Below are 57,671 nucleotides of genomic sequence, written 5' to 3' on the forward strand. Positions count from 1 at the left end.
GTGAAATTGGTAGACACGCCAGATTTAGGTTCTGGTGCCGTAAGGTGTGAGAGTTCGAGTCTCTCCTTCCGCACCATCTTCTTTCAGCTTTATCCTTTCTTATGAGAAGATGAGCAGCACACATCAAAAATGCCGCTGATAACTTAAAGCTTCACCAGCTGATCAGCAACGGCATACAGAATGCGGAAGTGGTGAAATTGGTAGACACGCCAGATTTAGGTTCTGGTGCCGTAAGGTGTGAGAGTTCGAGTCTCTCCTTCCGCACCATCTTCTTTCAGCTTTATCTCTCCGTCAGGCTCTCATCTAAAAAATAATTTTCAGATAGTTTGTTTTAGTCTTTGAATAAGTATTGGAATGCCCCGAACTTTTACTCAACGGGAGATAAGGTTTTATTATTATCTGTATGATGATAATAAAAAAAGCCGGGAGTACCCGGCTTCAATATTCCAAACGAGTCATGACAGTCTTACCGGTGTATTACCGGTAAGATGAATACCAGCGGAACTTATTCTCCGTAAAACAGCTCTTCCTCCAGATCCATCAGAGTGTCGGCACCGGCATTGACCTGAGCAGCCAGAGCAGCAGCTTCAGGCAGAATACGGGCAAAGAAGTAGTTCGCTACTTTTACTTTGGCACTGTAGAAGCCACTGGTATCTGCTTCTGCTTTTGGTGCTGCAACGGCAACCATGCGAGCCCATAAGTAGGCGTATGTCACAAGGCCGAACAGATCCAGATAGTTCTGTGAGGCTGCCCCCACTTCTGCCGGATTATCTTTAGCACGGGTGATGACATTGCCAGTCACTTGCATCAGTGTTTCAAGAGAAGCTCCCAGTTTTTCCAGGTAGGGCTGAACAGCGGCATTATCTGAATTGGATTCGATGAAGTCCTGAATATCCTGGGCGAATAATTTCAGGTATTCCCCATTATTCGATACGACCTTACGCCCCATCAGGTCCAGCGCCTGAATACCATTGGTTCCTTCGTAGATCTGTGCGATACGGGCATCACGTACATACTGTTCTGCACCCCACTCACGAATATAACCCTGACCGCCGTATATCTGCTGAGCGGTAATCGTACAGTCCAGACCACGATCGGTCAGATAGGATTTAGCAACCGGTGTCAGCAAGGCAACCAGTGCTGCAGCTTTCTTACGGGTCGCTTCATCTTCATGATATTTTGAGGTATCCAGTTGCATGGCTACATAAGACGCAAAGGCTCGGCCTGCTTCATTGAAGGCGCGAACATTCAGTGCCATACGACGTACATCCGGGTGTACAAGGATGTTATCCGCTGCTTTTTCAGGGTATTTTGCTCCGCCTGGCGCACGGCTCTGAATACGCTCCTGTGCGAAGTCCATCGCGCTCTGATAAGCGACTTCACCCAGTCCCAGTCCCTGAATGCCAATTGACAGGCGTTCGTAGTTCATCATGGTAAACATGCAGGCCAGGCCTTTATTGGGTTCGCCAATCATCCAGCCCTGAGCACCGTCAAAGTTCATAACGCAGGTCGCTGAACCCTTGATTCCCATTTTGTGCTCAATGGAGCCGCAGAAGGCGGGGTTGCGCTCACCCAGAGAACCGTCTTCATTAATCAGGAACTTTGGCACCATAAACAGAGAGATACCACGAGAGCCTGCCGGGGCATCTGGCAGTTTGGCCAGTACCAGGTGGATAATATTGTCACACAGGTCGTGCTCACCACCGGTAATAAAGATTTTTGTGCCTGAGACTTTATAGGAGCCATCTGCATTGGGTTCTGCTTTTGTGCGGATCAGGCCCAGATCTGTACCTGAATGCGGTTCTGTCAGGCACATAGTACCCAGCCAGCGGCCTTCATACATGGCTGGCAGCAGCTGTTCTTTCATCGCCTCATCAGCATGGTTGTCCAGGCACAGTGCGGCACCGCTGTTCAGGGCAGGATAAAGAGCAAAAGAAGCATTGGCTGAATACAGCATCTCTTCAAACAGTACGGTCAGCATCTTAGGCATGCCCTGACCACCCATTTCAGGATTACCCCCCAGTCCCATCCAGCCGCTTTCGGCCATCAGGTTGTAAGCGTCTTTAAAACCGGCTGGAGTGGTGACATCTCCGTCACTGAATTGACAGCCTTCTTCATCACCGGTGCGGTTCAGAGGAAATAACTCATTTTCCGTAACCTTTGCACCTTCTTCCAGGATCGCATCAACCAGGTCAGGGGTGACTTCCTGAGTAGCAGGCATGGCTGCCCATAGTTTGTCTGCTTCAAAAACTTCATTCAGTACAAAGCGCATATCTCGCAAAGGGGCTTTATATTTGGCCATAGAAACTTTTCCTCCGGATTTCAGTGTCCTGCTCGGAATCTTAAAAATACCGCTGACGTAACAATAGCAGGGTGCGACCATATCTTTGATTGCAGTCATACTACTTGAAGAAAGTAACGGGCATCTACAGGGTTGTGTGACCCATGAGTTCAGATTTTATGGGGCTTTCAGGGCTGATGTTCAGGTATATCAGAGCTGGTGCGGGCTTCAGAAATGTCAATATATCGCGATGCAGCAATAAGTCTGATACAGTCAATTCAGTTGATTATGTGTAATTGCCAAAGGACTGGATGCTGAATAATCTGAGGCAGATCATTCCGGAGAAAAAAGCGGGCCATCAGGCCCGCCAGAAATATGCACGATTCGATTTAAATCAGCAGCGATCAGATTTCAAAGCCTGCACCAAACTGATCTTCTTCCATTGCCATCAGACTATCGCCACCCTGTGCAATGGTTGCTGCCAGTGTCTGGGTACGTGGGAACAGCTTGCTGAAGTAGAACTGAGCTGTGGCCAGCTTGCCTTTATAGAAAGCTTCTTCTGTTGTGCCTGCAGCCAGGGCTTCCTGTGCTACTTTAGCGGCTTTTGCCCAGAAATAACCCAGAGTGACATAACCGGAGTACATCAGGTAGTCCACAGAAGCGGCACCGACTTCATCGCGGTTCTGCATCGCTTTCATGCCAATTTGCATGGTGATATCGCCCCATTCTTTGTTGGCTTTTGCCAGAGGTGCGATCAGTGCTGCCAGTTCTTCGTTGCCTTCTTCTGCCTGGCAGAATTTGTGTACCTGTTTGGTGAATTTACGCAGGCTTTCACCCTGATTCATCAGAATCTTACGGCCCAGCAGATCCAGAGCCTGAATTCCTGTGGTACCTTCATACAGCAGGGTAATGCGGGCATCACGTACAAACTGCTCCATACCCCATTCGTGGATAAAGCCGTGACCACCAAAGCACTGCAGACCCTGGTTGGTTGATTCAAAGCCTGCCTCCGTCAGGAAGGCTTTTACGATAGGCGTCAGCAGTCCCAGCAGGTCGTCAGCATCTTTGGCTTCTTCACCACCAGCTGAGACCTGATCAATCAGTTGGGCTGTGTAGTAAATCAGTGCGCGACCACCTTCCGCAAAAGCTTTCTGTGTCAGCAGCATACGACGTACATCAGGGTGCACGATGATTGGGTCTGCTGGTTTTTCAGGCGCTTTAGGGCCATTCAGAGAGCGCATCTGCAGGCGATCGCGGGTATAGGCCAGAGAGTTCTGGTAAGCCACTTCTGTCAGGCCCAGACCCTGAATACCCACACCGATACGAGCGGCATTCATCATCACGAACATATAGGACAAGCCTTTATTCGGCTCGCCGATGATATAGCCTTTGGCCTCATCAAAATTCATGACGCAGGTGCTATTACCGTGGATGCCCATCTTATGTTCGATGGAGCCACACTGTACACCATTGCGCTCACCCGGTTCACCGTTAGCATCCGGAGTGAATTTAGGTACGATAAACAGAGAAATACCTTTAGAACCTTCTGGTGCATCAGGTAATTTAGCCAGCACCAGGTGTACGATATTATCAGACATATCGTGCTCACCGGCAGAGATAAAGATCTTGGTGCCGCTGACAGAGAAACTGCCATCTGCCTGAGGTTCGGCTTTAGTGCGAATCAGACCCAGGTCGGTACCACAGTGGGGTTCTGTCAGGCACATAGTACCAGTCCAGCTACCTTCAACCATTTTAGTCAGATAAGTCTGCTTCTGTTCTTCTGTACCATGATGCTGCAGAGCGTCCATAGCACCGTGAGACAGGCCCGGATACATGCCCCAGGACAGGTTAGATGAACAGATCATTTCATTCAGTACCATGCCCAGAGACTGGGGCAGGCCCTGACCACCATAGGTGGTATCCTGAGTCATGGATGGCCAGCCACCCTCAACAAACTGCTGATAAGCTTCCTTAAAGCCTTCAGGCGTGGTGACTTCACCGTCGTTATGCTGACAGCCCTGGGTATCGCCGCTCTGATTCAGAGGTGTCAGAACCTCTTCTGCGAATTTTGCACCTTCTTCCAGAATTGCATTGATGATCTCTGGTGAAGCCTCATCGCCATTGGGTAGCTGTGAATAGTGAGCCGGGAAGTCCAGCATTTCATCCATTACAAAGCGGATATCACGTAGGGGAGCTTTATATGTTGGCATAACGACCTCAGCATTTTTCTGTTCTTGTATGGAAGAAGTTTAGCTTGCCATTGGATATTCAACAGGATGTGTCAGCAAACTAATTCAAACGTATGTTTGAAAGTTAAAGTGCATAGAGAGCTGAGTCAAGGAAAATTTCATTTTTCAGATAAAGTAAATCAGACTGAAATGAAAAAAAGCCCGAAGGTTCCGGGCTTTAATTGTATTATTTCCGAAGTTATCAGGTGGCTGGTTTATGCTGAGGTGGTCAGTTGTTGCCCCGGATCCTCAGGTGGAAAGCTTAGACCCAGTGTGTCAAATTTGCTCTGTAACTGCTGAGCCTTTGAGGGTGCGGGATTCTGTTGCTGGAACACTGAGGCAACAAATTGCTGTGGCAGACTTAAACCAAAAGCAAAACTCTTAGGCTTGTTCTGATCCTCTGAGGCAGGTGTATTATCTGTGCTATCCCCAGACAAACCGACAGATGAAGCGCGGGTATCTTCTGAATCGCTATCAACGGGTTCTGCTTTTTGTGCTTCATCTGCTTTATCAGTTTCCCGTGTTGCTTTGGCTTCTTCTGTCTGAATAACACGCAGCTCTACACGAGCTTCATTACCCATTTCACGGGCTTCACCAGCAACTTTCTGGTCCTGAGGAGAGGGCTGTACCGGAGCCAGTGCTGCTTTTTCAACGACATCTGCTTTGACAATAGTCGCTTTAGGGTTGCCTTCAACCGGGGAAGCATCAATGTTGACATGGCCGCCAATAGCATACTCTTTGCCGTCAGGACCTTCTGTCAGATCATACTCAGGTGCAGAGGCATACTTGCCACCGACGTTTGAGTGGGCTTCTTCATGTGCTCTGACCTCAGCATCACGTTTGCTGAGTTGAGAAATGACCTTCTGTTTCTCTCTCTCCAGCTGTCGCGCTTCGCGTTGATCGGAACCAGGTTCGACTTGCTGTTGCTTCTCTTTTTGCTGGTAATCCTGAACGAGGCGACTGTAGCTGGAGGATCTGGAAATGGTAGTCGGGTCCATAACACGCCTCCGGGGAAAGTAGCTATTTTTATTTATTATGACGTATTTTTTTACGAAGTTCCTAGCATTTTTTTTGTCATTAGTCACTATAAAACAGGCATAAAAAAACCTGCTTAATTAATTAAAAGCAGGTTTTTTAATAAAAACAAGAAGTTGTATCAGGCTTAGCTTACTTTGCCCGGTAAATAATGCCTGGTCTGCACTGAACCATTTCATACATGTCTGGCATATTACTCAGTGCTTCTGATGCTCCAAGGAACAGGTAGCCACCAGGCTTTAATACACCATGAATTCTGGTCAGAATGTCTTTTTTCAGATCTGCAGAGAAGTAAATCAGTACATTACGGCAAAACACAATATCAAATTTTCCCAGCATAGAGTAACTGTGCAACAGGTTCATCGGACGAAAATCGACGCGTCGCTTGATATCCGGTTTGACGGCCCACTTACCATCACCTGTTTGCTGGAAGAAGCGCGTCAGGCGTTCCTGAGATAATCCCCGTCCCAGGGCCAGCATCTCATATTCACCGCTTTTAGCTGTATTCAGAACAGTGGATGAAATATCAGTTGCTACAATACGCTCACCTGCTCTGAAGGCTCCCGGGTTTTTCTGCCTGAACTCATCCAGAATCATACTGATTGAATAAGGTTCCTGCCCCGTTGAACAAGCTGCAGACCAGATCTTTAACTGTTGTCCGCCCAGAGATTGACTTAATTCCGGGAGTAGCTGGTTCTGCAGAATGTTAAAAGGATGAATATCGCGAAACCAGAGTGTTTCATTGGTTGTCATCGCATCGACTACAGCTTCTTTCAGGCCTGATCTCGGGTGTGCCTGAATGGCTTTTGTCAGTTCACCCAGAGTACTCATGCCGTGCTGAGCCATGATTTTGTTCAGCCGACTGGTCACAAGATATTGCTTGTTGTCTCCCAGCAGAATTCCGCAGGCATCCTGCAGAAATTTGCGAAAGGCATCGTAATCTTGTGACCCTATGGTTCTAACGGTTGACATTCCTTGCACTCACTTAAACAGTGTTACTCTTAAAATAAAGCTTACCACATATTAGAAAAAAACCAGTGTCATCTTTTCATTAAACCTAGGCCTCCAGTATCAGAAGCGTTGAAATTACACTGGTTCAATATGCTGGTCTTCAATCGCTTTAATACGATTAACCACTTTTCTGGCCAGTTCGTCTGCATCATATTTTGCCAGAAAATCGTCTGCTCCGACCCGCTTAACCATAGCCTCATTAAATATGCCACTTAGAGATGTATGAAGCAGAATATCCAGCTGGTTCAGTTCAGGGTGGGCTCTTAGCTCTGTGGTCAGTGTATAGCCATCCATCTCAGGCATTTCGATGTCTGAAATAATCATCAATATTTCATCATTAACATCTTTGCCGGATTCAACCAGGGCTTCCAGAAAGGTCAGAACCTCTTTACCATTTTCCAGGCCTATGGTCTGAACTCCGACTTCTTCCAGGCAGCGAATAACCTGATTCCGGGCGACAGATGAATCATCGACAACAACCACATTGTATGTGGAAGCAACCAGTTTCAGAGTATCGTCAACAACACCTTTACTGATACGTTCATTAACCGGATGAACTTCTGAAATCACTTTTTCCACATCAATGATTTCAATCATAGTGTTGTTAAGTTCGGTCACTGCAGTCAGATAATTATCTTTGCCTGTGGCTGGTGGTGGTGGGTGTACATCTTTCCAGTTCAGGTTCACTATCTTGTCAACTTTGCTTACAAGAAAACCCTGGGTTACTCTGTTGTACTCAGTAACAATGACGACATTTTCCCGGGTATCAGGTAAAGCTCCCATACCGATCGCCTGGCTCAGATCAATTACGGATATTGTTTCCCCTCTGATGTTTGCTACACCACGCACAATAGGATTGTGCTGCGGTAAACTGTTCAAAACAGGGCAAGGCAGGATTTCTTTGACCTTGAATACGTTAATTCCGTAACTCTGGCGTCCTTTCAGGTGAAACAGTAGAAGCTCCATGCGGTTTCCGCCAACCAGCTGTGCTCGTTCTGCCAGTCGACCTGCTTGTTGATTCATAAAAAGGGCTCACTGTATTAAAGTGTGGCAGGAAGTTTAACGATAACCGGGGTACAGATTACCATTTAATCCGGGTGATTCAGAACTATATCCATGGATTCTTTGTCTGTAATGACAATTATCTAAAAAAGATTACGAGATACTTACATTTAATATGATTAATGTGAAGCAGCTGATTTCTGACCGGTGTCCACTGAGGCAGGTGATGAGTGCTTTTGTGCTTGTTGTGCTGGCGTCAGTAAGTTACGCAAAAGAAACGGAGTCGCATGAGGAATTGAGTCGCCAGATCCATGAATTTCTGGAAACAGAACTGAAACAGTCCGGTGCAGAGCGTTATGATATTGCTATTGGCCGCATTGATCCCAGATTGAAACTGGCACAATGCCAGCAACCGGTTCAGGTCAGCTTTCTGGGGAAAAAACGCTTATCCGGGAAAGTGAATGTAAGACTAGACTGTAATGCTCCAACCTGGAGTATTTTTGTTCCCAGTGAGATAAAGCTGACCGAACGTATTGTCGTGAGCACTGTCAGCTTGCCCCGAGGAACCAGAATACAGGCGTCGCAGGTTCGTCTTCAGGTAACTGAGACTTCTTCTCTGCACTACACTTATTTCAAAGATCTGGCACAGGTTGTCGGGACGACCACTACGCGACCTGTCCAGTCTGGTGATGTTATTTTCACTAATATGATTAAGGCCTCTAATGCTGTGCATAAAGGGGATAATGTGGTGATTCGGGCCGTTGCGGGAAGTCTGGCTGTCAGAATGCAGGGGACAGCGTTACAGGACGGGACAATAGGGAAGCAGATACAGGTGCGAAATAACCAGTCTCAGCGTATAATAAGGGCAATTGTGACCGGAGCCGGTCATGTTGAAGTGCCTATGTAAATGCAGAATATGTATCTGAAAAACATAGTGCGTTATGCCCGGAAAAAGGGTAAAAGGGTCGATGCCGGTAATCATATAGCATTTTTTTGTTAAAGTATTTTTCTGTTGTGCCGATAAATGACACTAACAAATTCTTTGATGAATGAGGTCAGTACACATGGCTATTGATATGAACAGCCTGTCTGGCGGTCTTCAGGGTGGGCGAGTCAGGAATACTGGTGGTACAGTAAATCGGGATGATGTTTCAAAAAATACATCTCCTCCTCCGGCGAACCAGAGTTCAAAAGAAGATAGTGTCAGAATCAGTGATGAGGCGATGCGTCTGAGTAATAGTGCTCAGTCATCTCCCGAAATTGATCAGGATAAAGTAAATGCGGTTAAAGCAGCTATTGATGATGGCAGTTTTAACATAGATTATCAGGCGCTGGCGAAAAACATTATTCAGTTTGAGTCTGAGCTGTGAGGTAGCCCGTGAGTGCAGAGCTTTCAAGTCGTATCAAGCAACATTTGCTGGATAGTATTGAGCATATGAAGAGTATACGTACGTGTATTCTTAATGAAAAAGAAGCTCTGCAGGACCGGGATCCTGATAAAATTGAGGCAATTGCTCAGGAAAAGAGTCTGTTACTGGAGAAGATCGTTGCGGATGTTGATGTGCGCAATGCTATTCTGGCTGGGGCAGGTTTTTCATCTGATGAGTCTGGTATGGATCACCTGATAGAGTCTTTGCCTGAAAATTATGCCAGGGTTCTGATTAAAGGCTGGCAACAGCTTATCAGTCTGCACGAAGAGGTGCAGGAGCTTAATCAGGCAAATGGTATGATTGTGAATCGAGGGCTACAACAGGTTGATACCATGTTGGGAGTTATCCAGAGTGGAACTGGTGCTCGTTCAGCTCAAACCTACAATGCTAAAGGTCGCTCAACAGCTCCATCGACTCGTACTCTGGGTCAGGCTTAATAAACCAATCCCGGAGAGATAACAGGATTTCGATATGGCAGCTCTTGAGGCCGGTGGTGCAGCGCCGGATATTTCAGATCGTAAGCACATCATAAGCCGTCAGGCCAGTATTTTCGCTATTCTGCGATCCTTGCAGAAGCATCGCTCTCCTCTATCTATCGTTTTTCGTGGTCATGATGATCAGGTATATACCAGTATTGTGCTGAAAGTTGATCTGGAAGAGGGCTACTTCCTATTGGATGAAATAGCCCCTCCCAGTGGCCATAAGAAGGCAATGGGAGGTGCTGCTTTTTCTGTCACTGCTAATGACAGAGGCGTACAGGTTGTCTTCAGTGGTAACCAGGTTGTTGGTGCAGGGACAAATAAAGGGGCTGCGATTTATAAAATTAAGTTGCCTTCGAAGCTGCTTTATAAACAGCGCCGGGATGCTTTCAGAGCGCATATTGCTATGGCTGATCAGGTTGATGTGCATCTGGTTTCTTACGAGCGAAGTAAACCTCTGTTAGGTAGCCTGGTCGATATTTCTTCAAGTGGTTGTAAAATCGAATTCCCTTATCTTGTTGATCCTGCTTTTGAAGAGATGGAAGTTTTTGATGAGCTGGCTTTTGACTTGCCTGAAGAGCATTTTGATACTTCTGTTCTGTGCGCTGCAGAAGCCCGTCATGCTGTTTATGATCAGGGTAAAAGCATGACCAGCTGTGGTTTTCGTTTTCTGAGTCCTGATGGGCGGAATCAACGCGAAATTGATCGCTTTGTTTCATATATACAGCGTGAATCCCGCAGGCGAGGGCAGGACTAGGTCCAGGCTCTGCAACCTGTTTATTAATTTGCCTGTTCTTTCTGTTTACCTGTCTGTCTTGTATGCTTCAGCCAGCGATCAGTATCTTCAGGATGATCAATATCCCATAATGCTGGTAGCAGCGTATAGCTTAGTTGCAGGTCCTTTAATCGCTGTAAGGTATCCTGCAAAACCCTGGCATGTCCCCAGCTCAGGTTATCCAGAGTATTCTCTGATAGCATAACGGAGCAGCCAATTAAAACGAAACCGCCATCTTCTGCTGGAATTAGCACAAGGTCATTGTCAGGTTGACGGAGGCAATCAAATGCTGACTCCAGAATCTCGCCGGTTAGTACCGGGCAGTCGCTGCCTGCCAATAAGACATGATCACTGTTTTTTTTACCTTGACGCAGGGCATAGGTCATCTTGTAGCCCAGATCGCCTTCCGGTTGTTGTATAAAGTGAGCGTCTGAAAAAATTTCCTGCTGAAACCAGCTATGAGCAGGCCTGTTCTGTTGCCAGTCTCCGCTAACCCACAACTGGCGACTGTCAGCAGATACCGACAACAACTGCTGCCATGTGTGCATCGTCAACCGGCAATGCCATTGTGCGGCTTCTTCGGCGCTGTAGCGTTCCATCAGTCGAGTTTTAACTTTTCCGGGGACCGGAGCTTTTGCAAACTGAATCAGTGTTCTTTTCATTACCAGGCCTGAAATTCGGATAGTACTGGTGCACCAGCTGGTCAGCTGATACTCCCATAAAATAAGATAGACGAAGTCGCCACATCAGAAGAATGGTGGGCCAGATACCTTTTTTCTGCCACCGTCTGGAAGAGGTTGTCACCTCTTCTTTAAGGCAGACCGGTGGTGAGATTTTCTTAAGCCGGGATGATATTTCAATATCTTCCATCAGATACTGTTCAGGATAATATCCCACCTGCTCAAACAGCTTTTTGCCAATAAACAGGCTCTGATCTCCAGTGGCTATTCCTGTCAGTCTGGAGCGCCAGTTCATCATAAAGGCAATCACTCTGAACATGGGGTGAGCCCCTGTCAGGCGAACATTAAATCTTCCCCAGCCAGAATTACTCTGAGCTTCCATCAGGCTGACAGCACCCGCTGGCAGTACACTGTCACAATGATGAAACAAGAGTACATCACCACTTGCTTTTAAAGCGCCAGCGTTCATCTGGTTTGCGCGTCCGGTCTCAGACAGTAATACCTGGTCGCACAATAGCGTGGCTTTTTTAACGGTATCATCGGAACTGCCGCCATCCACGACAATCAGCTCATGACCAGCCTGTCTGAAGCATTGTAACTCCTGTAGCAAGCTGTCAATTCTGCTGGCTTCATTCAACACAGGAACAATGACTGACACTCTGGCTCGTTCTGAACGTCCATTGCTATCGACAAAGGTCTCCTGCTTGCTGACCGGCGGCTGTCGACTCATTCCAGAGCCCCGCCACAGCTACTGCCCTGGCCTGCAGTGCAGCCATAACAGTGATCGGCAATCACAATTTCATTACCGAAAATATCTTCATCCAGCAGATCTTTAAGGAAGGTTTCTTTACGGTCAGACGCAACCAGAGGCATATGCAGCATCTGATTAAAATCACAATCAAACACCCTCCCCTGCCAGTCCACACTGATAAGAGAGCGGCACATAACACTCTTCAGGTTATCATCCGAATAGTTATCTTTGAGCAACTGCATATAATCATCAAATTGCCCCTTTGACATCAGCATGCTGCCAAAACGACTGATTGGCATATTGGTAATTGTCAGCAATTCGTTAAAAGTAAGGTCAAAGTTTTCTTTTAATTCGCGTTTATAGGCATCCTGTAACCCTGATTGTGCCGGTGGCAGGAAGGGACCTCCGGGGTTATATACCAGGTCAAGTTTTAAATTGCTATCCGCCTGGCCATAACCCAGTTTGTTTAACAGCTGGAGTGCTTCGATGCTGGCAGAGAAGACACCTTTACCTCGCTGGCTTTCGACATTCTGTTCGGAGTAACAGGGCAGAGATGCCGTAATAATAACCCCCTGATCAGCCAGAAACTGTGCCAGATCTTCGTAACCCGGTTCCAGCAGAATGGTCAGGTTACAACGGTCGATCACATCAACACCACGCTTACGCACTTCGGTTACCAGATACCGGAACTCTGGATTCATTTCCGGAGCACCGCCGGTCAGATCAAGTAGTTGGATATTATGGCGGTCAATATAGCGAATAACGTCATCTACCGTCTCCCGACTCATCAACTCTTTTCTTTTCGGTCCGGCATTAACATGGCAATGAATGCAGCTCAGATTGCATAAGTAGCCGAGGTTAACTTGCAGTATGGAAAGCTTATCTCTGTAAATAGCTGGAAAATCAGTTGCTTCCAATAAAGGTTTTGAATCAAGCATCACAACCCTCAGGTTTATTTTTTATGTTTAATCATTATAATGTATGGCTCTTCCAGTGCCTCAATAGCTCAGCTGGATAGAGCGTCCCCCTCCTAAGGGGAAGGCCGCAGGTTCGACTCCTGCTTGGGGCACCATTTAAATCAACAGGTTACAGATATACGGCTGTTTGATTTTTTCTCAATCTTTCATCCCCCCCCCACAATTTTGCTGCACTTGAATTTATGAGAGTGCTTTTCTATCTGTACATTACGCAGAGGCCAGAGATCTGGATTCAACTGTGGACGTTGATCTGGCTGGAGCTAATGCAGCCAGAGCCTGTCAGCCGCGGGTGCATAGTCTGGGGCAGGGGAATCGTTTTAAGCTTCGCTTTACAAAGCCCTGGTTCATCCAGAGAACGACCAGGGTTTTGTCTGGAATATCATACTGATCTGACTCAGATGTCTATATCTTCTGGTTTTACAGGGGAGTTAGCCCGGATATTACTCTTTGCCGTGCTGCCTATGATTTTCTCCAGATGTTTAGGGGGCATACCATAACCCGGTCTGACACTCCTTACATGATCAGAAGTAATTGTCTCTCCTGCCCGAATATCCTTTACGAAGTATAAAGAGCGACGGAACTGAGTATTGCCGGATTCACTGGATTTCTTCCCATAATCGACTTGCCCTCTCGCTTGCCATGCAATCTTACTGTCACGACACAGAGCCATCAGGTCGTCAGGTTCCAGTGAAAAGCTGTCATCTGGCCCACCACCATTCCGATCAAGAGTAAAATGCTTTTCAATGATAGAGGCTCCCAGCATAACACTGCCAATGGCTGTTGTGTTGTCCAGTGTGTGATCTGATAGCCCGGTAACCAGCCCAAAGCGCTGAATCATATCCGGGATAGTTGCCAGATTATAGTCTGCGGCGGGGGCAGGATAACCACTCACACAATGCAATATGGCTAATTCCTTACAGCCTCCTTCTCTGGCGGCTTCAATAGCTTCCGATATTTCGTCGATATCTGCCATGCCTGTTGAAATAATCATGGGTTTGCCTGTACTGGCAACATATCGAATTAATGGCAGGTCTATGGCTTCAAAACTTGCAATTTTATATGCCGGAGCATTCAGGCTCTCGAGCATATCCACCGCTGTTGTGTCAAAAGGTGAGCTGAAGATAGTAATCCCCAGTTTGTGAGCATGCTCAAATAATATCGGATGCCACTCCCACGGAGTATGAGCCTGCTGGTAAAGCTCATACAGACTCTGGCCATCCCATAAGCCGCCTTGAATAGTGAATTCAGGTTCATCACAGTTCAGAGTAATAGTATCTGCTGTATAGGTCTGTAGTTTTACTGCATCAGCACCAGCCTTGCAGGCTTCTTCTATAATACGTAATGCATTGTCGATAGAGCCATTATGGTTGGCAGACATCTCTGCGATAATATAAGGTGCATGCCCGGCACTAATTGTTCTGCCGTTAATGTTTATTTTATTCATGGCGTTCAAAAACCCATACTTTACCTTGTGACATTTGGTCTATAGTCGGTAATTGAAGTGCTAGCTTATTAATTTCAGCGTCATATGATGGCTCTTTGCCCGCTTGTTTTGCATTATATGCATTGATTACTCTGCTTACGAAGTAATAAGTTCCAGTATAATTATGTTTTTTAACAAGACGGCAACCTGGTACATTGAGAGTGTCTATATCATGGTCAAGTAAATATTGATTATGCCAAGGCATATTTATAGCATCTAAACCACATGATTCTCTGAATGTGTTAATTTCACTCAAGCCATCAAGGCTGTTTTCAGCAAGAATCAACTTGCCACCAGGCTTTAACTGCTGAGACATGAAGATAATGGCAGTCTTTTGGACATCCCAGTTTGCAAGGTTGATTAACATGCGTTCGGTGTAGATATAATCAAACTTTAAATCAAGTTGCTTATTATCTGTAATATCTTTTACGTCAAATGATATATTACCTATGCCTCTTGACTCTTTGTTTTTGTTGGCTAGTGCAACCATTTCAGGTGAGAAATCATAGGCAGAGATATTGATGTCTTTCTTGCTTTCATAAAGCCTGATGGCTGTTTCACCATTACCGCAGCCAAACTCCGCTACAGAACTGTTGTCTGAAATTAGACTAATAATCTTCTCTTGTTCTATTTCTTTGGCAATATAATCATTGCTTCCGGATGTATGTTCTAATTTTGCTCTCTCATTCCAAAAGTCTAAAATTTCTTTGCTCATATAAATATCTCCAGTATGTTGTCAGGTCCCGGATGATTAACCACACTTTTTTACAAATAAATCAGGGTTAGTCTTTTGCCAGTCCTTAAGGCTCTGTATCGGTGTTTTATGCTTCAGAGCCTTTTGATTGATATGCTGATTGTACAGATAGCAGTAACGCCTTAATGTGTTCTCAAGATCTTCCGATGAATCATAGCGTCTTGATCTCAATACGTCTGCAATCCTGCCATTAAATCTTTCAACCATACCATTTGTTTGTGGATGTCCTGGTTTGATCAAACGATGCTCTATGCCATTTGATTGACAGAGCTTATCCACTTTGTGCTTACCCGTAGGCTTGCGCTCGCCTCCTGGAGTAAATCGATCCGTAAAAGCCTTCCCATTATCCGTCAGCATCGTTTTGACTTTGAAAGGCACTTTGGCCAGCAGGTGCTTCAAAAATATCTCAGCATCTTCTGCTGTCTGATTGTTACGCACTTCCATATAAAACCAGCGAGAAGCCCTGTCTATAGCCACAAATAAATACTGACGTTGCTCTTCGTCCTGCATTTTTGGTAGATATTTCATGTCAACGTGAACAAAGCCCGGTTCATAGTCCTTGAATGGCTTATGTTCTGGCTCAGTATTCTCTGATTTCGCTAACTGCTTTAGCGAAGGTGCTTTATGTCGCTGTAACATACGATGTAAAGCAGATCGGGACATGTGCGGACAGATAAAATCTCTGACAACCACTAATAAATCATCCAACCCTAACCGCAAAAAGCTACGTGCATGCAGTACAGCTTCTTCCTGTTCTGCAGACAAAGTGGCTTTTAAATCATGGCGAGTATGGGAGCGATCATAAACATCATCACGATTACGCCAACGACGAATAGTGGATACAGATACACCAAACTGATCCGCAAGAGACTTATCTGTTGCAGACTTTGGTGAGGCCTGAATCTCAGCGTGTATCCTGGGTGTTATGGTAGCTTGTTTATGAAGTTTGATGTCCAACTTTATACTCTCGAATAACCATGCTCAGAATACCTCTGACAGTGAATAGAGGATAACTCTTTTTGGCTATTTGGTCATCCGGGACCTGACGCTTGCTCTCAAATTAACCTTGGTTCAGAAACTGAAGCACTTTACTGCAGCCCTGGCCATCACTAATTGTTCGGGCTGCTTGGCTGATACGGCTGAGGTTTTCTGGTGTTAACTGAGAAAAACAATGGGCTATTTGCTGCTCCAGTTTATTTGAAATAGCCAATGTTTTGGCCGCACCAGCCGCTTGGAGTTGAGCGCCTATAGTCTCTTGATTATTTGCCAGGATGATCATTAAAGTAGGTAAGCCTAGACAACACCTTTCCCAGCTGGTGCTGCCTGCAGCGCCTATGGCAAAGTCAGCATGAGCCATCAATTCAGCCATATTGTTGACCCCTTGCAGAATGTGGCATGGGTGCTTAATGGTTGTTGAGATACTTTTCACAGCATCAATATGAGGCGCTGTTGGCCCCATAACAACGGTTAGTGAGCAGGAGTTGGGGAGAGAGCTGGCGTGAAGTGCCTTAAGTATTCTCCCCGTAATATTGTCCTTATCGACTCCTCCCAAATTGATCAGAATATTTCTCAACTCCGGTTGGTGCCGTTGTTTCAGGCTGAATGTTCGCCATTGGTGAAACTCTGGTCGCAGTAGAGCATATTCACTTCCTGTAAAAAACTGACAATGCCTGGGTACAAGATGGTAATACTCCTGTGATGATCGACCATAGGTTTGATCCAATAAGAGATCGCATAGGTGTTCTCGATCAGCTAAGTCGTCAATAACCATCAGTTTGTTATAGCCAGAGAGACAGGCATTTTGCCAGCGGTAATCCAGAGCATAATGATCCAGAATTAGCCAGTCTGCAGGGTGTTGGGATAAATAGGTTAGGGTTTCCTGAGCATCTGCTTGCCAAGAAGTACCAAGCCAGTGAGCATGGTCGGGTAGGGGAGCTAAAGCAGGAGGTTCAAGCGTGGTCTGCTCGTTGGTCAAAAAGTGTAGGTCATAACCTCTCTGGATTATCAGATCACCCAGATGCCCTGAGTGTGGTCGGCAAAGAAAGTGACACTGGTGTCCTTGTTTGGACAGAGCGTCTGCCAAAGTAAGGCAGCGCATAATATGGCCACTGCCGATATTAAGAGAGGCATCGGCCCGGAAAACAATCTTCATAAAAGCTCTGACATACCCATAAGACAGAAGGGAGGTATTTAGATTGCCAATGTACAAAGTTGTATGGATAAATGCTAGTGGGCTCTAGGGCTACCGCATTTGGCGATATAGAGATTAAGTAAGTCACCAGAATATGGCATCCTATTGTTTATTTCCTCTGGATGCCTTTTATGTCTCTGCTTGATGCTTTTGCTGACTGACCTGATCCTCGGGCTGAAAACAGGCACTACCTCTTGCCTCATATGGTATTTATTGCTGTCTGCATGACGCTCTGTAACGCTGATGATTGGGAGATGGTGTCCTGTTTAGGCCAAAAGAAAATCTCCTGGTTAAAGCGCTATATTCCACTGCCTCACGGCATACCCTCACACGATACGTTTAGCCGGGTATTCTCTCGACTTGACCCTCAGGCTTTTCATCAGTGCTTTATCTCCTGGACCACCATGATTGCTGAAACAACTCAGGGCGAGGTCGTGGCCGTTGATGGTAAAACATTACGCCGGTCCTACGATAAGTCTGATGGCAAAGCCGCTATTCATATGGTTAACGCCTGGGCAAGCGAAACAGATATCGTTTTAGGTCAACTCAGGACGTCAGAAAAATCGAATGAGATTACAGCGATACCCGAACTACTCGATATGTTAGAGGTGAGTGGGTGTATCGTGAGCATTGATGCCATGGGTTGTCAGACAGCCATTGCTGAAAAGATTCGGGATAAAGGCGCTGATTACCTGCTTGCTGTTAAGGGCAACCAGGACACGCTTTACGAGGATATAAAACTGTTCCTTGATGATCTATCAACTAAAGCAAGTCTCGTAAAATCAAAGAGTTTTCATGAAACGCTGGATAAAGGTCATGGTCGTATAGAAATACGGCGTTGTTGGGTCAGCACGGATATCGATTGGCCTGATCAGAAAGATAAATGGAAAGACCTGGCGATGATCGGAGTGGTTGAAAGTGAACGACAAGAGGGAAAGAGTGAGAGTATTTCCAGGCGTTACTTTATCAGTAGTCTGACAACGGATGCTGAGCATTTTATGTCTGCAGTACGATCCCATTGGTCAGTTGAGAATAATCTGCACTGGGTGTTGGATATCGGCTTCAGAGAAGATGAAAACCGTGTCCGAAAGGATCATGGTCCAGAGAATTTAGCGATATTCCGTCAAATGGCGATCAATCTATTAAAGCAAGAAAAGAGTGTCAAACTGGGCGTGTAAGAATCGAAGAACATTGGCAGCGACGGATGATGACTATAGAGATCTTCTGCTTCAGGGGATATTAAAGGGCTAAAGCCAAATGCGATAGCCCTGTGTGGGCTCTCTTAGATATAGGTGCAACCAGGTACTCTGGTCTCAGTATGTACCTATAACGTTTTCAGGATAAATAACACATCGCTTCAGAAGGATTCTTGTTGCTCGGAAACGGCTGCCTATACAGTAAGAAATGTATTGTATTTGACCCTGAATAGAGGAATGTGGTTAATTGGTTCGCATATTCTTAAAAACCGAGCAAGCGCTAGATTTGACATGACTCCGCCTAATAACTCCAAACGACGTAAAGAGCTTGTGGCTATTGCTGCACGCCTGTTTTATGAGCAGGGCTATGAAAGAACAACAGTCAGAATGCTGGCCGATGCTATGGGCATTAAATCTGGCAGTTTGTTTCACCATTTTAATGATAAACAGGAGATCCTGTGTGCGGTTATCCAGGATGGGATGGAAAGTGCTATGGAGATAGCCCGTCAGGCTCTGGATGGAGTGGCTGATCCGAAGGAACGATTTTTATCTTTATCAAAGGCGCACCTGAGCACGCTGTTGAATGATAGAAACGCTCATGTAGTGGCTCTTTATGAGTGGCGCAGTTTGTCTGATAGCTCATTGGATCTATTGATTGGTATGCGCGATGAGTACGAAAACCTGTGGCAAAAAGTGATCGATGAGTGTGTTGAAGCTGGTGTGCTGAAAGGTGATGTACCCTTGATCAGACGTTTCACCCTGGGGGCTTTAAACTGGACTGTGCAATGGTATGACGCCAGTGGAGAAAAGTCTTCTGATGACCTGGCTAAGGCTCTGGCAGAGCTTATGGGAATGCCTGCGTCATAAAAATTTAATGCAGAACTAACTCTTATCGAAGTTTCTGTTTAAGGTTCGTTTTCTCTGATGTTATTGCAATAACATCTTGTTTAGGCTCATTTTTTTATGAGCCTTTTTTATTTTGCAGAACAAAAAAAGTGAGTGCAATGCAACTGAAAATAAAAAAACTCAGTTCAGGGGCTTGCACACCCACCTTCGGATAGCTAAATTGTTACAAAACCGAGCGCTTGCTAGTTTCTTGTCGAAAGAGGCTTAAGTGCTTTTTTAATGAATTTTGCATTACGTTTACGTAAACGTCTTTTGGTCCGGGCTGAGCTAACCCCGGATTTACGAAAACGTCTCAGTGCTGATAGTCATACTCTGTCAGCGAAGATAGCAATCAATAACAAAAATAATCAGGCATCTGGATTTTCGGAGACCCTACTGATGACAACAACAAACCACTACGCCGCCTTCATGGCTGAATTTTCAATGGATCAGGTTGAAGCTAAGTTTCTGGGCAGCCTGAAAGATGGTTTTAACGCCTGTGTTGAGTGCTGCGATAAACAGGTTCAGGCTGGCAAAGGAGATCAGATTGGCCTGTATTATGAAGGCCTGGACGGTATCAGCTCTGAACATAGCTGGGCTGAGCTGCAACAGAAATCAGCCCGTTTTGCCAACTTCCTGAAATCACAGGGTGTAAAAGCGGGAGATCGCATCTCCTGTATGCTGCCAAGAACGCCGGATCTGCTGGTTGTTGTGCTGGGTACCTGGCGTATCGGCGCGGTATATCAGCCGTTGTTTACTGCTTTTGGTTATGAGGCTATTGAGTACCGTATTTCTCAGTGTGATGCCAAAGTAGTGGTAACTGATACCGCTAATCGCAGTAAGTTTGATCAGGTAAATAACCTGCCAACCGTTGTGCAGGTATGTACCGACAAGTCGGAAGCAGATGCGAAGGGAGATCTGCATTTTGATACGGTTATGTCCGAAGTCAGTGATGAGTGTGAGCCTGTTATTCTGGATGCTGAACAACCGTTTCTGCAGATGTTTACCTCTGGCACTGTTGGTAAGTCCAAAGGTGTGGCCGTACCGCTGAAAGCGTTACTGGGTTTCTATGTCTATATGAAATACGCCGTTGGTCTGGATGATCATGATAAATACTGGAATGTCGCTGATCCGGGCTGGGCGTATGGCCTTTACTATGCCATCACAGGTCCTCTGTCGATGGGTATTGCTACACACTTTAATGAAGCTGGCTTTACGACTGAAAATACTTACGAAATGCTGGAGAAGTACCAGATTACTAATCTGGCTGCAGCGCCTACCGCCTATCGCATGATGATGGCCAGTGATGCTCATGAAGAGATGAAACCGAAACTGGCACTGCGTCGTGCCAGCTCTGCCGGTGAACCATTAAGCCCTGAAGTGGTGAACTGGGTTTCTGATGTACTGGGGTGTCCGGTTATGGATCACTATGGTCAGACTGAAACAGGAATGACCTGCTGTAACCACCATTCTCTGGAGCACAATGTTCATATCGGGGCTATGGGGTATGCCATGCCGGGTTATCGTGTTGTGGCACTGGATGAAAGCTATAATGAGGTCAGCGCCGGGGAAGAAGGCCAGTTTGCCGTTGATATGGAAAACTCTCCGGCTTTCTTCTTCCAGGGATACACCTGGCAGGAGAAAAAACCTTTCCACGGCAAATACTACCTGACCGGGGATATGGTGTTTGAGAACCGTGATGGCTGTTTCCAGTTCAGTGGCCGTGATGACGATATTATTACCACCGCTGGCTATCGTGTAGGACCGGCTGATGTCGAAGGCACTGTGCTGGAACATGAAGCTGTGGCAGAAAGTGCAGCAGTGGGTAAACCTGATGCCAAACGAGGTCATATCATTAAGTCTTATGTCGTTCTGCGCGAAGGACACAAGGGCTCGGATGAGCTGATACAGGATATTCAGAACCTGGTGCGTGAGCGTTTATCGACCCATGCTTTCCCACGTGAAATTGAGTTTGTCGATCAGCTGCCTAAAACACCCAGTGGCAAGATTCAGCGCTTTATCCTGCGTAAGCAGGCACACGAAGAGTCGCAAGGTGCATAACTCTGTTTGCAGCAGAGCTTACTGAGGGAACTCTTCAGTATGTTATGACGACAGAGTATCCGGTATTTAAAGACCCTTTAATATCGGAGATGTAATCAGAAAAGGGCGAAGCATCGGACCCTGATTGTTCCGGTGGTATCGCCCTGTTTTAAAACTCATGACAGTGTATTGAGATAAAACTATGCAGATTTCCGGTAAAACATTTTTAGTAACAGGTGCCAGTTCTGGTCTGGGTGAAGCAACGACACGTCGTCTGATTGCTGATGGTGCCAATGTTGTACTGGCAGATATCAATAAAGCAGGTATTGAGCTGGCAGCTGAGCTGGGCGAGCGTGCGAGCTTTATCGCAACCGATATTACATCAGAAGAAGATGTGCAGAATGCGGTTAATCTGGCGGTAGAGTCCTATGGTTCTCTGAATGGTGTCGTACACTGCGCGGGTATTGTTGTGGTCCAGAAACTGCTGGATCGAGAGCTGAATCCGGCTTCTCTGGAGCTGTTTGCCAAAGGCGTGAATATCAACCTGGTTGGCACCTTTAATGTGAACCGTCTGGCGGCTCAGGCTATGGCAAAAAATGAGCCTGAAGCTGACAACGAGCGTGGCATCATTATTAATACGGCATCCATTGCGGCTTTTGATGGTCAGGTTGGTCAGGCTTCATATTCTTCTTCTAAAGCCGGTGTGGCTGGTATGGCACTGCCTCTGGCTCGTGAATTGTCGCGTCATGGTATTCGTGTGATGACGCTGGCACCGGGTGTTTTCGAAACACCGATGATGAGTGATATTCCTGATGAAGCGGTTGAAGCGCTGGGTAATGCCGTGCCTTTCCCTAAACGTCTGGGTAAACCGGATGAGTTTGCCGCTATGGCGTGCCATATCATTGAAAATACCATGCTGAATGGTGAAGTGATCCGTCTGGACGGCGCGATCCGTATGGTTTAACGGCCTGACAGAGGAGATAACACCATGCATATGGCATTAACCGAAGAGCAGCAGATGATTCAGGATATGGCGCGAAAGTTCGCTCAGACTGAATTGGAACCTGTTGCGGCAGAGCTGGATAAAACCGGCAATCGTGAAATTTTACTCAGCAACCTGCAGAAGCTGTCTGAGCTGGGCTTTATGGGGCTGAATGTTAAGGCTGAGTATGGCGGTTCTGAAGCCGGTGTTGTGGCTTTTAGTGTGGCTATGACAGAAGTTGCACGGGCTTGTGCTTCAACAGCGGTATCCATGTCAGTAACCAATATGGTGGCTGAGGTGATCCAGGTTGTCGGTAATGAAGAGCAGCGTCAGAAATACATTCCAAAGATCTGTAGTGGAGAATTTGCTGCAGGCAGCTTCTGCCTGAGCGAAGCGAATGCTGGATCAGATCCTTCTGCCATGCGTACCAGTGCAGTTAAAGAAGGCGATGAATGGGTGATCAATGGTGCTAAACAGTGGATCAGCAGTGCTGAATATGCCGGTGTATTTGTCGTTTGGGCTGTGACGGATAAAGAAGCACCCAAAGGTAAAGGTATTTCCTGCTTCCTGGTTGATGCCGATAATCCGGGCGTTAAGATCAGTAAAGCTGAAGATAAAATGGGACAGAAGGCCTCATCAACTAATGAGGTGCTGTTTGATAACTGTCGGGTTTCTGATGCGGCCATCATGGGCAAACTGAATGATGGCTTCCGTATCGCTGTAGCTGAACTGGCCGGGGGGCGTATTGGTATTGGTTCTCTGGCATTAGGTGTTGGCAGTGCCGCTATGGATTATGCCGCACGTTATACCAAAGAGCGTGAACAGTTTGGTAAGCCTCTGGCCAGCTTTCAGGGGCTGCAGTGGATGATGGCTGATCATTACACTGAACTGGAAGCTGCACGTTTACTGCTGTTGAATGCAGCCTGGAAAAAAGAGCAGGGTCTGCCTTTTGCTAAAGAAGCTTCTATGGCGAAGCTGTTTGCTACAGAGAAAGCGAATATAGCCTGTTATGCCGCTTTACAGCTAATGGGTGGAAACGGATATGTGAAAGAATATCCGCTGGAGCGCTTTGCTCGTGATGTCAGGGTGACATCTATTTATGAAGGCACCAGCGAGATCCAGAGAGTGATTATTGCCCGTGAAATCCTGAAAGAGCTGGACTAAGACATATTTTGTAATATTTTGCTCTATTATTGTTTGCTTATGTGTATTTGGCGCTGCAGAGATGCAGCGCTTTTTTTGTAGCTACGATACATCTCTCCGTATCATCCTTCCTGACTTTTTATAAAGCGGCAACCCTGTTCCGCTTGCCGTTTTGTTCTTCATTTATCTGTCTTTTTTGAATAGGTATAATATTTTAAGTTATTGTTATTAAAGGTTTTTGTTGTTGTGGCATACAAATTGTATGTAATAGAGCAAAGTTAAAGGTGGGACAGATCATGGCCTCAATCAGTTTTAAAAATGCTCTTGGAATCCATCCTGATGCTCTGATGGTTCGCAGTAAACGCTCTGAAATTCTGGCAAATAATATTGCTAATGCTGATACACCGAATTTCAAAGCGAGAGATCTGGACTTTAAAGGCATTATGCGTGGCGAGTATGAAAAGCGTGATCGCATGAGTCTTGATCGGACCCACTCAAATCATATTCCGGCAGAAGCCATTACGACTGAAAGTGCATTGAAATACCGGATGCCAACTCAGCCTGCAGTGGATGGTAATACGGTTGAGACTGATATTGAGCAGGCTCAGTATGCACGGAATGCGCTTGAGTTTCAGTCGAGCTTTACCTTTCTGAACAGTAAGTTCAAAGGGCTGAGCAAAGCGCTGAGGAGTGAATAATTATGTCTTTAGGTAAAGTATTTGATATTGCCGGAAGTGGCATGAGTGCGCAGTCTCTGCGTCTTAATACTACTGCAAGTAACATGGCTAATGCGCAGAGTGTCAGCAGTAGTGTGGATCAGACATATCGTGCTCGTAAGCCTGTTTTCGCCCCTATGCTGGAAAGTTACAAGACCGGTGAGCCTGGTAATCCGGTAACAAGTTTTGATCCTCGCCACAGTGCTGGTGAAGGTGTGCAGGTAAAAGGAATTGTGGAGAGTGACGCTCCGTTACAAAGACGTTACGAACCAGATCATCCTATGGCAAACGAGGAAGGCTATGTCTTCTATCCTAATGTTAATGTCGTAGAAGAAATGGCGGACATGCTGTCGGCATCTCGCTCTTTCCAGACAAACGTTGAAGTGATGAACAGCGCGAAGCAGATGATGCAGCGTGTGCTCACACTGGGCCAGTAAGAGCGGAGATTTAAGTTATGGCTAACATCAGCATTGATCCAAACAGCGATTTCTACAAAGCCTATAGTGTTGAAGGCAAACAGGCTGCTGCAGAAGCAACGAATAAAGCAAAGAATGACCCTAATGCGATGGGACAGACTGAATTCCTGGAGCTGATGATGGCTCAGTTGGAAAATCAGGATCCGTTAAGCCCGCAGAATAATACCGAATTTATTGCTCAGCTGGCTCAGTTTTCTTCGGTTGAAGGTATTCAGAGCCTGAACAACAACGTTAATGGTTTGGTTGACTCCTTTAAGTCCAGCCAGGCTCTGCAGGCATCCGCGCTGGTTGGCAGAAAAGTTCAGATTGAGGGCAGTTCTGCACTGGCAAAACAAGGCGAAGGTTTGTCTGGCTCGGTAGAAATTCCTTCCGGTGCCAGTGACATGCTGGTCGTGGTGAAAGACGCTTCTGGTCAGGGGGTAAAAGAGCTTAACCTGTCAGAGTACATGTCTGATACGGGCAGCTATCCGGCGGGTAAAGTGCCTTTTGAATGGGATGGCACTGATAACGAAGGCAATGCTTTGCCGGCAGGTACATACAGTGTATCGGCAACCGCCGTCGTAAATGGTAATTCGCAGGTGCTGGGCACCAATGTAAATGTGAATGTGGATAGTGTGACGATGGGAACTGCAGGTCAGATTACGCTGAACTTAGCGGGTTACGGTTCCATGAGTCTGGAAGATGTAAAAGAGTTTCACTGATAGTTTCAAGGAGTAATAAAAATGGCTGCATTTAGTATCGGGGTTACGGGGCTGCAGGCGTCGAATAAAAACCTTGAAGTGATCGGTAATAACGTGGCTAACGCAAGTACAGTTGGCTTCAAACAATCCAGGGTTGAGTTCGCTGATGTATATGCTAAAAGCGGACTGACTTCCGGGGCGACTCAGGCAGGTCATGGTGTCAGAGTAGCTGACATCTCCCAGCAGTTTAATGGTGGTGGCACGACATATACCCAGAACAGTCTGGATATGAAAATTGATGGCAATGGTTTTTTTGTCGTCAATGATAACGGTCAGAATGTGTATACCCGTGCCGGTACATTTGGTATGGACAAAGAAGGCTTTATTACCACCAACCAGGGACTGAGAGTTCAGGGTTTCCCGGCATCTGCTAATGGCGATTCTATTGAAGTGGGTGCTATTCAGGATCTTTATATTCCAGTCGCTAATATTGAGCCAAATGCGACAACTAAAGTGGATATTGCATTTAACCTGGATTCACGGGAAGCGGCACCGTCAAACTTTGAGTTTGATCCGAATGATTCCGACAGTTATACCCACCTGTATCCAACAAAAATTTACGACTCACTGGGTAATGAACATACTATGACCCAGTACTTTGTTAAGCAGCCTTCTTATCAGCCAGACCTGGGTGTGCATACCAGGGTGCTGGAAACCATGGTGGGTTTCTCCCGCTTTGGCTCTGATTATTTTACTGATAGTGCCGCAGGCGGCCTGTATCCAGGTGATGCGAATGAGGCCGCACCGGCGACTCTGGATTCCGATGTACAGGCGGCTCTGGATAGTGGTACTACTACATTCAGTTTTGCTGATCCATTTGGTGGTGCAGCGGGTGTCGATTTTAACGATGCAACAGCAACCGCAGCGGAACGTGGTACTCAGTTACAGCGTGTACATGACCAGCTGCAGGATATTATTACCAATGGCGGTCACTCTGGCAGAATTAAAGAGCATTATCAGGAAGCATATGATGCGCTGGTAGAATATCTGCCAGGCCTGGCCTCGGGTTCTGTAGGAGGCACAGATATTGATGTTGATGTCTATGAAGGTGCCCTGAATGCTATTGAGACGGCTTCTCTGGATGGGACAAATGTTGCCTACGGCAACATTGATATTCTATCCGGTATTGCCAGAACTAAATTGCTGAATGCAGCTGCAGTCGCTGACCCCCTAACTGATAATATTAAGCCTTCTAACGTTGACTCGGCTGCTTTAGGTGCAACCGGTGCCGCTGATGTATCAGGTTTTGTGGAAGATCTGAAATCAACACTGAATGCATTGATTAATGGTACTGCGATTCCGACAGCGGCAACGGCATCGAGCCCATTGTGGGATGATGCTCACTCTTTCAATAACGGCTCAACACCTACTGCGGAAGAGAAGGCTACTTATAAGTTGGCACTGGATACGCTGAACGAATTGGAAGTGACTTACGATGATGGCACAGGTGCTGTTGATCCACAGGCTGTTGTGGATGTGCTGAATGCACTGGAGTCAGAAAGTGCTGATAACCGCTGGCAGATGCATGTCTATGTAGACGGGGAGAAAGTATCTGATGGCAATGAAAGCAGCCCGGATTATTTCTCTTTCAACTTTACCGAGTATGGTCAGCTGTCAGAGCCTCTGCCAACCATCAGCATTAAAGACTGGACACCGCGTAACGATGCTGATGAAGAGAATGGTTCTGCTGAGCCTCAGGAATTCACTATTGATCTGAACGGTACGACACAATTTGCCGGTCAGTTCGGTGCCAGCTCTCTGACTCAGGATGGTTTTGCCACCGGTGAGCTATCAGGGCTGGATGTGGATAAAACCGGTACGATCACCGCGCGTTATACCAATGGTACTCAGCAGCTGATTGGTCAGGTAGCGATTGCTAACTTCCGGAATGACCAGGGCTTAACGCCTGTAGGTGGTACTAACTGGCGAGCATCCACTGAATCAGGTGATCCTGTGATCAATGCGCCGGGTGTAGGTGTGGCTGGTGAGATTCAGTCCAATGCACTGGAAGACTCTAACGTGGATCTGTCAGAAGAACTGGTGAAAATGATTCTGGCACAGCGTGACTATCAGGCTAATGCTAAAACGATTCAAACCGCAGATACACTGACACAGACCATTATTAACCTGAGATAACTCTCAGAAATAAATAGAAAAAAGAAACTGGCATAAGGCTTGCATTTATATACATAAGTGCAAGCCTTTTGCCGTTTCTAGCGGTAGAAAAAGCAAAAAACGGCAAAGGGCATCCTGCTAACAGGTTCAAGAGGTCAGGAAAATGGATAAAGCGCTATATATCGCAATGACCGGTGCCAAAAACAATATGATGGCGCAGACAGCACGGTCGAATAACCTGGCGAATGCTAATACTACAGGTTTTAAAGCAGATTATGAGCAAGCCAGAGCGATGCCTGTGTTTGGCTCCCATCATCCTACACGAGTTTACTCTCTGAGCGAACGGCCAGCTACTGATATGAGTGCTGCAGCATTTATTGAGACAGGAAGACCTCTGGATCTGGCGATTCAGGGTGATGGCTGGTTTGCCGTACAGTCTAATCTGGGCGATGAGGCCTATACCCGTTCAGGCGACTTTATGGTTGATGCCAGTGGCGTACTCAGAACGGGAAAAGGCTTGCCGGTAATGGGGGAGGGCGGTCCAATTCTGATTCCCCCTTCTGAAAACATTGAAATTGGTGTGGACGGTGTTATCACTATTCAGCCGCTGGGTGCTGCTCCGAATGAGCTGGCCCAGATTGAGCGTATTAAACTGGTGAATCCGGATAAGCAAGGGTTAGAAAAGGGGCTGGATGGTTTGATGCGCCAGCGCAATGGTGAGCCAGCAGAAGCAGATGCAGAGGTCCTGGTCGAGTCCGGGTTTCTGGAAGCGAGTAATGTGAATGCAGCTGCTGAGTTGATTAATATTTTGTCTCTGTCTCGTCAGTATGAGATGCAGACAAAAATGATGAAAAAAGCTGATGAAATTTCTGCGGCAGCTGCATCTGTGATGCGGATGAGTTAATCAGCCGGACGGTTAAGAGGATAAGACAATGCATGCAGCTTTATGGGTAAGTAAAACCGGTCTGAGTGCGCAGGATACCCAACTGCGTACTATTTCAAATAACCTGGCCAATGTCAGCACGGTAGGCTTTAAGAAAGACAGAGCTATTTTTCAGGATCTGCTGTATCAGCAGGTTCGCCAGCCAGGGTCTCAGTCATCACTGAACACTCAACTGCCATCCGGTTTACAGCTGGGTACTGGTGTGCGTACTGTGGCTACGCAGAAAATGCATACTGAAAGTAGTCTGCAGATTACCGAACAGCCATTGGATATGGCAATTGATGGTCGTGGTTTTTTCCAGATTCAGATGCCGGATGGCACTATTGGCTATACCCGCAATGGTCAGTTCCAGCAAAATGACCAAGGACAGATTGTAACGGCTCAGGGCTTTTTACTGGAGCCTAATATTCAGCTGCCTGAGAATACTCAGACGATTAGCATCAGTGAAGATGGCATTGTTATTGCTACTATTAAAGGGGAGTCCGATGCGCCGGTAAACGCTGGCCAGATTACTCTGGCTGATTTTGTTAACCCGGCCGGTCTGGAGTCCGGTGGTGCTAACCTGTTCTTCGAAACGCCGGCATCGGGTGCGCCGGTTGTAGGTGTTGGTAATGAAGCCGGTATGGGCTCTATTCAGCAGGGAACACTGGAAAACTCCAATGTGAATGCGGTAGAAGAATTGGTGAATATGATTTCGACGCAGCGAGCTTATGAAATGAACTCTAAAGTGGTTTCAACCGCCGATGCGATGCTGCGCAATCTGACTCAGACTTTATAATATCGGGTCAACGAAACTAAATGATACAGGGTGATGTTATGCAGCAGGTAAAACGTTTTCTGGGATTAGGAATGCTGGTGCTGCTGGCAGGTTGTCAGCAGGAAGCCAGAGTGAAGCCGGATGATCCTCAGTACGCTCCCGTGACACCCAGTCATATGGTGCCACCGCCTGCGAATAATGGCTCCTTGTATCAGCAGAACTACAGTCGTTCTTTGTTTGGTGACCGTAAGGCCCACCGGGTAGGGGATATCATCACAATTCTGCTGACTGAAACCACGACATCACAGAAATCAACCAGCTCTTCGATTTCCAAGGATTCAGATATCACTGCGGAAGTTCCTACTGTTCTGGGCAAACGGATCAGCGATCTTGAAGTCGGTATTAGCAATGAGCGTGAATTTACAGGTAGTGGTTCTACCGGACAGAGTAATAGCCTGCAGGGAAGCATCACCGTCACCGTTCATCAGGTCTATCCTAATGGCCTGATGATGGTGAAGGGTGAAAAATGGCTGACACTGACCAATGGCTCTGAAGTGCTGCGGGTCAGTGGTCTTCTGAGACCAGAAGATGTCACACCGGAAAATACAGTACCTTCGACAAAACTGGCCGATGCCCGCCTGACTTATAGCGGTACTGGTGAGCTGGCAGACAGCACCCGTCAGGGCTGGTTAACGAAGTTCTTTAACAGCGGCTGGTGGCCATTCTGAGGAGCAATGTAATGTTTATTCGTATGATAATGGCGCTGGTTCTGATGTGGAGTTCTCTGGCCAGTGCAGAGCGTCTGAAAGATATTGCCAATGTGGATGGTGTGCGTTCGAATCAGCTGATTGGTTATGGTCTGATTGTGGGCCTGAGTGGTACCGGTGATAAAGCACCTTTTACCAATCAGACATTCGTTAACATGATGAGCCAGTTCGGCATAACTTTGCCGCCTGGTGTTGATCCTAAGTCGCAGAATATTGCCGCTGTTACCGTACACGCTGAGTTGCCACCGTTTGTAAAACCAGGCCAGCGTATTGATGTAACAGTATCCTCGATTGGTAATGCGAAAAGCCTGCGCGGTGGTACCTTGTTGATGACCGCACTGAAAGGGGCTGACGGTAATACTTATGCCGTGGCTCAGGGCAGCCTGGTTGTTGGCGGCTTGGGGGCTGAAGGGGCTGATGGTTCTCGTATTCAGGTGAATGTTCCCAGTGTAGGCCGTATTCCTAACGGTGCCAGCATCGAGCGCGAAGTGGCTCATGGCTTCTATAATGGCGATACCATCACCTTTAACCTGCATCGTGCGGATTTTACAACCGCTAAGCGTGTGGCAGAACGTATTAATGATCTGCTGGGTGATCAGGTCGCTCAGGCCTATGATGCGGTATCTGTTCGTGTACGAGCCCCTCGTGATGCTTCTCAGCGTGTGAGTTATCTGTCTGTATTGGAGAACCTGGAAGTTCAGCCTGGTGAAGAGTCGGCGAAGATTATTATCAACTCCCGTACCGGCACCATTGTTATTGGTCAGAATGTACGTGTTGATCCTGCGGCTGTAACTCATGGTAGTCTGACTGTGACTATTGCTGAGGCACCTGAAGTAGTACAGCCTAATGCGCTGGCAAATGGTGAAACGACAGTACAGGAAGCGTCTGCGATTGATGTTCGTCAGGATGATTCCACCATGTTCAAATTTGCACCGGGTACCACACTGGATGAGATTGTGCGGGCGGTTAATCAGGTAGGTGCTGCGCCAGGAGATCTGATGGCGATACTGGAAGCATTAAAGCAGGCAGGTGCATTGAAAGCTGATCTGGTGGTAATCTGATAGCTGACGTAAAAGGAGAGATCCGATGATCAACAGCAAATACGATCAGTCCAGATTAGTGACCGATGTTCAGGGACTAGAGTCTCTGAGAAAAGGGGCAAGGGATGATGACCCTGAAGCGCTGAAAGAAGTGGCTCGTCAGTTCGAAGCGATGATGGTTCAGATGATCATGAAAAATGCCCGGCAGTCTAATGAGATTCTGTCTGAAGGTGGCTTCTTTGACAGTGATCAGCTGAAAATGTATCAGCAGATGCGCGATGAGCAGCTCAGTGTCTCGATTACGAAAGGTGGTACTTTCGGGCTGGCTGATGTGCTGGTGCGTCAGCTCAGTAAAGATTACGGCATCAGTACGGATGATACACCTGAAGTCGCTCAGCATAATAATATTCAGGGGATGCTGGACAGGGGACGCAGCTTTCCGGCTTCCCGTTATGACCCTGAGCTGATGGCGCAGTGGCGGCAAGAGTATGCCGAAGAGAGAGAAAGAGCGGCGATACTTAAAGCTGAACAGGCCGAGATTAAAGCTCAGGCAGCAGCGGCACAGGCTGAAGCCAAAGCGCTGTCTGAGAAGCTGGAAAAAGGCTTTGAATCTCCGGAAGAGTTTGTGCGTAATCTGTATCCGGCGGCAGAAAGAGCGGCACGTCAGCTGGGTGTTGATCCTAAAGTGATGCTGTCTCAGGCGGCTCTGGAAACCGGCTGGGGCCGTTATATGATTCGTGATGAATCCGGCAAAAACAGCTTTAATCTGTTTGGTATCAAAGCAGACCGGCGCTGGGATGGTGATGAAGCAACGGTGTCTACGCTGGAATACCGTGGTGGTGTGCCTGTCAAAGAAAAGGCTGCTTTCAGGGCTTATGGCAGCTATGAAGATAGTCTGAATGATTATGCCAGCTTCCTGCAGAGCAATCCTCGTTATTCCGATGCACTGAAAAATGCTGATGATCCGGCAGCCTTTACGAAAGGCCTGCAGGACGCCGGTTATGCAACCGATCCGGCATATGCGAAAAAGATTCAGCGTATTATGTCAAGCCCTGTGATGGCTAAGGCATTTTCCACACCTTCTAATCAAGGCTGATCGACTCACTTTCCGTCACCATCCGATCAGGTGTCACTGCTATAATACTGACTGGTGATCTTTGCCGGTCAGTTATTTTTTTTTATCTTCACTTCCTTAAAAAATACCTTCTAAATAGATGTATTTCTCCGATTTTATCCGCTTTTTTCTGTTTTTTTGATTCTGGCACGTAATGTGCAAGTGATAGGTTGATCAAAATTTTATCGGCAAGGTTATGCCCTGGTATATGAAACAGGGAGGGTTATCTCATCACCTTGCTGAATTCCGGAAAGATCAGACACTATTTACAGTGTCGGCAATATTTTTCGGAGATAACCAGATAAATGCCGGATAGCTCATATGCAGGGGCTTATTAGTGGCAGGAGAGCAAAGATATGACATCTGAACTGATTAAAATCGGAAGTTCCGGGGTACGGGTAAATCAGCTGAACCTGCAGGTGACCGGCCACAATATTGCTAATGTTGATACTGCGGGCTATTCACGCCAGCAGGCTTTACAGGAAACCAATCCGGCAATTGCCTGGGGTAACGGGCATTATGGTCAGGGTGCCAATACGGCAACGATTCGCCGCATTGTTGATGAGTTTACGGTAACTCAGCTGCGTAATGACACCAGTGTCGCGAAAGAGCGTGAAATGGTGCTGCAATACTCTCAACAGCTGGACAACCTGCTTGCCGATTCCGATTCTTCGCCGGGGAATGCGTTAAATGAGTTCTTCTCTGCGATGCAGTCTCTGGCTGATGACCCTAATAACACCACACTGCGTAATCAGGTGCTGGCGCAGTCTGATTCTCTGTCCCAGCGTTTTAATCTGATCCAGGAACGCTTTGATGATATGCAGGAAAGCATCAATGTTCAGCTGGATAGCAGCATTGGTGAGATCAATCGTATTGCCAGTAACATTGCATTACTGAACACAGGCATTGTTGAGGCAGAAGCTAAGAATGGTCTGCCTGCGAATGACTTGAGAGATCAGCGCGACGAACAGCTCAGAGAATTGAGTGAGTATGTCGATGTCAGCCTGACCAAAGTCAATGATGGTACCTATTCGGTATTTATCGGTGAAGGATTTCCGCTTGTTGTGGGCCGTAGTACATATGAATTATCCGCTGAGCCTACCAGTAGTGACATTAAGCGAATGGGGGTTGTCTATCCTGATCGTGATGGCGACAAGGATATTACGAATCTTATTCGGGGTGGTGAATTAGGCGGTGTGCTGAAATACCGTGATGATGTCATGACTCCGGCTCAGAACCAGATCGGACGTCTTGCTCTGGCTATTGGTGAAACCTTTAACGAGCAGCATCGTAAAGGGATTGATCTGAACAATGAAACCGGGAATAACTTTTTCCGTGATGTCAACGAACTGGAAATTATGGAAGGCCGTGTTTCTGCTTTTAAAGGAAATAGTGCCAGTACCAACATCCGCTTCAGTGTTGAAATTACCGATACCACTAAGCTATCTGATAAAGATTACGTACTCAAAGCGATTGATGGCGATACTTTTGCCCTGTATGACACTGATGGCAATCAGATGCGTTTTGAGAAGAACACCACACCGGCTACCTTTGCCAGTACCGTGAGCCTGTCTGAGTTAAATAGAAATGATGGTGTGGATGATGGCCTGACATTAACCGTAGATGGGTTTGATATTTATCTGTCATCGGATGCCGCAAAAAATGTATCCAAGGGGGATCAGTTCCTGATTCAGCCGACACGTTATGCATCTGGTCAGATGGCGCGTGAGATTACCAGCCCGGATGAACTGGCGATTGCATTGCCCCTGAGAACGGAAGCGTCTGTTGCTAACAACGGCAGCGGTGAAGTGCGTTCGGTTACGGTGGGTGATACTTATGCCTCAGGTATTGCGGACAGTAAACCATTATTAGTGGCTGATAGTCCGAATCCGAATGGTGTCAATATGGTCGACCCATCAGACCCTACCGGAGCGACATTGATTCCGACTGAAACCGGTTCATATGCTTTTGTCGATTCCCGTGATGGTTCTTTCAAGATGTATCTTGATACGGCCACAGCCACGGTAGGTGGCACCTTAGTGGCAGATATTGCGACAGCAACCACAACCGGCGTCACAACGGGTAATTCACGGGCCGTAGCCGATCAGATCTCAGCGGCTGCAGCGGGTCTGACCACGGCGATGGATAAGTCTGTGATTGGCAGTGCTTATACTGCAGCCGATGCGATTGCAGATAATGAACAGGATATTATCGACCGGGCTGCGGCTGGTGCTGCTGTGGCGGCAACAGAAGCGGCTAAAACCGGGGCAACCATTGAGTCGGTTGCTGAAGCTGTAAAAGGTTACCTGGAAGACCAGGGGGCTTCCAGTCAGGTGATATCAGATACTGTAGCAGGCATTGAAGGAGCAGCGACTCTGGCTGATGCGGCCAACTTTGCCTCTTATGACATTGCTGCCGCTTACACCCGTGATTCCCTGAAAGGGGCCGACGTTGATAATGCCGCCATTACAGCAGCGGTAAATGCTGTTAATGCAGCAAAAGGCACGGCAACCGCGATTAACCAGGCTGGGATGGCATCATTTGCCAAAATTGCAGCTGATCAGGCCGCTACGACAAAAGCTGCTGATGTTACTGCAAAAGCAGGGGTTGCCGCTGTTGGTGCTGCAGCAACTGACACAGGTCTGTATGAGTTGAAAAATGGTGTGAATATTCAATTCACATCAGAAAGCGCCACGGTTCCGGGGGAGCTGAATTACGAGGTTCGTGACCCGGATTCTGGTGCAATCCTGTACCAGGGGACCTTTACTCAGGGGCAGGAGAAAGAGCTATTGCCATCGACCTGGGGTATACAGGTAAGTATTGCTGGTAATCCGGCAGTCGGCGATAGTTTTTCTACAACGTATAACACCGATGGTGCGGGTGATAACAGTAATGCTCTGATGCTGACGGCTCTGCAAGGGGAACCGACCCTTGAAGGAGAGATGAGTTATCAGGATGCTTACGCAGAGACAACCACAGGTGTGGGGTCTAAGACTGCGGAAGCAAAAATTACCGCTCAGTCCGGTGCGGCAATTCTGGAGCAGACGAAAAATCTGCGTGACAGTGTATCCGGCGTGAATATGGATGAAGAAGCGGCAAACCTTGTCCGTTTTCAGCAGGCGTACAATGCCTCATCTCAGATTATCAGCACCGCAAGACAGTTATTTGACACTCTTCTGGCAGCCGTAAGATAAGGAGCTTTATCATGCGTATTTCGACTTCAATGATTACTCATAACAGCATCAACGGCATGTTGAGAAAGCAAACTGAACTTGCAAATACTTCTAATCAGATGGGTTCTGGTAAGCGGGTTCTGACACCTTCTGATGATCCTGTAGCCAGTGCAATGGCATTTAATGCCAAAAACAAGCTGGAGAATATCGAGCAGTACGGAAAAAATATCGATTACTCCCGCAAGAGTATGCAGACTACAGAAAGTACACTGAAAAATATGCATGATCGCCTTCAGAGGGTCAAGCAGTTGGCTATTCAGGCTAATAGTGATGCGCTGAGTGATGATGACCGGAAAACAATTGGTCTGGAAATTAAAGAGATTACGGGTCAGCTGGAAAAGTTGATGAATACTCGTGACGAAAGTGATAACTATATTTTTGCCGGAAGCAAGGTCAATACTGCTCCTTTTGCACAACAGAGCGATGGTAGTTATGTTTATCAGGGGGATGCAACTGAAAGAAAACTACAGATCTCTGATACAACGTTTGTATCGCCTTTTATTTCCGGTGAAGCAGCTTTTCAGAATATCGATAATGTTCAGCAAATCAGAAGTTATGCTCTAAGTGGCAACACTTCTGAGGAAACAATTGGTGTGACAGGCAGTACCGGGTTTCTGGAAGATAATCGGGTTGGCGAATACAAGTTGACTTACAATGCAGTGAACGATTGGACTGTTGAGTTACCAACGGGAGAAATACTTACAGATCAGAATGCTGATGGTAATGTCAATCTGGATGATCTGGCTGCATTGGTTAATAAAAGTGGTGGTGACGTAGAGCTCACAGTACCAAATCCTGTGCCTTCTACAGGTGATAAGTTTGTTATGGTTTTCGATAATGAAAAAGAAGGCCTGTTGACAGGAATGCAGCGTTTTGGAAATGCTCTTAGCGATTTTAGCTATGAGGAGTACCAGAAGGATGCAATTAATGATGTCGTTGCAAAGGCGGATAATTGGTTGAATGCTGTTGCTGATGCTCGTTCTGTTATTGGTACAAGAGAAAATGGAATGGACACAATCCGGTCAAACAATGAAGATCTTCAGTTATATCTGAAAACCAATGTATCTGAGCTTGAAGATTTAGATTATGCGGAAGCAACAGGACGTTTTATGTTGCAGCAAACAGCTTTAACTGCCTCTCAGCGAACATTTTCTCAGGTTGCTCAGTTGTCATTATTTAATTATATTAGATAGTTGTATTCTGGGCTATGATAATTAGTAGGATTGTTTAAAGTAAACAAGGCTGTTTTTGTTGTTTATTTAAATTATTTATAAAACAATTTGACTTTTAATAGCTTTCAATAAAGAGGCTGGTTTGTTTTTAGTGATAGCTGATCATGTTTAGAAATAAGTGCTGGTAGAATGTTATTTGTACTATTTTATTCAGAAAATGACATGCGAGGAATGAGACTTTAGTGCTGATGTGCTTAACAAAGAATATTTTCTATGCTGCTTGATTAGCTTCGTTAGTTATTTGGTTTTTTTATTCTCTTAGTTCATGTTTTTTATTTATTTGATATAAATGCCATTTTATATAGGGGGCTTGAAGTATAATCTTTAGTTGGTGTTGAATAAATTGATTTACCTCGTTGTATCGGTTGTTATAAATTTTCATTTATTCAGTCGATGCTACTAAAGTTAATGCTAATATTTAGCCAAAGGAAAGCAGCTATGGATATTAATATACTGTTAAACAAAGGCCCTCAAATTCTGGATTGCACACTTAGGGATGGTAGCTATGAAGTAGACTTTCAGATTACGGCTGAGTGCACTGCAAGTATGTGCAAAAAAATCGAAAAGTCTGGTATAAAATTTATAGAAGTAGGGCATGGTGTTGGTCTGAGAGCATCACAGAAGGGCTATGGTGTCGCTGCCGCTTCGGATACAGATTATATGCTTTCTGCAGGTGCGTCGGTAAGTGGTAATGCTTATTGGGGGATGTTTTGTATTCCTGGCATATCTTTACTTGATGATATACGAAAAGCTTCAGATCATGGTATCTCTTTCTTAAGAATAGGTACTAATGTGGCTGATTATCGTTCAGCAGAAAAGTTCATTGAACTTGCAAAGAGTTTAGGTATATTTGTGTGCTCGAACTTTATGAAGTCGTATGCTTCAACACCTTCGGATTTTGCTGAAGTATCATGTAATGCTTATGATTCAGGAAGTGATCTGATTTATATTGTAGATTCTGCAGGTGGTATGTTGCCTTCTGAAATTGAAGACTACGCTCACCATATAAGAGAGAAAAATAAAAATATAAAGCTCGGTTTTCATGGACATAATAACCTTGGGCTTGCTATAGCAAACTCACTTTGCGCATATGAATTAGGGTTTAGTCTCATTGATACCTCGATAGGTGGACTTGGGAGAAGTGCGGGTAATGCACCTACTGAACAGTTTGTCTCTACTCTGATACGGGCTGGCTATCACCCGGGAATAGATCCTGTAGAGATACTTGATATTTATGAAGAAAATGTGAAACCACTGTCTGGGTTGAATCTTGATCCTATCAATGTTGTATCAGGTCTGTCACTATTTCATTCTAGTTACCTACCTGTTATAAAAAGGTACTCAACAAAGTATCGGGTAGATCCCAGAAGATTGATTATAGAGTTATGTGAATTAAATAAAGTTGATGCACCGGAAGCTCTTGTAGAGACACTTGCTAAAAAGTTGTCAGAGAATGATAAGCGTGGCTATTGGAAGAGTATTTACAAATCGCCCACTGTTGATGAACAATCAAAAATTGATAGGGATTTATAGATGGACAGGTTTATAGATTTTGATTCTGATGAAATCGCGCTGGTTAATGGTAAGGAACAGGTCTCATACAGAGAGCTGTTTGTTCGTTGTCAGAAAAAGGGGGGGGATTTAAAAAGTCTTGGAGCAGAGAAAGGTAGTATAGTTTCAGTAGAAATATCTAATAGTATAGAGTTTGTTGTCTATTATATAACTTGTGCGATATTCGATTACTGTATTGTTCCTATTAATGATCTGTTATCTGATGATGAGAAGAAATATATAATTGATGACTGTAACCCTGCTTTTATAGTGAAGCAGGGAGAGATTTCTGTTAATGATGCAACAAGGAAGGTTGATAGTGATATATATCTTATATGCTATACGTCTGGAACAACAGGTTCACCTAAGGGGGTATGTCACTCATTAGAAGCTTTAGTTGCTAATGTCAGAAGTTTTAACAGCTTAGCAGGTATAAATAGTAATACCATAATGTATCACGTTCTGCCCATGGGGTATATGGCTGGCTTCTTAAATACTATTCTTTCTCCTCTATGTGCTCATGGTAAAGTTGTTATTGGTGAGCAGTTCAGTGCCAGATCAATCATTAACTTCTGGCCTGTAGCGTTAGAAAATAAGTGCAATACGATATGGTTGACACCCACAATATTATCATATCTTACAAAAATAACCCGGTCTGAAAGCATCATAAGCAAAGTTCGTGATAGCTTTTCGTTATTGCTGATTGGTACGGCACCATTATTAGCTCCTGTGCGTGATGCATTTGAAAAAAAATTTAATCTCAAATGCACAGAAAGCTACGGTATGACTGAAGTTTTACTTGTTTCTGCCAACATTTTGCATGCAGATTCCTCCGTTGGCCAACTGATTGATCTGGCTGAAATTGAAAATGAGTCAGGTGAGTTAAAAATTCGAACACCAAATCTTTTTCTGGGCTACTATCATCAAGGAAAGATGTCTGAAGCTGTCGCTAAGGGTGAATACTTTTGCACTGGTGACCTGTTTAGCTGTGATGATAAGGGGAATCTTTATATTGAAGGTCGAAAAAAAGACCTTATCATCAAGGGGGGGAAGAATATTAGTGCAAAATATATAGAGGAGGTTCTTGTTTCTCACGAAGAGATTATAGATGCTGCAGTTATTGGTATTCCTCACAGTTTTTGGGGGGAAGAGATAGTTGCTGTTATTGTTTCAGAGGGCTCCCTGACAGAAAAGGCTGTTTTTAATTACTGTTCTTTGTTTTTAAGTCGTGATTTATTGCCATCGCAAGTTGTTTTTGTTAAAGACTTTCCAAGATCCAGTACCGGTAAAATAAATAAAAGCATGCTTAAAGAGATTTACTTATGATTATCGGCCTTGCTCATATAACGTTTATTCCATTTGCCCCCCCCCTTGGTTATGTAGACTTAAGGCATGCTATTGTTAATAAAAAGTTAGTACCTAACCCTAGAGAAAAAAATAAGTTTATGTCTTATCCTGCAAAATATCATAGCTTGATGGTCTATAAAGATAGTAATGGTCTTGCAGTTGAGAGAATATACTATTCTGGGGAGCGAGAAGCTGGTTTGGGACGCTATGATGTTAATAACGGATGTATTGTTTTAAACACTAAAAGATGCTATTTACATCAAGAAGAACTATTCTGGATGGATGCTTTAGGGTTTAAAAAATCAGATTCAGGTTGCTTAAAAAGAATTAGCCCAATTCGTACAATGTCAGCTCAAGTAATGATAAAGAGTAGTATTATTAAAGATGATAGCTTTATAGACTCTCCAGGCTTTACTTCTGTTGCTTTTCTCGTAAGAAATATTAGATCCGTTTATGATAAAGTTACAAAGTCTATCTATAAAGTAAAACACACAAATATATTTAAGCTGAATGCTGTTGGCTTATCAGTAATAACAGCCTTTTTAGTAAAGACACCATCTGGTGCATATATAGAGTTTTTTGAGGTGGAAAATGGGAAAAATAATTGACCTGTCAATGACCATAGATGAAGGAATGCAAACATTTGCTGCTCACTGGCATCCCTTTGTTGAGATAACTCAGTTAGGGAGGCATGGTATTGAGAACAGAGAGACAAGAAAAATAACACTAGGGACTCACACGGGAACGCATATAGATGCTCCCCGGCATTTTATTCCTGATGGAAAAACAGTTGAGCAGATTAGCATGGAGCAATGTGTTGGTTATGCTCTGGTGCTTGATTTTTCTCATCTGCCTGATTTTCATGAAATTAGCAGAGAAGAGTTAGAAAGTTCTGTTGGCTCTAATTCTGTAGAAAGAGTGATATTTCGCTTTGACTGGGACAAACATTTGGGAACAAATAAATACTATAGTGATCATCCATTTTTATCGGAAAGTGCTTGTGAGTTTCTTGTGGAAAAGGGCTGTAAGCTGATTGCTTTAGATACACCTCAACCCGATAATCCTAAAAATGGGCGATTTTCTATTAAAGATGCTCCGAACCACAAAATTCTTCTTGGTAGTGATATACTTATTGTAGAATACTTAATAAATATTAAGCTGATAAAATCAACGATAACTACACTGGTTGTAGCCCCATTAAAAATTGCTAGTGGAGATGGTGCTCCAGTTCGTTGCTTTGCAATTGAAGAGGATTTATGAATACATTAGATTGGTTGAAAAATAAGGTTAACCCTGAAGATAAATTAATCGATTTAAATGCTAATTACTTTGATCAGGGCTTGATTGACTCTTTTGATATTATTATGCTTATAGAGGATGTTGAAGAAGAGTTTGGTATAACTCTGGATGAAGAAAACTTTCAGGATCGAAGATTTTCCTGTATTTCTGGCTTAGCTGAAATTATAAATGAGAGGTTGAGTTTTGAAAAATAGCTATAGTAAGCAAGATATTAAAAATGCCTTATTGGAGGTGGGAGTTAAAAAAGGATCAACTATTTTTTCACATAGTAATATAGGCTTTTTTGGCAGGCCTGAAGAGGCCAGAAATGTTGATGAAGCCTATAAAGTAATTGCTAATGCGATATTTGAAGTGATTGGAGTGTCTGGTACATTAGTTGTTCCGACTTTTACATATTCATTTTGTAAAAAGGAGGTATTTTATTATGATGAGACAGCTTCCAATTGTGGTGTTTTTTCTGAGCTGGTAAGAAAGGACCCAGCTAGCTTCAGATCTATGGATCCAAATATATCTGTTGCAGCCATAGGCAGAAAGGCAGAGGCATTAACACTAGATACTAGTAAAAATTCCTATGCTAAAGATTCTTTTTTTGATCGGTTTATGAACGAAAGAGGGCTTGTTTGCAATATGAACTTTGATGCCGGTTCAACTTTTGTTCATTTTGTTGAACGGGAACTAAAAGTTCCTTATCGATATGATAAAGAGTTCTCGGGTGTAATTATCAACTCTGAAAGGAAGGAGCTGGAAACAGAGTATAGTATATTCGTCAGAGATGACTCTACTAATGATACAATTGCTGCATTTGAAACTTTTGATGAAATAGCTAGAAATAATATGGTGTTCAAGACACATTCCGTTGGTCGAGGTTTTATTGGCTGTATTTCATCAGAAGATACATTTAAACTAATTCAAGATGAGATAAAAAAAGATCCGGGGCTTTTGATTAAGGGTGAATACTACTAAGTGATAACACAGATGTTTTTTCTACTGTTAAAAAGATCCCCGAAAACCTTAGTTTCAAAGATCTCTGCCAGTCAGTGAGCAGCATCCTGACTGGCTATGGAAAAGAATATTAAATTAACTTTATTTGATTGCTTATAAATATGTTTTTATGTTTCGGCTGATTTTTTTAGTAAGTTTGCCTTAAGTAATTTATTTAATTCTTCTAGTATTGATGAAGGTGTTATTTTTGCTTTTTCCCCAATATGAATAATATCATTTTTGCCATCTGAATATGCAATTAAATCCATCATGTTTCTTACAATATTCTTTGTCTTTTTAGTAGATAGTGTAGGGTACAGCCCTCTTTTTCCTAATTGAGGTTCACATATTGTGTTGCTTATGTAGTAGTCATTTTTTTCAATTAACTTTAAACATAGAAGCGCAAAATTATAGCCACCCTGTAAACCTTCTTCGCTGATGAATGATAAATTGTCTAATGATGTATGATACTCCGGATACTCGCCAAATTTTGTACGAGATATAGTGCAAAAAGGAAGATCTACACCGGGAGCACAGTACTGCCTTTCATCACTGCCCCTTTCTAAGAAGCTATATATAGATGGTTGTTGTGTAAACTCCTTTATTGCATATTGAGCTACTCTGTCTGCATAATTGTTTCCCTGCCTGGAGTGGACAATAGAGTAGTCACCTTCATCACCTATACATGTTAATACAAAGCCAGCTTTTACATTTTTTTTCATTTGTTTCAGGTTTTTTGATAAATAAGCTATAGAGCCTATTGTTTCAACTAAGAATAAAAATCTATAAGTGTATTTTTTTTTCGTAAGCTGTTTTACCCAGTGAGCTAGCTCTATTGCAACAGAAGGTCCAGATAACTCATTGTTTGCCATGGACGGATGGCATATATATGTGGAGATAACAATTTCCTCTTCTGATTCTCCTGGTATTACTAACTCACCTATATTCATCTCTCCAGGCTGAAGTGTGCTATCTATATGAACAGAATATTTTCTATCAGGGTTAGCCCTTAGCTCTTGTCTCTGGTTATTACTCAAGCAAAACCCCCAGCGAGGGCTGTAGTATGAAGAAATATAGGGTATGGCATCAGGCTGGTCTGGAATACTATGCAAATATTGATCAAGCTCTTTAAAGCTCATGTGCTTATTAACAGGTATCGAATAGCTAACGACATGCAGGTTGTTTTTTTTGAAGTCAACTACTTTTTTTCCTGTCTCGATACATTCAATATATGCATCTTGAATGTTCCATTCATCAGGGATCGTCCAGTCGAAAGCTTTATCCCCTGACTGGAATGATATTATCTTAAGATCGGGGTGTTGATGTTTTATATAGTTAAGTGTTTCTCTGACTCCTGAGCCTGTTAAACTTCTGTTTATTCCAAATAACTGACTGCAGTGGCGATAAAGGTTGTGCAATTTAAATCCTCCTATTTGGGATGGTTGTTTATTGCTTCGTATGTGTTTAACTGATTGAGCCTGTATATTCATTGCACTGTCAATACATATTGATGCAATTCTGGTATTTTTATTCTAAGTCGCTGTTCCATGTGCTGAAGTATTGCCCTCGGTGACTGTCATCGGGCCTTGAGACGCTGGAACTGGCCCGAGAGTGGATGCAGTGCTTTGTTCATTCTTATTTCGTTTTCCCTTACCTGTCTTACTGTTTTTCCGCTGCGGGCGAATTTCTTTCTTCCGGTAAAGTGTGCCTCTATTGTTGAGTCTGTGTCTTCATATTGGACCATGACATTATTGAAAGGGGGAAGCCATATTCATGACAGGGGATCGCTTTTGATGTGTAACCGTTCATTCAGGGACGTTATTGGCAGGCCAGCTCTGAACGCAGTGGGTTTTCAGCGAACTTCTCTTCCCATAACCGGGATGTCAGATCTTCAACCTGACTCGCAGGATGCTGGTTTATACGCAGCAGCACGTTCGTAAGATAGGTGTACGGATTGATCTTATGCTGCTTACAGGTGCAGATCAGGCTCTGGATTATACCCACGTGTTCCGCGCCCACCTCTGTCCAGCAGAACAGCCAGTTTTTACGTCCCATTGGGATTGGACGCAATGCTCTTTCCAGATGATTGGTATCCAGAGGCACATTGGGTTCTTCAAGAAGGACCCTCAACTCAGTTTCACGACTGATAACATAGTTCAGCGCCTTTCGTAACGGACTCGAAGGCCGTAGGTCACAGAGATTGAGTTGCTGCTGGCACCATTCAACGAACCGATCCACCACGGGCTTGCTCTTTTCGAGCCGCCGTTCCCGTTTGCTGGTCTCATCTGAACCCTGTGCTTCGATCCTCTCCTCTTCCTTGTATAAGGTCGCGATCATCGCCAGGGCTTCTTTGACCCGATCCGGGTACTCTGTTTCGGCTTCTATAAACTTTCGACGGCTATGGACCCGGCACTGGGCATGGGTGATCTCTTTGTTCTTCTCGATATAGCTGGTGTAAGTCGCATAACCGTCACTGATCAGTGTGCCTTTAAAGTCCTGTTTTAAGGTGTTTTCGATCTGTTGGCGGCACGGCTTTTCGAGAAGGTGAACACGATATCATCCTGATCACCATACAGCGGCCAGAACCAGCCTTTACTCATCTTGCCTTTGCCTGTTTTTCCCGCCTTGATCGGGGTTTCATCCATGACCAGCACCATCTTTAGAATAAAGCTGTCAAAAAAATCTTTCTATTCTGGCAATGGTTTGCCATAGCGGAATTTATCTGTCACTTGGACAGATGTTAAAGAACCAGGAGGTTTCCGCTTTTACTCTATATTTTTTTTATCTTTTTGATTTTAAAAGAAAAAAATATTTTGGCACGGATGGTGCTTTTTCTTTGGTAAGAGCAGATCCAGGTGCACTTGAATGAAGCAACGCTTACTAAAGGACTGCTTGTTGTAGCGAAACGAGAATCGGATTGCTCCGGTGCCGCTTCATAGTGTGACCTGAAATTATTTTTAACTTGGCCCTTCAGGCAGGGGGCAGGTATGAGAGAAAAGGAAAATAGTCATGGCATTATATGTAAATACTAACGTCTCCGCCCTGAACGGTCAGAAGAACCTGATGAATGTGACTAACCGGATGAATAGTTCCTTTGAGAAGCTCTCTTCCGGCAGCCGTATTAACAGTGCAAAAGACGATGCTGCAGGTTTGCAGATTGCAGATCGTTTGACTACTCAGATTATAGGTCTGGAACAGGGTACACGAAATGCTAATGATGGCATTTCAATTGCTCAGATTGCAGAAGGAGCTATGTCTGAGGTAACAAACAATATTCAGCGTATGAGGCAGTTGGTTGTACAGGGTGGTAATCGGACTATGTCCTTGGATGATCGTGAAGCCCTGGGACGTGAATTTACCAAGCTTCTCAATGTAAATAATGATATTGCTGATCGAACAGCATTCGGTACCCGTAAAATTCTTAATTATTCATCGCCTTCAGCTGGTTTCCAGATTCAATCGGGTGCTCAGTCAGGAGAGCAGGATACGGTTACCACTGGTAATGCAATGCTTACTTCGTTATTTGGGTCCGTTGTTAATGATGAGATTGCACGAGGTGATGCTACTTCCGGGATTATGATGTCCCAGTTAAGCACTAACCTTAGTGCAGCAGGTGTTCTGGGTGAGCTGGTTGCAGCGTATATGTTGGTTAACAATCAAAGCGATGCTGGTGCAGCAGTCAATAGTCTGTTTGGCATAACCGCTGCAAGTGCCAGGGAAGGGGAGATGAGTCTGTTAATTGAGAACAGTGCTATCCAAATGGATGTTGATGCTCTTACCGAACTTCTTGCAGAGGAAGCCGTGCCAATGTCTGGTGCTGCTCAGTCAAACACCATAAATGCTCTTTCAGGTACAGGTCTCCTGGAGAGATTTATGAAAGATGAGCGTTTTCTTGCTGCTGCTGTTGATTCACAGACCGGATATAATGACACTCAATTAAATGCAATTCATGGCCTGGTAACTGACGTTCTGTTAGACGCCATGTCTGATCTTGTGACTCAGGTTGATAAACAAAGGGCCAAGATGGGGGCAGAACAAAATGGTCTTGCATCAACTATCAGATCGAATACGACTGCTGTAGTGAATGTATCTGATGCACGTTCCAGGATTCAGGATACTGATTTTGCTCGTGAAACAGCAGAACTCACTCGTAATCAGATTATTCAGCAAGCATCGACAAGTATTCTATCCCAGGCTAATCAGCTACCTCAGGCGGCATTATCGCTTCTGGGTGGTTAACAGCAAAGATGACAAGCTTTTCAAAAACCCGGCATTTGCCGGGTTTTTTTTTGCCGCTTTGTTAGGGCAATTGCTTGCCGTATACGCAGGGTGACGTTTTTCTGGAATTTATTTTAACGGTTTTTTTGTTTTAAAATCCTTTAAAAACAATATGTTATGTTTTTTGGCATATAAAGTGCTTTTTAATTGTTAAGAGCAGATCCAGATAGGTTACTTGCTGGAAGCGAAACGGATGATCTGCTTAGTAGTTGAAGTGGCAGGTCAATATTAAGACCAGCTTCTGGAAAGTAACTTTTGAATCAGATAACGCAAAACCGCTCAGTTTAGTGGTTTGAGAGAAGGAAACATGTCATGGCTTTATATGTAAATACCAACGTATCAGCACTAAACGGTCAGCGTAATTTACAGAATGTGACTGATCGTATGAACGGTTCATTTGAAAAGCTGTCATCAGGTAGTCGTATTAACAGTGCCAAAGATGATGCGGCTGGTTTGCAGATCGCAGATCGTCTGACTACTCAGATCATCGGTCTTGAGCAGGGTACGCGTAACGCGAATGATGGTATTTCAATCGCACAGATTGCCGAAGGTGCTTTGGGTGAAGTGACTAACAACATTCAGCGTATGCGCCAGCTGGCGGTGCAAGGCGGTAACAGAACCTTGTCCGTAGATGATCGTAGTGCACTGGGGCAGGAGTTCAATAAGCTGCTGGATGTTAATGATGACATCTCTGAGCGTACCGCTTTTGGCACAATGAATATCCTGAATTATGACTCAACCAATGCAGGCTTTCAGATTCAGTCAGGCGCTCAGGCTGGTGAACAGGATACTGTAACAACGGGTAACTCAAAACTAACTGCATTGTTCGGTAAGGTCATTGCTGATGAAATTGCTTCTGGTGATGCGGCTACATCAAAAGTGAGTGCAATGAGTGCAACTGCTTTAAGCTCTATGGGGACCCTGGGTCAAGTGATTGGTGCTTATATGATGGCCACGAATGAAACTGATCAGGGCGTCGCAATTGATGCGCTCTTCGGTGCTGATGTAGGAACTGCTGCAGTGGGTAAAAACACGGATATGAGTCTGCTCACTGAACTTAGTACTATGCAGATTAATACTACAGAGTTAACGAAGATCCTGACAGCAACAATTTCTGCTGATGCCGATACGGTTCGTACATCTGCTCTGGTCTTGGCTGTTGGTTCCAATTTACTGGGTATCGCTGCTGCAGATGCAATTGAATCTAATAATGCTTTTACAGATGCTCAGCTGAACACTGTCCACGGTTTCATGACAGACACATTGCTTGATGCTATGAGTTCATTAGTTACTCAGGTAGATAAGCAGAGAGCTAAACTGGGTGCAGAACAGAATGGTCTGATGTCGACAATCCGATCTAATACTACAGCTGTCGTGAATGTGTCCGATTCACGCTCTCGGATTCAGGATACGGACTTTGCCCGTGAGACAGCAGAGCTGACTCGCAATCAGATTATTCAGCAGGCTTCAACTTCTATCCTGTCGCAGGCGAATCAGCTGCCTCAGGCCGCTTTATCCTTGCTGGGATAACATCTATCTACCTTGCTGTTAACTTTCTGAGTAAAAAAGCCGGTTTCTCCGGCTTTTTTTTTTAAAGATATTTCTTCTGTGGCCGTTAACTTTATTATCAGAGCTTATCGCAGTCTGGATTCTGAAAAAAATCGACAAAATCAGTTAAAGAAAAAATCTGAAAGGTCGATAAAAGAAAACACACATTAAGTTTAAGTCATAATGTCCGGCATCTTCTTAAAAGCATCGTCGGGATTAAAGCTGAGGTAAATATCATGGCTATGTATGTAAACACCAATGTTTCTTCTCTGAATGGTCAGCGCAATCTGTCGAATGTTACTGAGCGTATGAACAGCTCTTTTGAGAAGCTGTCCTCAGGTAGTCGCATTAATAGTGCGCGTGATGATGCTGCAGGTCTGCAAATTGCTGATCGTCTGACAACTCAGTTGACTGGTCTGAACCAGGGTAATCGTAATGCAAACGATGGTATCTCTATCGCTCAAATTGCTGAAGGGGCGATTAGTGAGATAACGAATAACGTTCAGCGTATGCGTCAGCTGGCGGTACAAGGCGGTAACCGTACTTTATCTACAGATGATCGTGATGCTCTGGGTCAGGAGTTCAAGAAGTTACTGGATACAAATGACGATATCGCCGAGCGTACAGCTTACGGTACTATTAAATTATTGAACTATGATTCAAGTTCTGCAGGTTTTCAGATTCAGTCAGGTGCTCAGGCCGGTGAACAGGATACTGTAACAACAGGTAATGCCAAGCTTACTTCTATGTTCGGTGAGATTGTAGCGGCTGAAGTTAAGGCGGGTACTGTCGCAACTGGTCTTAATGTTAGTGCCATGAGTGGTAATGCGTTGAGTTCCATGGGAACACTGGGTAAAGTAATTGGTGCCTATATGATGGCTACTAATGAAACTAGCCAGCAGGTAGCTGTTGATGCCCTGCTCGGTGCCAACACTAATACAGCTGCTGTTGGTAAGGGGCTGACTCTAAGTCAGATGGGGAACTTAAGTACCATTCAGATTAATGCTGAAGAGTTTACCAAAGTATTGACTGCAACTATTTCGGGTGATGGGGGTTCTGTCAAAACATCTGCTCTGGTCCAGGCTGTAGGATCTAATCTGTTGGGTATCGCTGCTGCAGATGTTATTGAGTCTATTACTGGTGGTTTCTCGGATACAAATCTGAATGATATTCATGGCTTTATGACTGATGCGCTGCTGGATGGCATGAGTTCTTTGGTAAGTCAGGCTGATAAGCAGCGGGCAAAACTGGGTGCTGAGCAGAATGGTCTGATGTCTACTGTTCGTTCTAACACTGCTGCAGTGGTGAATGTATCTGACTCTCGTGCTCGTATCACTGACACTGACTTTGCAACTGAAACTGCAGAGCTGACTCGTAATCAGATCATTCAGCAGGCAGCTACTTCTATCCTGTCTCAGGCTAACCAGTTGCCAAACGCTGCTCTGTCTCTGCTGCGTTAATTACTTACTCCTTCGGGAGTCAAAAAGCCGGGCCAATTGGTCCGGCTTTTTTTTTGCTGGTAGTTAGTATGTGTTTTTAGTTTTAATACTACTGTTGGGTTAGTTTATGTTCTGAGGATATGCGGATGTTTGATAATAAGTCGATTTTAATTACCGGGGGCACAGGGTCATTTGGCAAGAAATATACTCAGATCCTGCTGGAAAAATACATACCCTCAAAGATTATTATTTTCTCCAGGGATGAGCTTAAACAGTTTGAGATGCAGCAGACGTTTAATGCGCCTTGTATGAGATACTTTATTGGGGATATACGAGATCAGCAGCGCCTTATCGAGGCAATGGAAGGTGTGGATTATGTGATTCATGCGGCAGCGATGAAGCAGGTTCCTGCTGCGGAATACAATCCAATGGAGTGCATTAAAACTAATATTGATGGTGCTGAGAATGTGATTAAAGCTGCTTTGCATAATGAGGTAGAAAAAGTTATTGCACTGTCTACAGATAAAGCTGCGAATCCGATTAATCTCTATGGTGCTACTAAGCTGGCATCTGATAAGTTATTTGTAGCGGCTAACAATATGGTTGGTAAGCGTCGGACCCGTTTTTCAGTTGTTCGTTATGGTAACGTGGTTGGTTCAAGGGGGTCGGTTATCCCGTTTTTCAGAAAGCTATTAGCTGAAGGGGTAGAAGAGCTGCCTATTACTGACCCGGAAATGACTCGCTTTATGATTACTTTGAGGGAAGGGGTTGAGTTTGTTCTGAAAAACTTCTCCAGAATGCATGGAGGAGAAATTTTTGTACCTAAAATTCCATCTATGAAGATGACGGAACTCGCTGATGCATTATCTCCAGGGATTGGTCAGAAGGTTGTGGGAATTCGTCCGGGTGAAAAACTGCATGAGATTATGTGCCCTGCGGATGATTCGCATCTGACACTGGAGTTTGATGATCATTATGTTATTTGTCCAACTATCCAGTTTTCAGAAGCGGCTGACTTTTCCTGTAATAAGCTAGGGGAGCGGGGGGGTAAAGTGGAGCGTGGCTTTGAGTATAACTCTGGTAATAATTCCGTTTGGTTGACTCATGAGCAATTACTGGAAATGGCTCAGGAAGAAGAATAATGGATATGATCCCTTATGGCAGACAGAATATTTCAGAGCAGGATATTCAGGCCGTTATTGATGTGCTGCGTTCAGATTTTCTGACGCAGGGGCAGTGTGTGCCTGAATTTGAGCGGCGCCTGGCGGGTTATTGTGGTGCTGGGTATGGAATAGCAGTTAATAGTGCTACATCAGCATTACATCTGGCGTGCCTTGCTTTGGGGTTATCAGAGGGGATGCGGCTATGGACGTCTCCTGTTACTTTTGTTGCTTCTGCAAATTGTGCTCTTTATTGTCAGGCGGCTGTGGATTTTGTTGATGTTGATCCTTCTACCTATAATATAGATGTTAAATGTCTGAAGAATAAGCTTGAGAAAGCAAAAGCTAAAGGTTGTTTGCCTGATGTGCTGGTTGCCGTTCATATGGCAGGTCTGTCCTGTGATATGAAGGTAATATATGAACTGAGTTTGAAGTATGGCTTTCGCATTATTGAGGATGCGTCCCATGCTGTTGGGGGGCGATATTTATCAGAACCGGTTGGATCTTGCCGCTATAGTGATATTACCATTTTCAGTTTTCATCCGGTGAAAATTGTTACAACGGCAGAGGGTGGTATGGCTATGACTAATGATGCAGAGCTTGCTCATAAGATGGCTCTGCTCAGAAGTCATGGGATTACGAGAGAGCCAGCGTTGATGACGTCAGAGCCTGATGGTGCGTGGTATTACCAGCAGATAGAGCTTGGCTTTAACTATCGAATGACAGAATTGCAGGCTGCTCTGGGCCTGAGTCAGCTAGAGCGTCTGGATGCTTTTGTTATGCAAAGGCAACAGATTGCTGATCGATACGATGCCTTGCTAGCCGGTTTGCCTGTTTTCCGACCTGGCAGGTCTTTGATAAGTGAGTCTGCATGGCACTTGTATGTCATTCGTTTGGATTCTGCTAAAACCGCTGTATCCAGAAAAAATGTCTTTGATTATATGCGTTCAAAGGGGGTTGGGGTAAATGTGCACTATATTCCGGTCCATACTCAGCCATATTATCAGGCATTAGGTTTTCGCATGGGAGCATATCCTGAGGCGGAAGCGTGCTACGAGGGGATCATTAGTCTGCCTTTGTTCCCGGATCTGACTGAAAGTCAGCAGGACTATGTGGTTGAGGTGTTACAGGAGGCGCTGGTTTTATGAGAGTGTGTGTTATACCTGCAAGAGGCGGTAGTAAGCGAATCCCTCGTAAAAACGTCAAGCTCTTTCTCGGGCGGCCTATGATAGCCTGGTCTATTGATGTGGCAATAAAGAGTGACTGCTTTGACCGTATAGTGGTTTCGACAGATGATGATGAAATTGCTCAGGTTGCTATTGGTTGCGGTGCTGAGGTGCCGTTTATCAGGCCTGCCTCATTATCTGACGATTATGCTGGGACGGTTGAGGTATTGGCCCATGCAGCAGAAGCACTTTTACTACGACCGGAAGACGTAGTGTGCTGTTTGTATGCGACGGCGCCTTTTGTGCGGGAGGAGGATCTTCAGGCAGGGCATAAAAAGCTTCTGCAGTCAGATCTGGATTATGTGGTTTCGGTTGTCGAGTATAATTACCCTATACAGAGAGCTCTCCGGTTTGTCGGGGGGAGGCTTTCTATGTTTGATTCTGAAATGTATGGTGTGCGCTCTCAGGATCTTGAGGGGGCATGGCATGATGCTGGTCAGTTTTACTGGGGGAATGCTGAGGCCTGGATGCAGAGAAAGCCTGTTCTGAACGCTTTGTCCGGAGGTGTGATTTTGCCTTCTTACAGGGTTCAGGATATTGATACTCCTGATGACTGGGTCAGAGCTGAATTAATGTTCAGAATGTTGCGATCAGATGTGTTGAGTGATGGAGTGTGTTAATCAATGTGGTTTTTTGTGAAAACAGTATAATCATGATTAAGAATCAAATCTTCGGGCCGATAAGATAATCAGGGCATGATTTTTTGTTGGGATTTTTTGGCGCAAAAATTGCAAAAGGAATATTTGCAATCTGGCTTGCCCTGTATTGGGTTGCAAGTTCTTAATCTACGCTGGAGGTAGTTGTTATGAATCCTATGTTGGGTATTGGGTCTGGTCTTGATCTGAGTACTATGCTGAATAGCCTGGTGCAGGTTGCCAGTGAGCCAAAAGTAAAGCAGTTAGGCCAGAAAGAAGCTGAAACAAAAGAAGCTCTGTCTGGTCTTGGGTCTCTGAAGAGTCTGTTGTCTGATTTTCAGAGCGCAGCCAGTGCACTGAGTAACTCTTCTGTCTTTGGCCAGCGTAAAGCAACAGTTACTCAGCCATCGGGTGGTGATGTACTTACTGCAACAGCTGATTCGACGGCTTCTGCAGGAAATTATAGTCTGACTGTGAATCAGTTAGCTCAGGGGTCGCGTTTGGCGACTGATCAGATAAACACAGATCACGATGCTGCTCTGACTTTCAGTGGTACTGCTGATGGGGATGGAGTTAAGGATACTCTGAAGTTTTATATGCAGGACAACTATACCAATGGTTTTTCTCCTGAAGCGACTGATCCGGCTCCGTTTGAGATTGATCTTAAAGATGGTATGTCGCTAAATGATATTGCTGCAGCTGTTAATGAGCACGAAGATAACTTTGGTGTAACGGCATCGGTCATTGATGGCAAGCTGATTTATGAGTCCTCTGTCACCGGTGGTAGCAATAATCTGGAGGTCAATAGTACCCGCGAGTTCGCTAATCGGAATTTTGGGGTGGGTTCCTGGTTGACCGGGTGGGCAGACGCTCCCGGGGGCTATGATACTGTGGGAACTGTTTTGCAGGAGGCTCAGTCATCAATAGTTGATTTAAATGGCTTATCAATTACTCGCGATACCAATACGTTGGATGATGTTGTAAGTGGCGTGACTTTTAATCTTACTGCTGAATCTACCGATGCCGCAACGATAGCAGTTGCTTCAGATACTGAGTCAGTTTCAAACAAGATTTCGGCATTTGTTACTGCCTATAATAAACTTCGTGAAGGCATGAATGAACTTCAGGGATCATATGATAGTGATACTGAAGAATTTACCTATGGAAAGCTGTCAGGTGATCCTATTATCCGCAATGTCGAATCTGTTTTGAGTAATATTATAACAGGCCAGGCTTCTGGGGCTGCGGCAGGAGTGGATACACTGTATTCTGTTGGTATGGATATCCAGAGTGATGGTACCCTGAAGCTGGATACTAGTCGTATGAACGATGCGCTGGCAAATAATTTTGACGATCTGGATGAGCTGTTTTCCGGTGCCGGTGGTATCGCTTCTATGGCTGACGAGCAGATTGGTAACTTCTTGGGGGTTACAGGTGTTATTAGTGGGAAAGAGCAATCGTACAATGATATCCTTAAAGATTTAGATAGCCAGTATGAAGAGCATACGCGTTATATCGAAAGCTATCAAAAAACTTTGATAAAGCAATTTACGGCTCTGGATAGCACCGTTGGTCGTTTGCAGTCAACAATGAGCCAGATTGGTCCCCAACTGGCTGCCCTGGCTAATATTCAGTACTCTTCTGGCTCGTGAGAATTTAGGTTTTAATTATGAGAAAAGCCCTACAGCAATATCAGTCAGTTAATTTGGAGAGTGACATTGAGAGCGCTTCGCCATATCGCATCACACAAATGCTTCTGGAGGGGTGTTTGCGTTTTATGAAGCAAGCTCGTTTTGCAATTGAGAAAAAAGATTTTGAGAAAAAGAGTCACTTTATTTCAAAGTCTGAGGCTATTGTTGCAACGCTTGCTGCTTCCCTTGATCGAGATATTAGTCCAGAGTTATCAGATAATCTTGCCCGACTGTATGACTTTGCTATAGATCGTATGATTTCAGCATCCTTGAATATGGATATAGCTGCGCTGGATGAGGCAATTGAGATTATGACTGAAATTAAAACTGGCTGGGATGCGATTCCTTCTGATGAGATTGCAAAAGCCAGTGCTATCAGGGCTTCGAAAAATGTCTGATTTTGAGCAGCATGAGTTGGTTGCCGCATTCATTGAAACAAGGCTGACTTCTAACTTAGAGGCTTTTCGTATGCATCTTCCAGATGTATACGAGATGTTTAAAAGCTATAAAGAAGACAGATACTATCTGATTTACGACAAAGCCGGGGACATTAATGTTCTGGATCGTAAAGAGGGTTGTGTTCTGTATGGGGATAACCCTGTTCAGGAGGTGCTCAATAATTATGAGGCATATGTCAAAAGTCCTGTTGCCCGACCTTATATAATTGCAGGTGCTAAAGACTGCGAAACGAGTCCTGTCCATAACAAGAGTATGGCAGCTCTGGGGGAAATTCAGGAAAACCTCTTAATAAAATTTAGAACAAAGTCGATAAATGCTGCTATTGATTTTGAGCTGGGTAGAAAGCAGGCAGACTTAGGTGATGCTGGTTTTCCCGAAACTGTAAATGCTATGATACTGCTTTCTGTTGGTATTGGTTTTGATATAGAAAAAATCTATCTTGATTCTAAAATTAGAAAGCTGGTTATTCTTGAGCCTTGTTGTGATCTTTTTTATTGCTCGATGCAGCTAATCGATTGGGCTTCTATCCTTAATAAGTGTGTAGATAACGGTTTTGATATATATATAAGCTTTTCTGATAATTATGATGAGCTTGTAGAAGACTGCTTTAATTATTTTAACCGGGCTGGTCGGCATAATGCTGCAGGAGCTTACCTTTATTCAGGTTTTTATCAGGAAAGCTATTCCCCTTTATTTGAAGGGGTGAAAGCAGTATTTGATCTAAGGGTGTTTAGCGGATATGGTTTTTATGACGATTCAAGAATCTGCGTTGCACATGCCTATGAGAATATAAAGGATAAAGTTCCTTGCTTAAAATCTGATCGAAATATCAATAAAGAGTTTGGGCAAAAGGAGTGGCCTGTATTTATTGTGGGTAATGGCCCTTCTCTTGATAACGATATTCAGTTTCTTAAAGAAAATCAAAATAATGTTGTTATTATCAGTGCCGGTTCTGCATTAACGACGTTGTATAGAAACAATATTGTTCCCGATTTTCATGTTGAGTTAGAGCGAACCGCTCATGTTGCTGTTTGGCTGAAAGCTGCTGCAGATTCCGAAGATTATTATAACTACCTTAAGAAAATCCGTTTGGTTGCCTTGTCTCAGGTTCATCCTGAGGTTTTTCGCTTGTTTGATAAAAAAGGGCAAATTCCAAAAGATAATGAAACATCCTCTCTTCTTCAAATGAAGCTTTTTTCTGGTAACGGAGTAAGAGTTGTTGCTCGAACAGCACCTAGTTGTGTGCATCTTGGAGTGACCTTTGCTGTAGTGGCTGGATTTACTGATATATACCTTCTAGGTGTGGATATGGGGTCTAAGTCGAAAGACCGGCATCATTCAAAAGACAGTTTATACAGCAAGCTAAGTGACCAGATTAAGAAAAGACATGACATGGATGGCAAGAAGCTTACTCAGTTTGATCCTAATTTTGGTGATGACCCTGTCTTTTCTTATAATCTGTTACCGATGTTTAAGGTGACACTTGAGTCCATTATTACTGGGTGGAAAGAAAGCATGGCCTATGTAGGGCATGAGCTGCGGTTTTTTAACTGTAGTGATGGTGCGAAAATAGAAGGTACGGAACCTTTGCATTCACCTGAACTTTCTTTGCATCTACAGGATGGGAAAAAAGAAGAGCTTGCAGATAGCATAATGAGTTCTTTTTTTGCTTATATTCCGCAAGATGGCGATAGTGAGTTGTTTCGTCAGACTATTATTGATAATAGAGATAAGTTTGGCTCAATGTGTAGTTGGCTTATAGATGGTTTACATTATGTTGATAATGAGATGGATGGTGCAGCGCTCATTGATGGTCTTTCCTATAAGTTTCATAAGGATATAGAATCTATAGGTTTGTCTGAAAATGATAGCTGGCTGTACTCTTTCTTTGATGGAAGTCTGCTATATGCTTTAAGTGCAATGCAGTCAACCTTGTTTCTGCCTTTCGGTCAGGATATGCGGGTTGAAGCTTTTAACCAGTGTGTGGATGTATTGCGGGGGCTATTTGGTGATATGGAAAAAGATTATACAGAAAATATGTTTTCCCTGGATAAAGAATCTTACTATGAGCATTACTTTAAAAAGGATAAGTGATGACTGATGGCCACGATACATTGGATCATATTTTTGAATTACTCAGAGATGCTGAAAGTGGGCTGGCGTTATTAGGTGGAGAGAATACCGCTGATAGTGCTGAAGAATTTGAGTCTTCAGTCGATCTATTGATTCGAGCGGTAGAGCATTTGTTTGATGATGCCTATTTCATGATAGAGCACAAGGAAGAAATTTCTGAAAGAAGTGCTGATCTTTTTATGCGAATGAATAGTCTTCTTGATAATGCTGTAAAACTCAAAGAAGAAAAGATGAGTGTTATTGTCAAACTGCAAAAAGGCCGGAAGGTTGTTAATGAGTATAAAAAGGTCTGATGTATAATGAGTGCATCTGCGCAGGATTTACAGATTGCTTTTCAAGAGTTTACAGCTCTCTCTGAGCAACTGACTTCTTCCTATAATGAGCTGCAGACAAAAATTGTCCGTTTAACTGAAGAGCTGGAAGAAGCACGAAGAGAAAGAGCTGAACAGTTGGAGCAAAAGCAGCAGATTGCAGAGAAGCTTGAGAACCTGCTCAATCTTCTGCCGGCGGGAGTCATCGTAATGGATGGTGACGGTGTTGTTAGCAGTGCTAATCCCAGTGCTCAATGCTTGCTTGGGGCTGAGATTGAGGGCTGTAAATGGGTTGATGTGATCCAGAAGAAGTTCTCTCCTCAGCAGGGCGATGGTTATGAAGTGTCGTTGAATGACGGTCGACTGGTTTCTATTTCTACCCGATCTTTGGAAAAAGAGCCCGGTCAGATGGTTGTTATCAGTGATATGACTGAGACTCGTCGCTTGCAGGAGCAGTTGAGTCGTACTGAACGTCTGACAGAGATGGGGCAAATGGTTGCCTCACTGGCCCATCAGATTAGAACTCCGCTATCGGCGGCGATGTTGTATGCCGGACATCTGCAGTCAACATCACTGGCTGAAAACAACAGAGTGAAGTTTGCTGGAAAGCTGCAGGGAAGATTAAAGAATCTGGAACAGCAAATTGGAGATATGCTTCAGTTTGCCCGTGGAGGTAGTGCTGTTGCGGAGGAGTTTTCTGTCGCTGATTTCTTTGCTCAACTTCGTCACTCTCTTGAAGGCGTCTTCTTGCAGTCCTCAGTCAGTTGTTCATGGCAACTGGAGCAACAGGCTGGTAGTTTGCTAGGGCATCAGGAATCTCTCAATGGTGCCTTTCAGAATCTGGTTAATAATGCCATCCAGGCGGGTTCATCAGAGATTACTGTGACATCTGTGCTTTCAGAGGGTCGGCTTGAGGTCAGCGTTTGTGACAATGGTCCCGGTATAGCAGATGATCAACTGGAAAAAATTCTGGAACCTTTCTTTACCACTAAAACACAAGGGACAGGTCTTGGGCTGGCGATTGTTCAGTCGGTTGTTGCTGCCCATAAAGGAGAGTTGACTGTAAACTCTCAACTTGGATCCGGTAGTTGTTTTATAATCCGGTTGCCACTTGTAACTGCCTAGGTTTTTTTTATGGATGTTAGAGTACTTGTTGT

General features: G+C 44.7%; 49 protein-coding genes, 2 tRNA genes and 3 pseudogenes (1 of these 54 only partly in view). 40 read left to right on the forward strand and 14 right to left on the reverse strand.

Annotated features, from left to right (window positions below):
* Window positions 1-182 precede the first annotated feature (182 nt).
* Window positions 183-267 (forward strand) — tRNA-Leu (locus H4O21_RS03125).
* 238 nt (window positions 268-505) lie between these two features.
* Here H4O21_RS03125 and H4O21_RS03130 read toward each other — a convergent pair.
* The 5 genes from H4O21_RS03130 to H4O21_RS03150 form a co-directional block, all read right to left on the reverse strand.
* Window positions 506-2,302 carry an acyl-CoA dehydrogenase C-terminal domain-containing protein gene (locus H4O21_RS03130; protein WP_182807391.1) on the reverse strand — a complete coding sequence of 599 codons (1,797 nt, stop codon included), beginning with the start codon at window positions 2,300-2,302 and terminating at the stop codon, window positions 506-508.
* Window positions 2,303-2,685: 383 nt separating this feature from the next.
* A complete protein-coding gene (locus H4O21_RS03135) occupies window positions 2,686-4,491 on the reverse strand; it encodes an acyl-CoA dehydrogenase C-terminal domain-containing protein (protein WP_182807392.1) in 1,806 nt (601 codons plus the stop codon).
* Window positions 4,492-4,724: 233 nt separating this feature from the next.
* Entirely contained in the window at window positions 4,725-5,507 is a 783-nt protein-coding gene (locus H4O21_RS03140; protein WP_182807393.1) for a putative metalloprotease CJM1_0395 family protein, read from the reverse strand.
* A gap of 169 nt (window positions 5,508-5,676) precedes the next feature.
* Window positions 5,677-6,516, reverse strand: a complete 840-nt coding sequence (locus H4O21_RS03145; RefSeq protein ID WP_182807394.1) for a CheR family methyltransferase — start codon at window positions 6,514-6,516, stop codon at window positions 5,677-5,679.
* 114 nt (window positions 6,517-6,630) lie between these two features.
* A complete protein-coding gene (locus tag H4O21_RS03150; RefSeq protein WP_182807395.1) occupies window positions 6,631-7,578 on the reverse strand; it encodes a chemotaxis protein in 948 nt (315 codons plus the stop codon).
* Between the two features lie 205 nt (window positions 7,579-7,783).
* Here H4O21_RS03150 and flgA point away from each other — a divergent pair, with 205 nt between their 5' ends.
* The 4 genes from flgA to H4O21_RS03170 all read left to right on the forward strand — a co-directional run bounded on the left by flgA (window position 7,784) and on the right by H4O21_RS03170 (window position 10,223).
* Window positions 7,784-8,464, forward strand: a complete 681-nt coding sequence (flgA, locus tag H4O21_RS03155; RefSeq protein WP_182807396.1) for a flagellar basal body P-ring formation chaperone FlgA — start codon at window positions 7,784-7,786, stop codon at window positions 8,462-8,464.
* 157 nt (window positions 8,465-8,621) lie between these two features.
* Window positions 8,622-8,927: a flagellar biosynthesis anti-sigma factor FlgM gene (gene flgM / locus H4O21_RS03160; RefSeq protein ID WP_182807397.1), complete on the forward strand. Its 306-nt coding sequence runs from the start codon at window positions 8,622-8,624 to the stop codon at window positions 8,925-8,927.
* An 8-nt stretch (window positions 8,928-8,935) separates the two neighbouring features.
* Complete coding sequence (locus H4O21_RS03165; protein ID WP_182807398.1) at window positions 8,936-9,424, forward strand: flagella synthesis protein FlgN; 489 nt, start codon at window positions 8,936-8,938, stop codon at window positions 9,422-9,424.
* Window positions 9,425-9,458: 34 nt separating this feature from the next.
* Window positions 9,459-10,223 (forward strand): flagellar brake protein, encoded by a 765-nt coding sequence (locus H4O21_RS03170; RefSeq protein WP_182807399.1) that lies wholly within the window; start codon window positions 9,459-9,461, stop codon window positions 10,221-10,223.
* Between the two features lie 23 nt (window positions 10,224-10,246).
* Here H4O21_RS03170 and H4O21_RS03175 read toward each other — a convergent pair whose 3' ends face one another.
* Genes H4O21_RS03175 through arsS form a run of 3 tightly spaced genes read right to left on the reverse strand, consistent with a single transcriptional unit; the run spans window position 10,247 to window position 12,610 of the window.
* Window positions 10,247-10,903 (reverse strand): TIGR04282 family arsenosugar biosynthesis glycosyltransferase, encoded by a 657-nt coding sequence (locus H4O21_RS03175; RefSeq protein ID WP_182807400.1) that lies wholly within the window; start codon window positions 10,901-10,903, stop codon window positions 10,247-10,249.
* Window positions 10,851-11,651, reverse strand: a complete 801-nt coding sequence (locus H4O21_RS03180; protein WP_182807401.1) for a TIGR04283 family arsenosugar biosynthesis glycosyltransferase — start codon at window positions 11,649-11,651, stop codon at window positions 10,851-10,853. Before H4O21_RS03180 ends, H4O21_RS03175 begins: the two co-directional genes overlap by 53 nt.
* Complete coding sequence (arsS, locus tag H4O21_RS03185; protein ID WP_182807402.1) at window positions 11,648-12,610, reverse strand: arsenosugar biosynthesis radical SAM (seleno)protein ArsS; 963 nt, start codon at window positions 12,608-12,610, stop codon at window positions 11,648-11,650. The genes H4O21_RS03180 and arsS overlap by 4 nt, the downstream gene beginning before the upstream one ends.
* Window positions 12,611-12,667: 57 nt before the next feature.
* Here arsS and H4O21_RS03190 point away from each other — a divergent pair.
* A tRNA-Arg gene (locus H4O21_RS03190) sits at window positions 12,668-12,744 on the forward strand.
* 299 nt (window positions 12,745-13,043) lie between these two features.
* Here the strand turns inward: H4O21_RS03190 and pseI are convergent.
* The 4 genes and pseudogenes from pseI to pseG form a co-directional block, all read right to left on the reverse strand.
* On the reverse strand, window positions 13,044-14,093 hold the full coding sequence (gene pseI, locus H4O21_RS03195) for a pseudaminic acid synthase (RefSeq protein WP_182807403.1): 1,050 nt from the start codon (window positions 14,091-14,093) through the stop codon (window positions 13,044-13,046).
* Window positions 14,086-14,847, reverse strand: a complete 762-nt coding sequence (locus tag H4O21_RS03200; RefSeq protein ID WP_182807404.1) for a class I SAM-dependent methyltransferase — start codon at window positions 14,845-14,847, stop codon at window positions 14,086-14,088. Before H4O21_RS03200 ends, pseI begins: the two co-directional genes overlap by 8 nt.
* Window positions 14,844-15,843 (reverse strand): annotated as a pseudogene (locus H4O21_RS03205) (IS481 family transposase). The gene H4O21_RS03200 and the pseudogene H4O21_RS03205 overlap by 4 nt, the downstream one beginning before the upstream one ends.
* A 103-nt stretch (window positions 15,844-15,946) precedes the next feature.
* A complete protein-coding gene (gene pseG / locus H4O21_RS03210) occupies window positions 15,947-17,038 on the reverse strand; it encodes a UDP-2,4-diacetamido-2,4,6-trideoxy-beta-L-altropyranose hydrolase (protein WP_182807406.1) in 1,092 nt (363 codons plus the stop codon).
* Window positions 17,039-17,250: 212 nt separating this feature from the next.
* On the opposite strand from pseG, the pseudogene H4O21_RS03215 reads away from it, so the two are divergent.
* The 22 genes and pseudogenes from H4O21_RS03215 to H4O21_RS03320 all read left to right on the forward strand — a co-directional run.
* Window positions 17,251-18,255 (forward strand): annotated as a pseudogene (locus H4O21_RS03215) (ISAs1 family transposase); the annotation flags it as partial.
* Between the two features lie 309 nt (window positions 18,256-18,564).
* Window positions 18,565-19,140 (forward strand): TetR/AcrR family transcriptional regulator, encoded by a 576-nt coding sequence (locus tag H4O21_RS03220; protein ID WP_182807408.1) that lies wholly within the window; start codon window positions 18,565-18,567, stop codon window positions 19,138-19,140.
* Between the two features lie 417 nt (window positions 19,141-19,557).
* Window positions 19,558-21,219 carry an AMP-binding protein gene (locus H4O21_RS03225; RefSeq protein ID WP_182807409.1) on the forward strand — a complete coding sequence of 554 codons (1,662 nt, stop codon included), beginning with the start codon at window positions 19,558-19,560 and terminating at the stop codon, window positions 21,217-21,219.
* A 181-nt stretch (window positions 21,220-21,400) separates the two neighbouring features.
* Window positions 21,401-22,162 carry a 3-hydroxyacyl-CoA dehydrogenase gene (locus H4O21_RS03230; protein ID WP_182807410.1) on the forward strand — a complete coding sequence of 254 codons (762 nt, stop codon included), beginning with the start codon at window positions 21,401-21,403 and terminating at the stop codon, window positions 22,160-22,162.
* A 24-nt stretch (window positions 22,163-22,186) separates the two neighbouring features.
* A complete protein-coding gene (locus H4O21_RS03235; protein ID WP_182807411.1) occupies window positions 22,187-23,344 on the forward strand; it encodes an acyl-CoA dehydrogenase family protein in 1,158 nt (385 codons plus the stop codon).
* Window positions 23,345-23,619: 275 nt separating this feature from the next.
* Entirely contained in the window at window positions 23,620-24,021 is a 402-nt protein-coding gene (flgB, locus tag H4O21_RS03240; RefSeq protein WP_182807412.1) for a flagellar basal body rod protein FlgB, read from the forward strand.
* Window positions 24,022-24,023: 2 nt separating this feature from the next.
* Entirely contained in the window at window positions 24,024-24,476 is a 453-nt protein-coding gene (gene flgC / locus H4O21_RS03245) for a flagellar basal body rod protein FlgC (RefSeq protein WP_182807413.1), read from the forward strand.
* 17 nt (window positions 24,477-24,493) lie between these two features.
* Complete coding sequence (locus tag H4O21_RS03250) at window positions 24,494-25,216, forward strand: flagellar hook assembly protein FlgD (RefSeq protein WP_182807414.1); 723 nt, start codon at window positions 24,494-24,496, stop codon at window positions 25,214-25,216.
* A gap of 21 nt (window positions 25,217-25,237) precedes the next feature.
* Window positions 25,238-27,391, forward strand: a complete 2,154-nt coding sequence (locus H4O21_RS03255) for a flagellar hook-basal body complex protein (RefSeq protein WP_182807415.1) — start codon at window positions 25,238-25,240, stop codon at window positions 27,389-27,391.
* A gap of 142 nt (window positions 27,392-27,533) precedes the next feature.
* Window positions 27,534-28,274: a flagellar basal-body rod protein FlgF gene (gene flgF / locus H4O21_RS03260; RefSeq protein WP_182807416.1), complete on the forward strand. Its 741-nt coding sequence runs from the start codon at window positions 27,534-27,536 to the stop codon at window positions 28,272-28,274.
* A 28-nt stretch (window positions 28,275-28,302) separates the two neighbouring features.
* On the forward strand, window positions 28,303-29,091 hold the full coding sequence (gene flgG / locus H4O21_RS03265) for a flagellar basal-body rod protein FlgG (protein WP_182807417.1): 789 nt from the start codon (window positions 28,303-28,305) through the stop codon (window positions 29,089-29,091).
* Between the two features lie 38 nt (window positions 29,092-29,129).
* On the forward strand, window positions 29,130-29,798 hold the full coding sequence (gene flgH / locus H4O21_RS03270) for a flagellar basal body L-ring protein FlgH (RefSeq protein ID WP_182807418.1): 669 nt from the start codon (window positions 29,130-29,132) through the stop codon (window positions 29,796-29,798).
* Window positions 29,799-29,809: 11 nt separating this feature from the next.
* Window positions 29,810-30,898: a flagellar basal body P-ring protein FlgI gene (locus H4O21_RS03275; protein ID WP_182807419.1), complete on the forward strand. Its 1,089-nt coding sequence runs from the start codon at window positions 29,810-29,812 to the stop codon at window positions 30,896-30,898.
* Between the two features lie 25 nt (window positions 30,899-30,923).
* Window positions 30,924-31,973: a flagellar assembly peptidoglycan hydrolase FlgJ gene (flgJ, locus tag H4O21_RS03280; RefSeq protein ID WP_182807420.1), complete on the forward strand. Its 1,050-nt coding sequence runs from the start codon at window positions 30,924-30,926 to the stop codon at window positions 31,971-31,973.
* 374 nt (window positions 31,974-32,347) lie between these two features.
* The gene (gene flgK / locus H4O21_RS03285; protein ID WP_182807421.1) at window positions 32,348-35,185 is read left to right on the forward strand and encodes a flagellar hook-associated protein FlgK; all 2,838 of its coding nucleotides are present in this window, start codon (window positions 32,348-32,350) and stop codon (window positions 35,183-35,185) included.
* Window positions 35,186-35,196: 11 nt separating this feature from the next.
* On the forward strand, window positions 35,197-36,417 hold the full coding sequence (flgL, locus tag H4O21_RS03290; protein WP_182807422.1) for a flagellar hook-associated protein FlgL: 1,221 nt from the start codon (window positions 35,197-35,199) through the stop codon (window positions 36,415-36,417).
* A 477-nt stretch (window positions 36,418-36,894) separates the two neighbouring features.
* Window positions 36,895-37,989: a hydroxymethylglutaryl-CoA lyase-like TIM-barrel protein gene (locus H4O21_RS03295; RefSeq protein ID WP_182807423.1), complete on the forward strand. Its 1,095-nt coding sequence runs from the start codon at window positions 36,895-36,897 to the stop codon at window positions 37,987-37,989.
* Window positions 37,990-39,333: a class I adenylate-forming enzyme family protein gene (locus H4O21_RS03300; RefSeq protein WP_182807424.1), complete on the forward strand. Its 1,344-nt coding sequence runs from the start codon at window positions 37,990-37,992 to the stop codon at window positions 39,331-39,333.
* The gene (locus tag H4O21_RS03305; RefSeq protein ID WP_182807425.1) at window positions 39,330-39,962 is read left to right on the forward strand and encodes a hypothetical protein; all 633 of its coding nucleotides are present in this window, start codon (window positions 39,330-39,332) and stop codon (window positions 39,960-39,962) included. The genes H4O21_RS03300 and H4O21_RS03305 overlap by 4 nt, the downstream gene beginning before the upstream one ends.
* The gene (locus H4O21_RS03310) at window positions 39,946-40,614 is read left to right on the forward strand and encodes a cyclase family protein (RefSeq protein ID WP_182807426.1); all 669 of its coding nucleotides are present in this window, start codon (window positions 39,946-39,948) and stop codon (window positions 40,612-40,614) included. Before H4O21_RS03305 ends, H4O21_RS03310 begins: the two co-directional genes overlap by 17 nt.
* Entirely contained in the window at window positions 40,611-40,847 is a 237-nt protein-coding gene (locus tag H4O21_RS03315; protein ID WP_182807427.1) for an acyl carrier protein, read from the forward strand. The genes H4O21_RS03310 and H4O21_RS03315 overlap by 4 nt, the downstream gene beginning before the upstream one ends.
* Window positions 40,837-41,616: an AAC(3) family N-acetyltransferase gene (locus tag H4O21_RS03320; RefSeq protein WP_182807428.1), complete on the forward strand. Its 780-nt coding sequence runs from the start codon at window positions 40,837-40,839 to the stop codon at window positions 41,614-41,616. Before H4O21_RS03315 ends, H4O21_RS03320 begins: the two co-directional genes overlap by 11 nt.
* A gap of 146 nt (window positions 41,617-41,762) precedes the next feature.
* Here the strand turns inward: H4O21_RS03320 and H4O21_RS03325 are convergent, their stop codons facing one another.
* Entirely contained in the window at window positions 41,763-43,052 is a 1,290-nt protein-coding gene (locus H4O21_RS03325) for a DUF4910 domain-containing protein (protein WP_220495485.1), read from the reverse strand.
* Window positions 43,053-43,452: 400 nt separating this feature from the next.
* Window positions 43,453-44,306, reverse strand: a pseudogene (gene tnpC, locus H4O21_RS03330) (IS66 family transposase); the annotation flags it as partial.
* A gap of 337 nt (window positions 44,307-44,643) precedes the next feature.
* Between tnpC and H4O21_RS26080 the strand changes: the two are divergent.
* The 12 genes from H4O21_RS26080 to H4O21_RS03395 form a co-directional block, all read left to right on the forward strand.
* Window positions 44,644-45,873: a flagellin N-terminal helical domain-containing protein gene (locus H4O21_RS26080; protein ID WP_182807431.1), complete on the forward strand. Its 1,230-nt coding sequence runs from the start codon at window positions 44,644-44,646 to the stop codon at window positions 45,871-45,873.
* A 351-nt stretch (window positions 45,874-46,224) separates the two neighbouring features.
* Complete coding sequence (locus H4O21_RS03345; protein WP_182807432.1) at window positions 46,225-47,442, forward strand: flagellin N-terminal helical domain-containing protein; 1,218 nt, start codon at window positions 46,225-46,227, stop codon at window positions 47,440-47,442.
* A gap of 254 nt (window positions 47,443-47,696) precedes the next feature.
* Complete coding sequence (locus H4O21_RS03350; protein WP_182807433.1) at window positions 47,697-48,920, forward strand: flagellin N-terminal helical domain-containing protein; 1,224 nt, start codon at window positions 47,697-47,699, stop codon at window positions 48,918-48,920.
* Window positions 48,921-49,045: 125 nt separating this feature from the next.
* Window positions 49,046-50,041: a UDP-N-acetylglucosamine 4,6-dehydratase (inverting) gene (pseB, locus tag H4O21_RS03355; protein WP_182807434.1), complete on the forward strand. Its 996-nt coding sequence runs from the start codon at window positions 49,046-49,048 to the stop codon at window positions 50,039-50,041.
* The gene (gene pseC / locus H4O21_RS03360) at window positions 50,041-51,207 is read left to right on the forward strand and encodes a UDP-4-amino-4,6-dideoxy-N-acetyl-beta-L-altrosamine transaminase (protein ID WP_306667863.1); all 1,167 of its coding nucleotides are present in this window, start codon (window positions 50,041-50,043) and stop codon (window positions 51,205-51,207) included. Before pseB ends, pseC begins: the two co-directional genes overlap by 1 nt.
* On the forward strand, window positions 51,204-51,905 hold the full coding sequence (gene pseF, locus H4O21_RS03365) for a pseudaminic acid cytidylyltransferase (RefSeq protein ID WP_182807435.1): 702 nt from the start codon (window positions 51,204-51,206) through the stop codon (window positions 51,903-51,905). Before pseC ends, pseF begins: the two co-directional genes overlap by 4 nt.
* A 185-nt stretch (window positions 51,906-52,090) precedes the next feature.
* Window positions 52,091-53,572: a flagellar filament capping protein FliD gene (gene fliD, locus H4O21_RS03370; RefSeq protein ID WP_182807436.1), complete on the forward strand. Its 1,482-nt coding sequence runs from the start codon at window positions 52,091-52,093 to the stop codon at window positions 53,570-53,572.
* Window positions 53,573-53,589: 17 nt separating this feature from the next.
* A complete protein-coding gene (gene fliS / locus H4O21_RS03375) occupies window positions 53,590-54,009 on the forward strand; it encodes a flagellar export chaperone FliS (RefSeq protein ID WP_182807437.1) in 420 nt (139 codons plus the stop codon).
* Window positions 54,002-56,164, forward strand: coding sequence for a motility associated factor glycosyltransferase family protein (locus H4O21_RS03380; protein ID WP_182807438.1), 2,163 nt, complete (start codon window positions 54,002-54,004; stop codon window positions 56,162-56,164). Before fliS ends, H4O21_RS03380 begins: the two co-directional genes overlap by 8 nt.
* Window positions 56,164-56,496, forward strand: coding sequence for a hypothetical protein (locus H4O21_RS03385; protein WP_182807439.1), 333 nt, complete (start codon window positions 56,164-56,166; stop codon window positions 56,494-56,496). Before H4O21_RS03380 ends, H4O21_RS03385 begins: the two co-directional genes overlap by 1 nt.
* 6 nt (window positions 56,497-56,502) lie before the next feature.
* Window positions 56,503-57,639 carry a sensor histidine kinase gene (locus H4O21_RS03390; RefSeq protein ID WP_182807440.1) on the forward strand — a complete coding sequence of 379 codons (1,137 nt, stop codon included), beginning with the start codon at window positions 56,503-56,505 and terminating at the stop codon, window positions 57,637-57,639.
* 9 nt (window positions 57,640-57,648) lie between these two features.
* On the forward strand, window positions 57,649-57,671 hold the 5' end (the start) of the coding sequence (locus H4O21_RS03395; RefSeq protein ID WP_182807441.1) for a sigma-54-dependent transcriptional regulator. Its footprint extends 1,423 nt past the window's final position; the window shows 23 of its 1,446 coding nt (coding positions 1-23); its start codon is at window positions 57,649-57,651; its stop codon lies beyond the right edge, outside the window.

Source organism: Oceanospirillum sediminis, from assembly GCF_014164585.1.
Lineage (GTDB): Bacteria > Pseudomonadota > Gammaproteobacteria > Pseudomonadales > Halomonadaceae > Oceanospirillum > Oceanospirillum sediminis.

Coding starts and splice junctions, on each gene's coding strand:
- H4O21_RS03130 (WP_182807391.1), bottom strand. CDS start 2,302: ATGGCCAAATATAAAGCCCCTTTGCGAGATATGCGCTTTGTACTGAAT.
- H4O21_RS03135 (WP_182807392.1), bottom strand. CDS start 4,491: ATGCCAACATATAAAGCTCCCCTACGTGATATCCGCTTTGTAATGGAT.
- H4O21_RS03140 (WP_182807393.1), bottom strand. CDS start 5,507: ATGGACCCGACTACCATTTCCAGATCCTCCAGCTACAGTCGCCTCGTT.
- H4O21_RS03145 (WP_182807394.1), bottom strand. CDS start 6,516: ATGTCAACCGTTAGAACCATAGGGTCACAAGATTACGATGCCTTTCGC.
- H4O21_RS03150 (WP_182807395.1), bottom strand. CDS start 7,578: ATGAATCAACAAGCAGGTCGACTGGCAGAACGAGCACAGCTGGTTGGC.
- flgA (WP_182807396.1), top strand. CDS start 7,784: ATGAGTGCTTTTGTGCTTGTTGTGCTGGCGTCAGTAAGTTACGCAAAA.
- flgM (WP_182807397.1), top strand. CDS start 8,622: ATGGCTATTGATATGAACAGCCTGTCTGGCGGTCTTCAGGGTGGGCGA.
- H4O21_RS03170 (WP_182807399.1), top strand. CDS start 9,459: ATGGCAGCTCTTGAGGCCGGTGGTGCAGCGCCGGATATTTCAGATCGT.
- H4O21_RS03175 (WP_182807400.1), bottom strand. CDS start 10,903: ATGAAAAGAACACTGATTCAGTTTGCAAAAGCTCCGGTCCCCGGAAAA.
- H4O21_RS03180 (WP_182807401.1), bottom strand. CDS start 11,651: ATGAGTCGACAGCCGCCGGTCAGCAAGCAGGAGACCTTTGTCGATAGC.
- arsS (WP_182807402.1), bottom strand. CDS start 12,610: ATGCTTGATTCAAAACCTTTATTGGAAGCAACTGATTTTCCAGCTATT.
- pseI (WP_182807403.1), bottom strand. CDS start 14,093: ATGAATAAAATAAACATTAACGGCAGAACAATTAGTGCCGGGCATGCA.
- H4O21_RS03200 (WP_182807404.1), bottom strand. CDS start 14,847: ATGAGCAAAGAAATTTTAGACTTTTGGAATGAGAGAGCAAAATTAGAA.
- pseG (WP_182807406.1), bottom strand. CDS start 17,038: ATGAAGATTGTTTTCCGGGCCGATGCCTCTCTTAATATCGGCAGTGGC.
- H4O21_RS03220 (WP_182807408.1), top strand. CDS start 18,565: ATGACTCCGCCTAATAACTCCAAACGACGTAAAGAGCTTGTGGCTATT.
- H4O21_RS03225 (WP_182807409.1), top strand. CDS start 19,558: ATGACAACAACAAACCACTACGCCGCCTTCATGGCTGAATTTTCAATG.
- H4O21_RS03230 (WP_182807410.1), top strand. CDS start 21,401: ATGCAGATTTCCGGTAAAACATTTTTAGTAACAGGTGCCAGTTCTGGT.
- H4O21_RS03235 (WP_182807411.1), top strand. CDS start 22,187: ATGCATATGGCATTAACCGAAGAGCAGCAGATGATTCAGGATATGGCG.
- flgB (WP_182807412.1), top strand. CDS start 23,620: ATGGCCTCAATCAGTTTTAAAAATGCTCTTGGAATCCATCCTGATGCT.
- flgC (WP_182807413.1), top strand. CDS start 24,024: ATGTCTTTAGGTAAAGTATTTGATATTGCCGGAAGTGGCATGAGTGCG.
- H4O21_RS03250 (WP_182807414.1), top strand. CDS start 24,494: ATGGCTAACATCAGCATTGATCCAAACAGCGATTTCTACAAAGCCTAT.
- H4O21_RS03255 (WP_182807415.1), top strand. CDS start 25,238: ATGGCTGCATTTAGTATCGGGGTTACGGGGCTGCAGGCGTCGAATAAA.
- flgF (WP_182807416.1), top strand. CDS start 27,534: ATGGATAAAGCGCTATATATCGCAATGACCGGTGCCAAAAACAATATG.
- flgG (WP_182807417.1), top strand. CDS start 28,303: ATGCATGCAGCTTTATGGGTAAGTAAAACCGGTCTGAGTGCGCAGGAT.
- flgH (WP_182807418.1), top strand. CDS start 29,130: ATGCAGCAGGTAAAACGTTTTCTGGGATTAGGAATGCTGGTGCTGCTG.
- H4O21_RS03275 (WP_182807419.1), top strand. CDS start 29,810: ATGTTTATTCGTATGATAATGGCGCTGGTTCTGATGTGGAGTTCTCTG.
- flgJ (WP_182807420.1), top strand. CDS start 30,924: ATGATCAACAGCAAATACGATCAGTCCAGATTAGTGACCGATGTTCAG.
- flgK (WP_182807421.1), top strand. CDS start 32,348: ATGACATCTGAACTGATTAAAATCGGAAGTTCCGGGGTACGGGTAAAT.
- flgL (WP_182807422.1), top strand. CDS start 35,197: ATGCGTATTTCGACTTCAATGATTACTCATAACAGCATCAACGGCATG.
- H4O21_RS03295 (WP_182807423.1), top strand. CDS start 36,895: ATGGATATTAATATACTGTTAAACAAAGGCCCTCAAATTCTGGATTGC.
- H4O21_RS03300 (WP_182807424.1), top strand. CDS start 37,990: ATGGACAGGTTTATAGATTTTGATTCTGATGAAATCGCGCTGGTTAAT.
- H4O21_RS03305 (WP_182807425.1), top strand. CDS start 39,330: ATGATTATCGGCCTTGCTCATATAACGTTTATTCCATTTGCCCCCCCC.
- H4O21_RS03310 (WP_182807426.1), top strand. CDS start 39,946: ATGGGAAAAATAATTGACCTGTCAATGACCATAGATGAAGGAATGCAA.
- H4O21_RS03315 (WP_182807427.1), top strand. CDS start 40,611: ATGAATACATTAGATTGGTTGAAAAATAAGGTTAACCCTGAAGATAAA.
- H4O21_RS26080 (WP_182807431.1), top strand. CDS start 44,644: ATGGCATTATATGTAAATACTAACGTCTCCGCCCTGAACGGTCAGAAG.
- H4O21_RS03345 (WP_182807432.1), top strand. CDS start 46,225: ATGGCTTTATATGTAAATACCAACGTATCAGCACTAAACGGTCAGCGT.
- H4O21_RS03350 (WP_182807433.1), top strand. CDS start 47,697: ATGGCTATGTATGTAAACACCAATGTTTCTTCTCTGAATGGTCAGCGC.
- pseB (WP_182807434.1), top strand. CDS start 49,046: ATGTTTGATAATAAGTCGATTTTAATTACCGGGGGCACAGGGTCATTT.
- pseC (WP_306667863.1), top strand. CDS start 50,041: ATGGATATGATCCCTTATGGCAGACAGAATATTTCAGAGCAGGATATT.
- pseF (WP_182807435.1), top strand. CDS start 51,204: ATGAGAGTGTGTGTTATACCTGCAAGAGGCGGTAGTAAGCGAATCCCT.
- fliD (WP_182807436.1), top strand. CDS start 52,091: ATGAATCCTATGTTGGGTATTGGGTCTGGTCTTGATCTGAGTACTATG.
- fliS (WP_182807437.1), top strand. CDS start 53,590: ATGAGAAAAGCCCTACAGCAATATCAGTCAGTTAATTTGGAGAGTGAC.
- H4O21_RS03380 (WP_182807438.1), top strand. CDS start 54,002: ATGTCTGATTTTGAGCAGCATGAGTTGGTTGCCGCATTCATTGAAACA.
- H4O21_RS03385 (WP_182807439.1), top strand. CDS start 56,164: ATGACTGATGGCCACGATACATTGGATCATATTTTTGAATTACTCAGA.
- H4O21_RS03390 (WP_182807440.1), top strand. CDS start 56,503: ATGAGTGCATCTGCGCAGGATTTACAGATTGCTTTTCAAGAGTTTACA.